General features: G+C 60.4%; 49 protein-coding genes, 2 pseudogenes and 1 riboswitch (2 of these 52 running past the window's edge). Of the genes and pseudogenes, 20 read left to right on the top strand and 31 right to left on the bottom strand.

The features are described 5' to 3' along the window. On the bottom strand, positions 1 to 152 hold the 5' portion of the coding sequence (locus ACTG1P_RS07340) for a helix-turn-helix domain-containing protein (RefSeq protein WP_005338367.1). The gene continues 115 nt to the left of window position 1, outside the view; 152 of the gene's 267 nt are visible here — the first part of the coding sequence; it begins with the start codon at positions 150 to 152; the stop codon falls past the left edge of the window. Positions 153 to 410: 258 nt separating this feature from the next. Between ACTG1P_RS07340 and ACTG1P_RS07345 the strand changes: the two genes are divergently transcribed. From ACTG1P_RS07345 to ACTG1P_RS07360, 4 genes are all read left to right on the top strand, one after another. Then, positions 411 to 1,007 (top strand): hypothetical protein, encoded by a 597-nt coding sequence (locus tag ACTG1P_RS07345; protein WP_440000888.1) that lies wholly within the window; start codon positions 411 to 413, stop codon positions 1,005 to 1,007. Positions 1,008 to 1,315: 308 nt separating this feature from the next. Further along, positions 1,316 to 2,335, top strand: a complete 1,020-nt coding sequence (ompA, locus tag ACTG1P_RS07350) for a porin OmpA (RefSeq protein WP_041234103.1) — start codon at positions 1,316 to 1,318, stop codon at positions 2,333 to 2,335. 306 nt (positions 2,336 to 2,641) lie between these two features. After that, positions 2,642 to 3,643, top strand: a complete 1,002-nt coding sequence (gene ompA / locus ACTG1P_RS07355) for a porin OmpA (protein WP_278172522.1) — start codon at positions 2,642 to 2,644, stop codon at positions 3,641 to 3,643. Between the two features lie 229 nt (positions 3,644 to 3,872). Further along, positions 3,873 to 4,910 carry an OmpA family protein gene (locus ACTG1P_RS07360; RefSeq protein WP_440000889.1) on the top strand — a complete coding sequence of 346 codons (1,038 nt, stop codon included), beginning with the start codon at positions 3,873 to 3,875 and terminating at the stop codon, positions 4,908 to 4,910. Positions 4,911 to 4,995: 85 nt separating this feature from the next. Here the strand turns inward: ACTG1P_RS07360 and ACTG1P_RS07365 are convergent, their stop codons facing one another. Together ACTG1P_RS07365 and ACTG1P_RS07370 are read right to left on the bottom strand one after the other, a co-directional pair. Then, positions 4,996 to 6,690, bottom strand: a complete 1,695-nt coding sequence (locus ACTG1P_RS07365) for an NAD-dependent malic enzyme (protein ID WP_005338379.1) — start codon at positions 6,688 to 6,690, stop codon at positions 4,996 to 4,998. Between the two features lie 69 nt (positions 6,691 to 6,759). Then, the gene (locus ACTG1P_RS07370; protein ID WP_440000890.1) at positions 6,760 to 7,617 is read right to left on the bottom strand and encodes a helix-turn-helix transcriptional regulator; all 858 of its coding nucleotides are present in this window, start codon (positions 7,615 to 7,617) and stop codon (positions 6,760 to 6,762) included. Between the two features lie 120 nt (positions 7,618 to 7,737). Here ACTG1P_RS07370 and ACTG1P_RS07375 point away from each other — a divergent pair. Together ACTG1P_RS07375 and ACTG1P_RS07380 are read left to right on the top strand one after the other, a co-directional pair. Next, positions 7,738 to 9,116: pseudogene (locus ACTG1P_RS07375) on the top strand (MATE family efflux transporter). A 123-nt stretch (positions 9,117 to 9,239) separates the two neighbouring features. Beyond that, positions 9,240 to 9,488: a YciN family protein gene (locus tag ACTG1P_RS07380; RefSeq protein ID WP_005338382.1), complete on the top strand. Its 249-nt coding sequence runs from the start codon at positions 9,240 to 9,242 to the stop codon at positions 9,486 to 9,488. A 33-nt stretch (positions 9,489 to 9,521) separates the two neighbouring features. On the opposite strand, the gene ACTG1P_RS07385 is transcribed toward ACTG1P_RS07380, so the two are convergent. Next, positions 9,522 to 10,643 carry a GGDEF domain-containing protein gene (locus tag ACTG1P_RS07385; RefSeq protein ID WP_040066714.1) on the bottom strand — a complete coding sequence of 374 codons (1,122 nt, stop codon included), beginning with the start codon at positions 10,641 to 10,643 and terminating at the stop codon, positions 9,522 to 9,524. A gap of 246 nt (positions 10,644 to 10,889) precedes the next feature. Here ACTG1P_RS07385 and ACTG1P_RS07390 point away from each other — a divergent pair, with 246 nt between their 5' ends. After that, positions 10,890 to 12,287: a nucleobase:cation symporter-2 family protein gene (locus ACTG1P_RS07390; RefSeq protein WP_440000891.1), complete on the top strand. Its 1,398-nt coding sequence runs from the start codon at positions 10,890 to 10,892 to the stop codon at positions 12,285 to 12,287. A 98-nt stretch (positions 12,288 to 12,385) separates the two neighbouring features. Beyond that, on the top strand, positions 12,386 to 13,102 hold the full coding sequence (locus ACTG1P_RS07395) for a lipoyl protein ligase domain-containing protein (protein ID WP_440000892.1): 717 nt from the start codon (positions 12,386 to 12,388) through the stop codon (positions 13,100 to 13,102). Positions 13,103 to 13,216: 114 nt separating this feature from the next. On the opposite strand, the gene ACTG1P_RS07400 is transcribed toward ACTG1P_RS07395, so the two are convergent. Next, positions 13,217 to 14,593 (bottom strand): alanine/glycine:cation symporter family protein, encoded by a 1,377-nt coding sequence (locus ACTG1P_RS07400; protein ID WP_005338391.1) that lies wholly within the window; start codon positions 14,591 to 14,593, stop codon positions 13,217 to 13,219. 249 nt (positions 14,594 to 14,842) lie between these two features. Then, positions 14,843 to 14,958: riboswitch (glycine riboswitch) on the bottom strand. A gap of 507 nt (positions 14,959 to 15,465) precedes the next feature. Between ACTG1P_RS07400 and ACTG1P_RS07405 the strand changes: the two genes are divergently transcribed. After that, the gene (locus ACTG1P_RS07405) at positions 15,466 to 16,632 is read left to right on the top strand and encodes a type III PLP-dependent enzyme (RefSeq protein ID WP_440000893.1); all 1,167 of its coding nucleotides are present in this window, start codon (positions 15,466 to 15,468) and stop codon (positions 16,630 to 16,632) included. Between the two features lie 84 nt (positions 16,633 to 16,716). Here ACTG1P_RS07405 and ACTG1P_RS07410 read toward each other — a convergent pair whose 3' ends face one another. Together ACTG1P_RS07410 and ACTG1P_RS07415 are read right to left on the bottom strand one after the other, a co-directional pair. Next, the gene (locus tag ACTG1P_RS07410; protein ID WP_005343920.1) at positions 16,717 to 17,685 is read right to left on the bottom strand and encodes a calcium/sodium antiporter; all 969 of its coding nucleotides are present in this window, start codon (positions 17,683 to 17,685) and stop codon (positions 16,717 to 16,719) included. Between the two features lie 126 nt (positions 17,686 to 17,811). After that, positions 17,812 to 18,285, bottom strand: a complete 474-nt coding sequence (locus tag ACTG1P_RS07415; protein ID WP_440000894.1) for a peroxiredoxin — start codon at positions 18,283 to 18,285, stop codon at positions 17,812 to 17,814. Positions 18,286 to 18,440: 155 nt separating this feature from the next. Between ACTG1P_RS07415 and ACTG1P_RS07420 the strand changes: the two genes are divergently transcribed. Then, complete coding sequence (locus tag ACTG1P_RS07420; RefSeq protein WP_440000895.1) at positions 18,441 to 19,367, top strand: phenylacetate--CoA ligase family protein; 927 nt, start codon at positions 18,441 to 18,443, stop codon at positions 19,365 to 19,367. An 83-nt stretch (positions 19,368 to 19,450) separates the two neighbouring features. Here ACTG1P_RS07420 and yfcD read toward each other — a convergent pair whose 3' ends face one another. Beyond that, the gene (gene yfcD / locus ACTG1P_RS07425; protein WP_440000896.1) at positions 19,451 to 19,957 is read right to left on the bottom strand and encodes an NUDIX hydrolase YfcD; all 507 of its coding nucleotides are present in this window, start codon (positions 19,955 to 19,957) and stop codon (positions 19,451 to 19,453) included. A 178-nt stretch (positions 19,958 to 20,135) separates the two neighbouring features. Between yfcD and ACTG1P_RS07430 the strand changes: the two genes are divergently transcribed. Beyond that, complete coding sequence (locus ACTG1P_RS07430; RefSeq protein WP_005358887.1) at positions 20,136 to 20,354, top strand: DUF1107 family protein; 219 nt, start codon at positions 20,136 to 20,138, stop codon at positions 20,352 to 20,354. A 52-nt stretch (positions 20,355 to 20,406) separates the two neighbouring features. On the opposite strand, the gene ACTG1P_RS07435 is transcribed toward ACTG1P_RS07430, so the two are convergent. From ACTG1P_RS07435 to ACTG1P_RS07485, 11 genes are all read right to left on the bottom strand, one after another. Next, entirely contained in the window at positions 20,407 to 20,721 is a 315-nt protein-coding gene (locus ACTG1P_RS07435; protein WP_005338404.1) for a DUF2845 domain-containing protein, read from the bottom strand. Between the two features lie 188 nt (positions 20,722 to 20,909). Further along, a complete protein-coding gene (locus tag ACTG1P_RS07440) occupies positions 20,910 to 21,521 on the bottom strand; it encodes an FKBP-type peptidyl-prolyl cis-trans isomerase (RefSeq protein WP_440000897.1) in 612 nt (203 codons plus the stop codon). Between the two features lie 150 nt (positions 21,522 to 21,671). Continuing rightward, entirely contained in the window at positions 21,672 to 22,397 is a 726-nt protein-coding gene (locus tag ACTG1P_RS07445; protein WP_440000898.1) for a copper homeostasis protein CutC, read from the bottom strand. 41 nt (positions 22,398 to 22,438) lie between these two features. After that, entirely contained in the window at positions 22,439 to 23,341 is a 903-nt protein-coding gene (locus tag ACTG1P_RS07450; RefSeq protein ID WP_005343908.1) for an ROK family protein, read from the bottom strand. Positions 23,342 to 23,449: 108 nt separating this feature from the next. Further along, positions 23,450 to 23,956 (bottom strand): N-acetyltransferase family protein, encoded by a 507-nt coding sequence (locus ACTG1P_RS07455; RefSeq protein WP_440000899.1) that lies wholly within the window; start codon positions 23,954 to 23,956, stop codon positions 23,450 to 23,452. Then, the gene (locus ACTG1P_RS07460) at positions 23,944 to 24,750 is read right to left on the bottom strand and encodes a M48 family metallopeptidase (protein WP_100654279.1); all 807 of its coding nucleotides are present in this window, start codon (positions 24,748 to 24,750) and stop codon (positions 23,944 to 23,946) included. Before ACTG1P_RS07460 ends, ACTG1P_RS07455 begins: the two co-directional genes overlap by 13 nt. 181 nt (positions 24,751 to 24,931) lie before the next feature. Beyond that, the gene (locus ACTG1P_RS07465; protein ID WP_440000900.1) at positions 24,932 to 25,906 is read right to left on the bottom strand and encodes a PstS family phosphate ABC transporter substrate-binding protein; all 975 of its coding nucleotides are present in this window, start codon (positions 25,904 to 25,906) and stop codon (positions 24,932 to 24,934) included. Positions 25,907 to 26,084: 178 nt separating this feature from the next. After that, a complete protein-coding gene (phoR, locus tag ACTG1P_RS07470; RefSeq protein WP_440000901.1) occupies positions 26,085 to 27,380 on the bottom strand; it encodes a phosphate regulon sensor histidine kinase PhoR in 1,296 nt (431 codons plus the stop codon). An 8-nt stretch (positions 27,381 to 27,388) separates the two neighbouring features. Continuing rightward, positions 27,389 to 28,078, bottom strand: coding sequence for a phosphate regulon transcriptional regulator PhoB (phoB, locus tag ACTG1P_RS07475; RefSeq protein ID WP_005338414.1), 690 nt, complete (start codon positions 28,076 to 28,078; stop codon positions 27,389 to 27,391). A gap of 101 nt (positions 28,079 to 28,179) precedes the next feature. Then, entirely contained in the window at positions 28,180 to 28,590 is a 411-nt protein-coding gene (locus tag ACTG1P_RS07480) for a VOC family protein (protein ID WP_107682390.1), read from the bottom strand. A gap of 128 nt (positions 28,591 to 28,718) precedes the next feature. Further along, complete coding sequence (locus ACTG1P_RS07485; RefSeq protein ID WP_440000902.1) at positions 28,719 to 30,398, bottom strand: sigma-54-dependent Fis family transcriptional regulator; 1,680 nt, start codon at positions 30,396 to 30,398, stop codon at positions 28,719 to 28,721. Between the two features lie 236 nt (positions 30,399 to 30,634). On the opposite strand from ACTG1P_RS07485, the gene exaC reads away from it, so the two are divergent. Then, positions 30,635 to 32,152 (top strand): acetaldehyde dehydrogenase ExaC, encoded by a 1,518-nt coding sequence (exaC, locus tag ACTG1P_RS07490; RefSeq protein WP_440000903.1) that lies wholly within the window; start codon positions 30,635 to 30,637, stop codon positions 32,150 to 32,152. A gap of 80 nt (positions 32,153 to 32,232) precedes the next feature. Here the strand turns inward: exaC and ACTG1P_RS07495 are convergent, their stop codons facing one another. Then, on the bottom strand, positions 32,233 to 33,018 hold the full coding sequence (locus ACTG1P_RS07495; protein WP_440000904.1) for an AraC family transcriptional regulator: 786 nt from the start codon (positions 33,016 to 33,018) through the stop codon (positions 32,233 to 32,235). 233 nt (positions 33,019 to 33,251) lie between these two features. Here ACTG1P_RS07495 and ACTG1P_RS07500 point away from each other — a divergent pair, with 233 nt between their 5' ends. Continuing rightward, on the top strand, positions 33,252 to 34,151 hold the full coding sequence (locus tag ACTG1P_RS07500) for a DMT family transporter (protein ID WP_440000905.1): 900 nt from the start codon (positions 33,252 to 33,254) through the stop codon (positions 34,149 to 34,151). An 81-nt stretch (positions 34,152 to 34,232) separates the two neighbouring features. On the opposite strand, the gene ACTG1P_RS07505 is transcribed toward ACTG1P_RS07500, so the two are convergent. From ACTG1P_RS07505 to ACTG1P_RS07520, 4 genes and pseudogenes are all read right to left on the bottom strand, one after another. After that, complete coding sequence (locus tag ACTG1P_RS07505; RefSeq protein ID WP_440000906.1) at positions 34,233 to 34,925, bottom strand: response regulator; 693 nt, start codon at positions 34,923 to 34,925, stop codon at positions 34,233 to 34,235. 3 nt (positions 34,926 to 34,928) lie between these two features. Continuing rightward, on the bottom strand, positions 34,929 to 36,494 hold the full coding sequence (locus ACTG1P_RS07510; RefSeq protein WP_071912140.1) for an ATP-binding protein: 1,566 nt from the start codon (positions 36,492 to 36,494) through the stop codon (positions 34,929 to 34,931). A 17-nt stretch (positions 36,495 to 36,511) separates the two neighbouring features. Further along, the gene (locus tag ACTG1P_RS07515; RefSeq protein WP_440000907.1) at positions 36,512 to 38,062 is read right to left on the bottom strand and encodes an NAD-dependent malic enzyme; all 1,551 of its coding nucleotides are present in this window, start codon (positions 38,060 to 38,062) and stop codon (positions 36,512 to 36,514) included. A gap of 23 nt (positions 38,063 to 38,085) precedes the next feature. Next, a pseudogene (locus ACTG1P_RS07520) lies at positions 38,086 to 39,400 on the bottom strand (2-hydroxycarboxylate transporter family protein). Positions 39,401 to 40,377: 977 nt separating this feature from the next. Between ACTG1P_RS07520 and slyA the strand changes: the two are divergent. The 5 genes from slyA (at position 40,378) to ACTG1P_RS07545 (ending at position 44,423) form a co-directional block, all read left to right on the top strand. After that, positions 40,378 to 40,881: a transcriptional regulator SlyA gene (gene slyA / locus ACTG1P_RS07525; protein ID WP_184232591.1), complete on the top strand. Its 504-nt coding sequence runs from the start codon at positions 40,378 to 40,380 to the stop codon at positions 40,879 to 40,881. Between the two features lies 1 nt (position 40,882). Beyond that, the gene (locus tag ACTG1P_RS07530) at positions 40,883 to 41,938 is read left to right on the top strand and encodes an HlyD family secretion protein (RefSeq protein WP_440000908.1); all 1,056 of its coding nucleotides are present in this window, start codon (positions 40,883 to 40,885) and stop codon (positions 41,936 to 41,938) included. A 10-nt stretch (positions 41,939 to 41,948) separates the two neighbouring features. Further along, complete coding sequence (locus tag ACTG1P_RS07535) at positions 41,949 to 42,977, top strand: DUF2955 domain-containing protein (protein ID WP_184232595.1); 1,029 nt, start codon at positions 41,949 to 41,951, stop codon at positions 42,975 to 42,977. Between the two features lie 175 nt (positions 42,978 to 43,152). Then, entirely contained in the window at positions 43,153 to 43,917 is a 765-nt protein-coding gene (locus ACTG1P_RS07540; RefSeq protein ID WP_440000909.1) for a substrate-binding periplasmic protein, read from the top strand. 149 nt (positions 43,918 to 44,066) lie between these two features. Next, positions 44,067 to 44,423: an MliC family protein gene (locus ACTG1P_RS07545; protein WP_005349873.1), complete on the top strand. Its 357-nt coding sequence runs from the start codon at positions 44,067 to 44,069 to the stop codon at positions 44,421 to 44,423. Positions 44,424 to 44,479: 56 nt separating this feature from the next. Here the strand turns inward: ACTG1P_RS07545 and ACTG1P_RS07550 are convergent, their stop codons facing one another. From ACTG1P_RS07550 to nrdD, 4 genes are all read right to left on the bottom strand, one after another. Beyond that, positions 44,480 to 44,872 (bottom strand): TonB family protein, encoded by a 393-nt coding sequence (locus tag ACTG1P_RS07550; protein WP_206900294.1) that lies wholly within the window; start codon positions 44,870 to 44,872, stop codon positions 44,480 to 44,482. A gap of 176 nt (positions 44,873 to 45,048) precedes the next feature. Then, complete coding sequence (locus tag ACTG1P_RS07555; RefSeq protein WP_005343870.1) at positions 45,049 to 45,219, bottom strand: YqaE/Pmp3 family membrane protein; 171 nt, start codon at positions 45,217 to 45,219, stop codon at positions 45,049 to 45,051. Between the two features lie 64 nt (positions 45,220 to 45,283). Further along, positions 45,284 to 45,793, bottom strand: coding sequence for an anaerobic ribonucleoside-triphosphate reductase-activating protein (nrdG, locus tag ACTG1P_RS07560; RefSeq protein ID WP_440000910.1), 510 nt, complete (start codon positions 45,791 to 45,793; stop codon positions 45,284 to 45,286). A 118-nt stretch (positions 45,794 to 45,911) separates the two neighbouring features. Beyond that, positions 45,912 to 48,029, bottom strand: a complete 2,118-nt coding sequence (gene nrdD / locus ACTG1P_RS07565) for an anaerobic ribonucleoside-triphosphate reductase (protein ID WP_040066676.1) — start codon at positions 48,027 to 48,029, stop codon at positions 45,912 to 45,914. Between the two features lie 444 nt (positions 48,030 to 48,473). On the opposite strand from nrdD, the gene ACTG1P_RS07570 reads away from it, so the two are divergent. Then, positions 48,474 to 49,448, top strand: a complete 975-nt coding sequence (locus ACTG1P_RS07570) for an ABC transporter substrate-binding protein (protein ID WP_440000911.1) — start codon at positions 48,474 to 48,476, stop codon at positions 49,446 to 49,448. Positions 49,449 to 49,530: 82 nt separating this feature from the next. Here ACTG1P_RS07570 and ligA read toward each other — a convergent pair whose 3' ends face one another. The 3 genes from ligA to ACTG1P_RS07585 all read right to left on the bottom strand — a co-directional run bounded on the left by ligA (position 49,531) and on the right by ACTG1P_RS07585 (position 56,195). Beyond that, positions 49,531 to 51,537 carry an NAD-dependent DNA ligase LigA gene (ligA, locus tag ACTG1P_RS07575; protein WP_440000912.1) on the bottom strand — a complete coding sequence of 669 codons (2,007 nt, stop codon included), beginning with the start codon at positions 51,535 to 51,537 and terminating at the stop codon, positions 49,531 to 49,533. A gap of 98 nt (positions 51,538 to 51,635) precedes the next feature. Continuing rightward, positions 51,636 to 52,805 (bottom strand): cell division protein ZipA, encoded by a 1,170-nt coding sequence (gene zipA, locus ACTG1P_RS07580; protein ID WP_440000913.1) that lies wholly within the window; start codon positions 52,803 to 52,805, stop codon positions 51,636 to 51,638. Positions 52,806 to 52,820: 15 nt separating this feature from the next. Continuing rightward, positions 52,821 to 56,195 carry an AAA family ATPase gene (locus ACTG1P_RS07585; protein WP_440000914.1) on the bottom strand — a complete coding sequence of 1,125 codons (3,375 nt, stop codon included), beginning with the start codon at positions 56,193 to 56,195 and terminating at the stop codon, positions 52,821 to 52,823. Positions 56,196 to 56,408: 213 nt separating this feature from the next. Between ACTG1P_RS07585 and cysZ the strand changes: the two genes are divergently transcribed. Then, positions 56,409 to 57,165, top strand: the 5' portion of a protein-coding gene (gene cysZ, locus ACTG1P_RS07590; RefSeq protein ID WP_005338455.1) for a sulfate transporter CysZ. The gene runs 8 nt beyond the window's last position; the window shows 757 of its 765 coding nt (coding positions 1-757); the start codon lies at positions 56,409 to 56,411; its stop codon lies beyond the right edge, outside the window.

Consider the following 57,165-nt stretch of genomic DNA (forward strand, 5'->3'; position numbering starts at 1 on the left):
AAGGCGCCCCCAACTTCACGGTAACCCAGCTCGTAGTTTTTCAGCGTGGTGGGAGGAACGCCCAGCAAATCTGCAAACTTAGGACGGCTCAAACCGACCGCTTCACGGATCTGACGGATCTTCTTGCCAACAGTGACGATATTTGAATTCATAATGTTCCATACTCCGTTTGGCGGATTTACTCCGCCTTTTATTTTTCGCGACGACTCGTAGTCAAGTGTATCAGTTTTGTTCGGACTCGTTATGGTCGAGCCTCTATCTTATGAGCGCCTTTCGGCGACAACCCTTGCCTTCAAGGGGGGATGGTAATCGCTCAGCCGCCTCAGGTAAACAGTCTCGAAAAGAAACCTTTATTGTGGCCCCCCCAATAACTCGTATAATCCGCCGGATACCCATTAAGAGGAATAAGTATGGCGTTTCCCGGCATTATCTCTCGCCTGCACCCCGTATCCAGCACAGAAGAACTGGCACAACAGCGCCTGCAAGGTGAACAATATCGCGCCGAGGCATTCTGGCTTCCGGCCTTGATGTCCAGCCACGCCAGCGAACTGCTGGCAGCCCTGCCGGAGAGTTGCAGCCTGTTTCTTGAACAGTCATGCCCGGAGCTGGCCCTGCGCAGCCACGACGGCACCCTGCATAACAATGAGCAGATCGTCACGGTAAATGGTCAAGCTATTGCGCTGGCAACCACCCAAGGTGATGGTGGTCTGGTGCCCGAATCGGGCATGTGCGAGATGGCTGACTGGCTGGAGGCGGGACATCGCCACTTCATCTGTTCAGCTGCGGTTCAGCCTGTGGCTCGCGCCATCCTCAACATCTGGCCCCTTGACCCCTATCTGGCCCGACATTTCTTGATGACATTTATCCCCCTGCTGCAGAGCGCAACCCAGACAGATTACCTCGCGGTCTTTGCCGCCAGAGCGAATCCTGCCAGCCCGCATAGTGACTGGGTTCAGGCCTATATGAAGCTGGAGAAGAAACTGCACAGGGCCTATCTGGATCATTAATTAATCTGGATAAACAGCCATTTAAGGTCACGACACAATTTGCCACAAGGCTCATTTGTGAGCTTGATCATGTTTTAAAATCGGCATAGAGTGCGCCTCGTCATCGGAATGACATCAGTTGCCTGGCAGTGGTTTCTCACGCATTGCGTGCCATGCCAGCGCACTCGACACACCAGGAGAGTGTGCAACCCGGTTATACCGGGTCATCTGCCAGACTCGACGCCAGCCGTACGGCGGAGCCTGCAGCTTACATAAATTACAAAGTGTGAAGCACGTGAATAACGTGCGATCTCAACGAGGATTTTTTTATGATGAAAATGGCTCCTTCCATGATCGCCATCGCCATGGCTGCTCTGGGTGCTACCGCTGCTCACGCCGCTGACGACATCTACTTCGGTGCCGGTGTCGGTGCTACCCACTTCAACGGTCTGAACAAGCTGGAAAGCACCAATGTCGGCCAGGAAGACGCGGCTGCTGCCAACGCCTTCATGGGTTACAACTTCACCGAAAACTTCGGTACCGAACTGGGCTACCAGTACACCGGTCGTGGCAACACCGACGGCAACCGTTACGAGAGCCAGGGTGCCACCCTGTCCGGTATCGCTCGTCTGCCGGTTGGCAACGACTTCTCCCTGTTCGCTGAAGGCGGCGCCTACTGGGGTCACACCGATGGTCTGGGCACCAGCGACACTAAAGTTTCCCCGCTGGCCGGTGCTGGTGTGACTTACAAGGTAAATGACGCGCTGGATCTGCAAGCTCGCTACCGCTACATGTGGGACGTGGCTGACCTGCACGCCAACGGTGAGCGTTACAAAGCCAACCAGAGCATCGCTACTCTGGAAGCGGTATACCACCCGTTCCGCACTTCCTACGTAGCTCCGGTAGCTGCTCCGGTTGTTGAAGAAGCGCCGGCTCCTGCTCCGCAAGTAGTAGAGAAGAACTTCGCCCTGAACTCAGACGTGCTGTTTGCCTTCGGCAAAGACACCCTGAAGCCGGAAGGCGTTGCAGCCCTGAACGGTCTGTATCAGCAAATCGTTGAGTTCCAGCCGAAAGATGGCAACGCTGTTGTTGTTGGTTACACCGACCGTATCGGTTCCGACGCTTACAACCAGAAGCTGTCTGAAGCCCGTGCCCGTACCGTTGCCAACTTCCTGGTGAGCAAAGGTATGGCTGCCAGCAAAGTTGCCATCGAAGGTCGTGGCGAAGCCAACCCGGTTACCGGCACCAAGTGCAACGGCGTAACTGCTAAAGCTCAACTGATCTCCTGCCTGGCTCCGGATCGTCGCGTAGAAGTTCGCGTATCTGGCGTACAAGAAGTTCAGCAATAATCTTACCTCGTTCAGATAGTGCGAAAAAAAGGGATGCTGAGGCATCCCTTTTTGTTTGTCTCATTCTCGCTTGTATCCCTCAATTCCCCCTCCCTGCGCTTGCCTGCCCCGCCTCGAAAGCATAAAGTAGTTGCGCCTGTAAGGTATTGGATAAGCACTAAAAAGCGCTTTTTGTCCGGTCTGTTGTCCATGACGCCAATGCATCATGAGAGTCCCAAGCCTTCGCTATCCACTTTGCTGGCGTTTTTCGCAGCAATAAAAACAAGTGCATTGCCCGACATGGGCTAACACAACGAGGATAAACCGATGAAACTAAAAATGGCTCCTACCCTGATTGCACTGGCGCTGGCCGCCGCAGGCACCACCGCTCAGGCTGCCGATGACTGGTACACCGGTGTTGGTGCAGGTTGGGCATATGCTCACAACCTTGACGATGTACAAGGTCTGGATACAGACAAAGACGCCACCGCGCTGAGCCTGTTCGGCGGTTACAACTTCAACGACTACTACGCAGCGGAACTGGGCTATCTCTACGCCGGTAAAGCGGGCGTGGACGGTGCCGATTTCAAAACCCAGGGTGCAACCCTCTCCGGTATCGCCCGCCTGCCGCTGGGCGACATCTTCTCGGTGTTTGCCGAAGGTGGTGCCTACTTCAATCACGTCAACGGCAATGGCAACAGCGACAACGGCACTGCACCACTGGCGGGTCTGGGTCTGACTGCCAAGCTCTCCGACCTTATCGATGTGCAAGCCCGCTACCGCTATCTGTGGAATCTGGGTGACGAGCAGAAAACCTGGGAGAGCGACATGAGCGTCGCGACCCTGGAGCTGGTGATGCACCCGAACCGTACCTCTTATGTTGCCCCGGTTGCCGCCCCTGCGCCTGAGCCGGTTCCCGAGCCGGTACTGGTCGACAAGAACTTCGCCCTGAGTTCTGACGTGCTGTTTGCCTTTGGCAAATCCACCCTCAAGCCAGAAGGTGTCGCAGCGCTCAACACCCTGTATCAACAGATCGTTGATGTTCAGCCGAAAGATGGCAGCGCCGTGGTCGTCGGTTACACCGACCGTATCGGTTCTGATGCCTACAACCAGAAACTCTCCGAAGCGCGTGCTCGTACCGTAGCCGACTTCCTGGTTGGCAAAGGTCTGCCGGCTGGCAAAGTTGCCATCGAAGGTCGCGGTGAAGCCAATCCGGTCACCGGCACCCAGTGCAACAGCGTCAAGGGCAAGGCTCAGCTGATCTCCTGCCTGGCACCGGATCGCCGTGTAGAAGTACGCGTCACCGGCGTGCAGCAAGTACAACAGTAATCCTGCAGTCCGACATAACAAGGAGGCCACCTGGCCTCCTTTTTCTTGCCGCTTATTTCACCCACCTTGTAGCCCTCCTTTGCCCCCTTCCTCTTCCCGTCTCGCGTCCATGGTTCACGGCGTGCCCCCATACCTCTTTGGTGGTTAAAAACAGCCCGTCACCTATACATAAGTGTGGGGGTTGACCAGCAGGCAACCTCACTACACCAAACATCGACGAGGATACGCGATGAACATAAGAGTAAAACCTGTGTGGATTGCACTGGCATTGGCGAGCACAGGCGCACAAGCGGAACCGGTTCACGACTGGTATGCAGGGATTGGCGGTGGCTGGGCCATTGCCCACAATCTGAATGATTTCAGTCAGGATGTCGGCAAGGATGCGACTGCGCTCTCCCTGTTTGGCGGCTATAACTTCACGGAAAATCTGGGGGCCGAAATTGGCTATCTCTCCACCGGTGACTGGGATATCAGCGGCCATGACTTCAACAGCAAGGGAGCCACGCTGTCAGTCATTGGCCGCCTGCCGCTCAGCGAGATGTTCTCGCTCTTTGCCGAGGGCGGTGGCTATATCTACCACGTCGAGTCGGTCAATGGCGGGGACGACAACCTGGCGCCGCTGGCGGGTCTGGGAGTGACAGCCCGGCTCCATGACTGGGTCGATCTGCAGGCACGCTACCGCTACATAGTGCGCGTTGGCGATGATCCGGATAACGGCAAAGCCAACAGCGGCACCCAGCGCTGGGTCAGCGACATCAGCACCGCCACGCTGGAACTGGTGATCCACCCGAACCGCAGCCAACCCAAAGAAGCCGCCCCCACGCCCGCCCCGGTCGTGGTTCCCCCGCCACCGGCCGAACCGGAGGTGGTGGATCAGACCTTTAACCTCAGTTCCGATGTGCTGTTCGCCTTTGGCAAAGCGGACCTCAAACAGGAGGGGATGAGTGCGCTGGACAATCTCTACCAGCAGATCGTCGACGTGCAGCCCAAGGATGGCAGTGCGGTGGTGATGGGGTATACCGACCGCATCGGCTCGGATGCCAACAATCAGCGGTTGTCAGAAGCTCGGGCCCAAACCGTTGCCGACTTTCTGATCAGCAAGGGATTGCCTGCCGACAAGGTGAGCATCCAGGGCAATGGCGCGAGCAATCCGGTCACCGGCAACCAGTGTGATGCCATCAAGGCGAAGGCGGCGCTCATCGACTGCCTTGGGCCGGATCGCCGGGTAGAGGTGCGTGTCACCGGCGTACAGGGCGGCAGCGAGTAGTTCATCTTGAGGCGATAACCATGTCAGACGTGCAGTAAAAAGGGATGCCGAGGCATCCCTTTTGCTTTGCATCTTCTCGCAGAAATCAGAACGAGGTGCGGCGGTAGCGGCGATATTCCGGATGCCAGAAGTTGGCGTCGATGGCCTGATCGATCACCTCGTCCGGGGTCTGCACCGCCTTGCCCTGCAGCATGGCGGTCTTGGCCACCATCTTGGCGATGTAGCGGGAGACCTGATGGATATCCGCCAGATCCGGCAGCAGTGAGCCCTCCTCCCCTTTCACCAGCGGCGAGCACTCCGCCAGCGCACGGCTGGCCGACATCAGCATGGCATCGGTCACCCGGGTGGCGCCGGAAGCGATAACACCAAGGCCGATCCCCGGGAAGATGAAGGAGTTGTTGCACTGGGCGATGACGTAGCGCTTGCCCTTGTGCTCCACCGGTGCGAACGGACTGCCGGTGGCCACCAGCGCCTGACCGTCGGTCCAGCGGATAAGGTCAGCCGGCGTCGCCTCGACCCGGGAGGTGGGGTTGGAGAGCGGGAAGATGATGGGACGGGCACAGTGCTTGTGCATGGTCTTGACCACCTCTTCGGTGAACAGCCCCGGCTGACCGGAGACCCCGATCAGGATATCCGGGCGACCATGCTCCATCACCTCCAGCAGGGAGATATTGTCCCCCACCGGCCAGTCGGCGATGCGCTCCACCGGTTGGGAGAGACGGCGCTGGAAGTCGAGCTGGTTGGGGATCTTGTCGGTGATAAGACCGAAGCGGTCCACCATAAAGACACGGCTGCGCGCCTGCGCATCGGTCAGCCCTTCGGCCTTCATCTGCGCCACGATCTGCTCGGCAATGCCGCAACCGGCGCTGCCCGCGCCGAGGAAGGCAACCCGCTTCTCGGAGAGCTTGGCGCCGGAGGCCTTGCAGGCAGCGATCAGGCTGCCCAGCGTCACGGCAGCCGTACCCTGAATGTCGTCGTTGAAGCAGCAGAGCTCGTTCTTGTAGCGGTTGAGCAGCGGCATGGCGTTGTTCTGGGCGAAATCTTCGAACTGCAGCAGGATATCGGGCCAGCGGCGCTTGACCGCCTGAATGAAGGCATCGACAAACTCGGCGTACTCATCCCCCGAGATACGCGGATTGCGCCACCCCATATAGAAGGGGTCGTTGAGCAGTTGCTGGTTGTTGGTGCCCACATCCAGCACCACCGGCAGGCAGTAGGCGGGCGAGATGCCACCACAGGCGGTGTAGAGGGAGAGCTTGCCGATGGGGATACCCATACCACCGATGCCCTGGTCACCCAGACCCAGGATCCGCTCGCCATCGGTCACCACGATCACCTTGACGTTCTGCTTGGTGGCGTTTTGCAGCATGTCATCGATCCTGTCCTTGTCCGGATAGGAGATAAACAGGCCACGGGCGCGGCGATAGATGTTGGAAAACTCTTCGCACGCCTTGCCGACGGTCGGGGTGTAGATGATGGGCAGCATCTCGGTCAGGTGGTTGTGCAGCAGACGGTAGAAGAGCGTCTCGTTGGTATCCTGGATGTTGCGCAGATAGATGTGCTTGTCCATGTCGTTGCCAAACGCCATGAACTGGCGATAGGCGCGCTCGGCCTGCTCTTCGATGGTCTCGATATTCTGGGGCAACAGACCTTCGAGGTTGAAGTTGCTGCGCTCTTCGCTGGTGAAGGCGCTGCCCTTGTTGAGCAAAGGGGTCTCCAGCAGGGCGGGACCGGCGTAGGGAATGTAGAGAGGACGTTTCTGGTTATTATCTTCAAACATGGATCTTGGTACCTAAACGGTTAGCTAGACGCAGGGACCCGCCGATCCTAGGGGCTTGTCTCATTAATTTCAAAGAGTTTGCACATCCGTTGCAAAAGGTTTGCGACCCAGTCGACGAAAGGCGCCGGGGGTCTGACCAGTAAGACGGCGAAAGCGGTTGGCAAAGTTGGCCCCATCGCTGTAACCGACCCGGGCCGCCAGCTCGCCAAGTGGCCAGTTGGTATAGAGCAGCAGCTGGCGCGCCTTGTTCATTCTGAGCTCGGCCACCCTCGCCATCGGCCCCATACCGAACGCTTGCTGACAGAGACGATGTAGATGGGGCACCGAGCAGGCCATCTGTCGGGCCAGCAGGGCCACACTCCAGGGTTCGTCCAGGCGCGCCTCCACCCGGCGAAACAGAGCCTGCAACCTGAGTTCAGGGGTGCCGCGCACCTCCCCTTGCAGGGTGCGCTCCAGCAGCGCCAACAACAGGCTGAGCAGTTGAGGTTGCAGCGGAGAACGAACCCCCTCCCCCTGCATCAAGCTGAGCAGATGGTAGAGCTGATCGCCGCCATCCCCTTGCCAGATACGGTGCCCAAGGCGATGCAGATGCTGCCAGCGCGGCACGTCATCGAGCAAAATCCAGCTGATCTGCCAGCTTTCGCCAATCAGTTTGAGACCGCCGGGGACGGTGGCGGGCAGGAAAATCAACGACCCGGCCGGAATGGCTTGCTCCCCCTCGTCGGTGAGCAGCGCGCCCCCCTCATCGTGACTCACCATCAGGATGTGAAACTCGGGGCGATTGCGACGGATCAGGTAGTGATCCCGCACCCGGGAGAGACCGGTCAGGAAGATCCCCGCCTCGCCGAGCAGGGGCAGCCCTTCACGTCCCAGCATCTGCTCTTCACAGGCTGGCGCTATCTCCAGACACTCGCTGGCAAATGGCATAACACCTCAACAGGATAGTTTTACACAAGAAAACCGAGAGCTACTCACAGTGAGAAGAGCCTCACTAGCCCCTATCATACCCCTGACAAACCTTGCTTTTCTCATACCCGGTTAACAACTATGAATTATTGGCAAGCGATTTTAAAACAAACCACCGATCGCGAGTTCATGACCCGATTGTGGCGGCTGGCCCTGCCTGTCTCGCTGCAATCCATGATGTTCTCCCTGCTCGGCCTCATCGATATCATGATGGTGAGCCAGCTTGGCACCACAGCTGTGGCGGCGGTCGGCTTGGGTAACCGGGTCTTCTTTTTCAATCTGCTGGTGATAGCGGGCCTCGCGGGCGGGGTCTCGGTATTGGCAGCACAATACTTCGGGCGCGGGGAGATGGCCGGGGTACGCCGCTCCCTGGCGCTGGCCATAGTGGGTGCCCTGCTGGTCACCCTGCCCTTTGCCTTCATCTATGTGTTATCACCGGGCAGCGTGCTCGGCTTTGCCAGCCAGGAGCCAGCACTGCGCGAGCTAGCCGATCAGTTTCTGACGATCACCGGCGCCACCATCCTATGTACCGCCATCGTAGTGCCGCTAGAGTCAGCCCTGCGCTCGGTCGGCAATGCCGCCGCACCGACCCGCATCGGCATTATCGCCATCATCGCCAACGTCATCCTCAACTACGCACTCATCTTCGGTCACTTCGGCTTCGAGGCAATGGGGGTTGCCGGTTCGGCCTGGGGCACCACCATTTCACGGCTGCTGCAGACAGCCCTGCTGTTGCTCTACGTAAAGCGTTATGAGGCGCGCCTGATCCCGCGCGCACCAGACTGGCTAGCCGCCTTCAAGCGCAAGGAGGTGGTGCGCTTTACCCTGATCGCCCTGCCGCTGCTGTTCCATGACGGCCTCTGGGCCTTCGGCATGCTGATTTACGGCTTTCTCTACGCCCATCTTGGCACCGATTCGCTGGCCATCATGACCACACTCGGCACCCTGGAGAGCATCCTTATCTCCCTCTTCTTCGGACTGGCGGTGGCCTGCTCCACCCTGCTCGGCCACCGGCTCGGGGCCGAGGAGTACGAGGTCGCCTGGCAGCACTCCCAGCTGTTCCTGCTACTCGCCCCCATCGGCGCGCTACTGGTGGGGATCATCGTCTGGCTGCTGCAAGCCAACCTGCTGCAGTGGGTCGGCAACCTGCCCCCCGAGCTGATGACGGAAGCGGGACAGGTGCTCGGCATCATGTGCCTCGGGATGCTGCTCAAGGTGTTCAACATGGTGGGGATCATCGGAGTGCTGCGCTCTGGCGGCGACGTCAACTACAGCATCTTTATCGACATCGTCGGCATGTGGTGCATCGGCATCCCGCTCGCCTGGGTGGCGGTCACGCTGCTCGGCTGGCCCCTCTCCTGGGTGGTGGCGGTGGTCTTGCTGGAGGAGCTCAGCAAGGTGTGCTGGTGCAGCGCCGTATTCGCCAACGCTGCTGGTTGAAGAATCTGGTGATCGGATAAACAGCCACAAATCGGGGTCATATCAATGACAGAAAAACCCTGTTTGCAGTATGCTGGGCGCCTCTTCAATCAGAGGCAGGGACCCACGATTTCCCTGTCCAGTAGTCGTTTAAGGAGACGAGCATGCAACCACAGAAAGAGCTGATCACCGAGACGGCCCTGCTTGAGATGGCCAACAAGATCATCAAAGAGCATGAAGACTTCATCCACGGTATGCGCGCCGATTCGGTGGAGCAGAAGGGGGATATTCTGGTGTTCAAGGGGGAGTATTTCCTGGCCGAAGACGGCACCCCGACCGGCAAGACCATGGCAGTCTTCAACATGTTCAAGCTGCTGGCCCAGCAGCTCTCCGGCAAGTACAAGCTGGCCTGATCTCGTCAGCTCATTGCCAGCTGGATGCCGCCCTCAGGCGGCATCTGTTTTTGCGCGGTTCTGCCCCTCGACCACCACGCAGTTGCGTCCCGCCATCTTGGCCTGATAGAGACACTCGTCAGCACGGTTGATCAGAATATCGATGGTGTCATCACAACGGGCCATAGCAATCCCGATACTCACCGTCACTTCCAGCAATTCGTCCGAGGTGGGACTCTTCACCAGCCGCGCCTCGACGGCAATGCGCAGCCGCTCGGCCATTTTGCTCGCCAGCGCCGGATCGGCGCAATTGTGCATCAGGATGGCAAACTCTTCGCCGCCATAACGCCCCAGCACCATGTCAGGCTCCAGCTGCTCCCCCAGGGTGGTAGCCACCTCTTTGAGCACCGCATCCCCCGCCAGATGGCCGTAGATATCGTTGATCCGCTTGAAGCGATCGAGATCCAGCAGCATCACCGCAAAGGGCTTCTTCTTGAGTTGCAGCCGGATTCTGGCCTGCTCCAGCTGCTTCATCAGCAGGCGGCGGTTCATCATGCCGGTCAGCTCATCGGTGGTCGATTCCCGATATAGCCGCAGCAGCATGTTGAGCTGGCCGCACTGCACCCAGCAACTGGCCATGGTAAACATGCCGAGCACCCACACCTGATTCAGGGTGGCCTGACTCCAGATGCTCTGGCCCACCAGCAGCCAGTGGCCCAGCAGCATGGTCACCAGCACTACGCCTGCCAGTTGCAAGCCGAGGGAGAGGGGGATGGGGAAGATGGCAAACAGGGTGATCAGCAGATAGGGAAAGGCCGCATAGCCCGCCTGCAGCTCCTGTCCGGCGCCAAAGCTGTTCAGGCAGAAGAGGGAGAAGAGCATCATCACGGCCATCAGGTAGCCAAGGGCCAGCTTCATCCGTTCCCGCTTGAAGTGGATGAGGTACGAGAGCGGAATAAGTGGCGAAAGCGCCAGGGTGCAGAAGATCCTGGCCTGGAACAGCTGCTCGAAATGAACGGCGGGCAAGGTCAGCCAATCCACCACGGCCCAGGCGGGCAACCCGAGCATCAGCAAGCAGGTGAGCAGGCGCAAACGCACCGTCATAAACCCCATGCGAGTACGAGTAAAGTCTTCGGAGTGAACCCTCGCACTCCAGAACTCTGACAACTTGAGCATCCAGAGTCTCCACGATGAATACTGAGGGCTCATTCTACACCTACAAAGTGGTAAAAATGTCATTAGCGGGGGGAATAAAAAGGAGAGGTCGATCACACAAACCGACAGATGATAATCGCAGCACGCAAACGTTTCAACCCATCAAAAAATAAACCTTTTTTTGCATAATTAGCGCTGGTCAGCCTCATTTCAATCACTACAATAGCGCCCAATTTTCTCCCCCTCCCCACACAATTCGAGGTACTTATGGAACAGGCTGCTGTCACACGCGCCAATCGAGAGGCACATCCCCCCAGGCGAGCCCATAGCGAACTGGTCTATGGCATAGAGGATGTCCCGCCTCTGCCCCAGACGCTGTTCGCCGCCCTGCAGCATATGCTCGCCATGTTTGTCGCCATCATTACCCCGCCCCTGATTATCGCCAATGCCCTCGGCCTCCCTGCCGCCGACACCCGTTATATCGTCTCCATGTCGCTGGTCATGTCCGGTATCGCCTCCTTCATTCAAACCCGCCGCTTCGGCCCCATCGGTTCCGGCCTGCTCTCGGTACAAGGCACCAGCTTCAACTTCCTCGGCCCCATCATCGCCTCCGGTCTCGCCCTCAAGCAGGCCGCCATGCCCACCGAGGATCTGCTGGGCACATTGTTCGGCACCATGATGGTTGCCGCACTCACTATCATGGTGATGAGCCGCTTCCTCCATCTGGTGAAACGGATCATCACCCCGCTGGTGACCGGCATAGTGGTGCTGCTGATCGGCCTGACCCTGATCAAAGTGGGCCTGATCAGCATGGGCGGCGGTTATGCAGCCCTCTCTGATGGCAGCTTCGCCAGTCACACCAACCTCTTCCTCTCCCTGCTGGTACTCGGCCTTATCGTGTTGCTGCAACGCAGTCGCAACCCCTGGTTGCGCCTCTCCGCCATCATGATCGCCATGCTGGCGGGCTATGCCGTGGCGCTGCTGCTGGGCAAAGTGAGCGCCCCCACCTTCGATGGCCCCCTGGTGATGGTGCCCATTCCGCTTCACTACGGCCTCGGCTTTGACTGGCAGCTGTTCGTGCCGCTCGCCATCATCTTCGTGGTGACGGCGCTCGAAGCGATCGGCGACATGACCGCCACCTCGGACATCTCCGGCGAGCCACTGGAAGGGCCTGTCTATATGGAGCGGATCAAAGGCGGCGTGCTGGCCGATGGTGCCAACTCCATGCTGGCAGCGGTGTTCTCCACCTTCCCCATGTCCACCTTCGCCCAGAATAACGGCGTCATTCAGCTGACCGGCGTCGCCAGCCGTCACGTCGGTCTCTTTATCGCCGCCATGCTGGCCCTGCTTGGCCTGTTCCCGGCGGTCGCCAGCCTGGTACAGCAGATCCCCGAGCCCGTGCTGGGGGGTGCCACTATCGTGATGTTCGGCACCATCGCCGCCGCTGGCGTGCGCATCATTGCCCGCGAGGAGCTGGATCGCCGCGCCCTGATGATCCTGGCGGTGTCGCTGGCCATGGGGCTGGGGGTCGCGCAGGTGCCGGAAGTGCTGCAACACCTGCCGGAGCTGGCCAAGAGCGTACTCTCCTACGGCGTCGCCACCGGTGGCATTACCGCCATCGTGCTCAACCTGCTGCTGCCCAAGCGCGAAGCGCGTCACTCCTGAGACACAGCCTACCGATAGCAAACAGCCCCGCACTGCGGGGCTTTACCTTGCCAGTCGCCACGGGTAGTGTGCTGGGCAGCCTTTTTGAGGATGCCGCCATGCCCTATCGCCTGCTCTCTCCCCTCCCCGATACCGCTTCACCCGCACAGATACTGGCGCAAGAGCAGTGCTGGCTGCGCGACTGTGCCCATGACGGCCAGCCCCGCGCTCACCTCTGGCAGGCGCCCCAATGCCTGATTGTCACCCGCAAGGATACCCGCCTCCCCCGTTACGAAACCGCCTGCAAACAGCTGGCAGACGAAGGCTGGCCGGTGCATGTGCGCGACAGTGGCGGTACCGCCGTGCCCCACGGGGCGGGGATCCTTAACCTATCCCTGCTGCTGCCTCGCACCACCACAGACCTCGCCCACTACTACCGGCTGCTGGGGGCGCCGCTGCTGACCCTGTTGGCGGAGTACGGCCTTGAGGGAAGCTATGACTTCGTGCCCGGCTCCTTTTGCGATGGTCAGTACAATCTGGTGATCGGGGGACGCAAGATCTCCGGCACTGCCCAGCGCTGGCTGGCGCCGGGGCAGGATCACCAGGGCGCCGTGCTGGCACAAGCCATGCTGCTGGTGGCGGGTGATGTGGATGAGGGAACCAGGATGGCGAGCCGCTTCTACGAGCTGGCGGGCGGCGAGCTGCGTTTTATGGCGAGAACCTCCACCACGCTGGCAAGCTGCATCGATTGGCGCGGTAGCGATCAGGCACTGGTAGAGAAAGTGCGAGCACGTCTGGATAGCCTGCTGAGCGAGGGGCTATCCCCCCCATCCTGACCTTATTCCGAAGGGAGAGGGAAAGTACCCATCCATAGACACTGCGCACAAAAAAGCCACGACCGGAGTCGTGGCTTGTTCTTTTCAAGGGGAGCGAGAAACGGGCCGAGGCGTTCAGGCCGTCTGCGGCTCCGGCTCGGCTTCGCTATCCAGATCCCGGCTAAAGTAGGCGCGGGTCTCGGCGATCACCACATGGCGCAGGCCAATCAGGCCGATGAGGTTGGGCACCGCCATCAGGCCGTTAACGATATCGGCCAGCAGCCAAATCATGTCCAGATGGAGGAAAGCACCGCTCGCTACCAGCGCCAGATAGACCAGACGATAGGGCTTGATTGCCTTCACCCCGAACAGGTACTCGGTGCAGCGCTCGCCGTAGTAGTTCCAGCCAAGGATGGTGGTAAAGGCGAAGAACAGCAGGCCAATGCTCACCAGATACTGGCCAACATGGGCATCAAGCCCCTGGGCAAAGGCCAGACTGGTCATGGCCGCGCCGCTTGCATCGCCGCTCCACACGCCGGTCACCACCAGGGTCAGGCCGGTCATGGTGCAGATGATGATGGTGTCGATGAAGGTACCGGTCATGGAGACCAGCCCCTGCTCCACGCACGAATCGGTCTTGGCTGCCGCCGCCGCGATGGGCGCAGAGCCCAGTCCCGATTCGTTGGAGAAGACCCCGCGCGCCACCCCGGACTGAATGGCCAGCATGATGCTGGCACCGACGAAGCCGCCGGTCGCCGCATGGCCGGTGAAGGCACTCTCGATAACCAGCATGACAGCGTCGGGCAGGGCGCTGGCGTTGTTCACCAGCACGCCGAGACAGGCGACGATGTAGAAGATGGCCATGAAGGGCACCACCTTGCTCGACACGCTGGAGATGGATTTGATCCCCCCCAGGGTCACCAGCGCCACGATCAGGGTCAGCACCACGGCGGTCGCTTCACGGGGCACCGAGAAGGAGAGGCTCATGGCGTCGGAGATGGCATTGACCTGCGGGAAGGTACCGATCCCGAAGAAAGCTACGCCGATGCCAAACAGGGCAAACAGCTTGGCCAGCGGCTTGGAGCCGAGCCCCTTCTCCAGATAGTACATGGGGCCACCCGCCATCTGGCCGTTGGCATCCTGCTCGCGGTATTTGACCGCCAGCAGACACTCGGCGTACTTGGTGGCCATGCCGAACAGCGCCGCCATCCACATCCAGAACAGGGCACCGGGGCCCCCCAGCTTGATGGCGGTAGCCACCCCGACGATGTTGCCGGTACCAATGGTGGCAGAGAGGGCGGTACAGAGGGCGCCGAAGCTGGAGACATCCCCCTGCTTGCCCTGCCCCTGATCGCGACCAAAAACCAGCCGCAGAGCGAGCGGCAAACGCACGACCTGAAGCAGACCCAGACGCAGGGTGAGATAGATACCGGTCCCGACCAGCAGGATCAGCAGGGGCGGGCCCCAGATAAAGCTATCGATGGCGGTTAACGCCGATTGAATTGATGACATGCATCCTCCTTAAGAAACAGAAATTAAGGAGGAGAAGGATGATCTTCCCATAGGTGTCGCGATCCCCAGAGGCGATCGGATGCGGGCCAGGAACGTGTTCACACTCTTGCTGCGAGGCCGTGATCAAGGCTCATGCGCTGCTCGGAAGCCTCATGTATTTACATACACTCCGGTTCCTGCGCTGCTCTTTACCTTGCTGACGACTTCTCGTTACAGATCGTGAACAGTTCCAAGCCCAGGTACAACCATCCCATCCCCTCTGTCCTTTTGCCTGAGAGTTTCCGGCGCCAGCCTGCCCTTGCGGGTCGTCATGGTGCCTTGCTCCTTCGGCGCCCGATTTAACGGGTCTCTCCAGAGTATCGTCCAGTAGCAGTCCACACCGGTTGCCCGGTACCTGAAAGATTCACTTCTTCGGTGGATGGTTGCCCATCGCTCTCCTGCTACCTTCATCCGAACTAGTTTGGATTAGGAAGTCGGCATGTTAATCCAAAAAATGTGAGCTGTCTCGCACTTGGCCACCCCCATTTATATTTTTTTAGTGACCGCCAGAACCGCGGCAAGAATGTTAAATGTTAGTTAACTATCAACAAGTTAGGCTCTCACGGATCAAATGTGGCCCAAACGGGAAAAATGGCGGATAGAGAACAGTGATCCCTCTCGTTTCGCCAAGAAAATCTTGCCGACATATCCAATCAAAATGCTTGCACACAGAATCAATAAGCCGATAATCCGCTGCATAACCAAGCACTTTGCTATCAATTTATGCACTGTGTTCGGTTGGTCCCACCGGACCGCTCGCCTGACCCGGCCGTCGCCGGTTCAATCGCATATGGCTTGGGCATATCACGCCCCCTAAGGATGACCAAAAGAGAATGAACGAGACCCTGGTTGCAAAAGATGTGGTCGCACAAGATTACCGTCAACTGGTTGAACAATTCGGCTCCCCCCTGCTGCTGCTCGACAAGGCAGCCGTCCGCAAACAGTATCGGGCCCTGGCCGCCGCTCTGCCCGATGTACGATTGCACTATGCACTCAAACCCCTGCCCCATGAGGCGGTGGTCTCTGTCTTGAAAGAAGAGGGGGCCTGTTTCGATCTGGCCACCAATGGCGAAGTGGATCTGGTGCGCAGTCAGGGGGTTCGCCCGGGACGTTGCATTCATACCCATCCCATCAAGCGCGACAGCGATATCCGTTATGCGCTGGAGTTCGGCTGCACCGTGTTTGTCTACGACAACCCGCTGGAGCTGGAGAAGTTCATTCCCTACAAGGACGAAGTGAAACTGCTGCTGCGGGTCAGCTTCCCCAACCCCGAGACCAAGGTCGATCTCTCCAAGAAGTTTGGCTGCACCCCGGAGCAGGCGCTGCCGCTGCTGCAACTGGCCCACGCCAAGGGGATCAAGGTGATGGGACTGTCGTTCCACGTCGGCTCTCAGGTACCCCACGCCCGTCGCCATGTGCAGGCCATCGATGCCTGCCGCGAGATCATGGAGCAGGCCTGGGCGCTCGGGCTCAAGCCCTGGGTGCTGGATATAGGCGGCGGTTTCCCGGTCGATTATGAGGGGGGCGAGTTCGATATCGACAGCTTCTGCGCGCCGATCCGCGAAGCGCTGGCCAAGCTGCCCGCTACCGTGCAGAAGATTGCCGAACCGGGCCGCTTTATCAGCGCACCGGCCATGACTTCGGTTTCAAGCGTGATGGGCAAGGCCCACCGCGGCGACAAGATCTGGTACTACCTGGATGACGGCCTCTACGGCAGCTACAACGGCCAGCTCTATGACCACGTCACCTATCCGGTGAGCACGCCTTATGCCAGTGGCGAGCAGCACAACTCGGTGCTCTCCGGCCCCACCTGCGACAGCGTGGATGTGATCCGCGATGGCATCATGCTGCCGGACCTGGCTATCGGCGAGTTGGTGGTTGGCAAGGTGATGGGCGCCTACACCTGGGCCTCCGCCTCCACCTTCAACTTCTTCCCCAAGGCGAGCATCCTCATTCTGGACAGCAGCCAGAAAGGGCAGAAGCTGGTGGCAGTAGCCTGAGCAAACCGCTCGCCAACAGGTTCACTGGGCAAAAACAAGAGGGGGAAGCTTGAGCTTCCCCCTCTATCATTTCACCAACCTCTATCAGATAAACTGACTGGTCAGCAGCCAGCCGGTGTAGGCGACGAAGCAGGTGAGCAGCACGCCTCCCTCCAACCGGTTGATACGGCCTTGTCCCTTGCGGCCCAGACACATCACCAGCAGCAGCAGGGTCAGCCCCATCATGATGCTCCAGTCACGGGTGAGCACCTCCGGCGCCACATCGAGCGGGTGGATGCCCGCCGCAATCCCCACCACCGCCAGGGTGTTGAACAGGTTGGAGCCGAGCACGTTGCCAAGGGCCAGATCATGCTCGTTCTTGCGAATGGCGATCAGCGACGAGGCCAGCTCCGGCAGGGAGGTTCCCACCGCGACTATGGTGAGACCAATCACCAGATCGCTGATACCGAGTGCCTGAGCGATGGTCACCGCCCCCCAGACCAGCAGGCGGGAAGCACCGATCAGCAGCACCAGCCCGACCACCAGCCAGAAGATGGCGCTCTTGAGGGACATCCCCTCGCTCTCTATATCCTCGGCGGTCTCGGTATCCAGCGCATCTCCCTTGCCATTCATGCCAGCCCAGATGGACCAGCCCATCAGGGCAACGAAGACAGCCCCCAGAATGACCGCATCCATCCGGCCCAGATGACCATCGATCAGCAGAGCGCCGGAGAGCAGGGTAATACCGAGCAGAATAGGGATCTCCTTGCGCACAACCTGAGAGGCCACCGCGATAGGGCTGATCAGTGCCGTCAGACCCAGGATCAGCGCGATATTGGTGATGTTGGAGCCATAGGCATTACCAAGCGCCAACCCGGGATTGCCCTGGGACGCCGCCAGCGCCGAGACCACCATCTCCGGGGCCGAGGTACCAAAACCGATGATCACCATGCCGATCAGCAGTGGCGGCATCCCCGCATAACGGGCAGTGGCGGCAGCGCCATCGACAAACTTGTCTGCACTCCAGACCAGCAGCGCCAGTCCGGCAATCAGGGCAACAAAAGCCAGGGTCATAGGATCTTCATCTCTTGTTATCTGCAACGAAGCGCCAGCCCAAACGGGCAGGCACCATGGGAAAGTGGCGCCAGTGTAGCTGTGCCGCCTCCCATTTCAAGGGGAAATCAAACCGTGATTAACATTTCACAGTGCAGCCAGCAGGCTCGCGGCATCGGAGACCTCGAACTTGCCCGGCTCCTCCAAAAACAGCTGCTCTACAACAGCATCATTGGCGATCAACGCAAAGCGCTGGGCGCGGATGCCGCCAAAGGCGCCGGTATCCTTGGCCAGACCCAGCGCCCGGGTCCAGCTGCCATCGCCATCCGCCAGCATGGTGATCGCCTCGGCATTCTGGGCCGTCTGCCAGGCCCGCATCACGAAGGCGTCGTTGACCGACAGACAACAGATGGCATCCACCCCTTTGGCCATAAACTGATCGGCCAGCACCACATAGCCGGGCAGATGGGCATTGGAGCAGGTGGGAGTAAAAGCGCCGGGTACCGCAAACAGCACCACTTTTTTACCGGCGAACAGCGTCTTGCTATCCCGCAGCTGCTTGCCCTCGGCGGTGATAAAGGTAAATTCGCCCGCAGGCAGGGGTTGTCCTACAGCAATCATGATTTCTCGTCCTGAGTCGTGATGGGAAGTCGCCAGTTTATCCCAGAGTGACGATGCCTCCTAACAGCGGCTCTGAGCCTGACCATGGGTAGCGGCAGGCATTTTCCCCTTGGGCAGACTACTCTTGAGCTGGTTTCACGGCGCCAGGAGGCCCCATGCAACACTATTACGATGGTCTGGAGATTCGTCCCCCCGCCATGCGCGAACAGCAGCAACTGGACCAGCTCAATCATCAGCTTACCCATGTCAGTCAATATTGCGCCGGTTACTCCAGCGCCTATCGCCAGTGTCGCCTCGAGGATCTGGCAGAGCTGGCCACCCTGCCACTGCTCGACAGCAAAGAGCTCTTTGCCGCCCAGCAAGCTCATCCCCCCTTTGCCGGTCTCACCGGCCGTCCGGCCAGTCAGGCGCTGCGGGTCTTCTCCTGTCCAGGCCAGCTGGCCATCCCCGAGTATGCGGGAGCAGACTGGTGGGGGGCCGCCCGGGCACTGTTTGCCGCCGGTTTCAAGGCGGGGGAAGTGATGCTCAACGGCCACGACTATCATGCTGGCCCCACCGCCTTTATCTTCGATAACGGCGCCCGCCAGCTGGGGGCTCCCGTGGTACCCTGCGGCCCCCACGATACCCTGCGCCAGCTGGAGGCACTGCTGCGCTATCAACCCACCGGCTACGTCGGCCCGCTGGTGACCCTGCTCGACCTGCTGGAAGCGGCCGAAGCGGCGGAGATCCCGAGCGACTCGCTGCGCCGCGCCCTGCTGTGTGAAGCCACTCACCCGGAAACCGCGCCACTGCGCGCCATTCACGGCATTGCGGCCCTCAACTGTCTGGTGTGGCAGGATGTGGGGGTGGTGGCCTACGAGAGTCAGCCCGGTCAGGGCTTTATCGTCAACGAGAGCTGCATCGTCGAAATCATCGATCCCGCCAGCGGCAATCCCGTGAGTGGCGATGAAACAGGCCAGCTTGTGGTGACAAGGCTCGATCTGGAGTATCCGCTGCTGCGGCTAGCCACCGACTGGCAAGGTCACTGGCTCGCCAAACCGAGCGCTTGCGGGCGCACCAACCGGCGCCTCAAGCTGGTGTAGCAGACCAAGTAAATGCACAAAGGCAGACGGGCAGCCATCAGGCTGCCCGTCTTGTCTCTGGAGAAGAGGATATATGAAGTTGGTCAGCGCCTTGCCTGCCAGGTGGCGATGGCGAGCAGGGAGTCGGGGGTAAATTCGCTGGCGCGCTCGGCAATCTCGGCCAGGCTCATCCAGTGCACCGCGCTCACCTCTTCGGCCTGCAACTGCAGCGGCCCCTGATAGCGGCAACTGAAGAGGCCGCCCCAGACCCGGTAGCCCTCCCCTTCCGCATAAAAGCTGCCAAAGCCCTGCAGAGGAACATCCATAATCCCCAGCTCCTCGGCCAGCTCGCGCCGGGCGGAGCGCTCCATCTCCTCACCGGTGGTGACCACGCCACCGGCGCAGGCATCCAGCATGCCGGGGCAGAAATCCTTGCTGAGGGTGCGTCGCTGCACCAGGATCCGATCCGCATCGTCGAGCACCAGAATATAGCTGGCACGATGGCAGAGATTCTCTCGCCGCACCTTGGCTCGCTCGGCCACACCAATCACCCGGTTGTTCCCGTCCACCACATCAACCCATTCCACGCACAGGCCCTTTATTTGTTCCATTCAAGCCCGCAGTATATCGGTGCGGTGGTTTGTCATGGCACAACTTTTTCGATGACGCCCTCAATTTGCCGAACTCACTGGCAAAATAAGGATTCATGCAAATCTTTATAAACCGTCATATCAATGTCATCGACCAACACCATAGTGTGCCCTGTCCAGGCAATCAGGGAACCGTGTGATGAAGGTATTCAAGCAGTTATCCCCACGGCAGATCGCTCGCTACATCAAGAGCTTTCATCGAGGCTATTTTGCCATCGAGTCGCTGGGGACATTTGAATTCAACGCGGGCAGGATCAGCCTCCATGGCCTGACCTGCCACCAGCGGCTAAGACTGGCTCGCCAGATCAATCTGGCGGTCAGACAACTTGGTCACCGCGACCCCTTGCCGGACATGTGAGTCAAAGGGTCTTGCCCTACTGTCTGTTGTGCATCCATGCTTTGCCCGCCGGCTACTGGCCGCGCGGGCCGTTTTCGATATCGGTAATGATGCCGTTGCGCACCGTAACAAAGCGCATGAACTCGTTCTTGCCGAAGTTGTAGGTCCAGCGTTCACCATATTTGACCTGCACCATGTTGCCAAACTGGTTCTCCTCGTTGCGGTTGAGCTCTTCACGCAACATCGGCTCACCGCACTTGAGCAGCATCTCGGCGGTGGTGTCTCCCTCGGTGATCAGGGCGTTCTTGCAGCGCATGGCATCGGCACTGGCCGGAATGCTCAGCAGCAACAGAGCAAGCCCCGCTACTTTCTTCATCTTCTTGCTCATCGGGTTCTCCTTATCCTCTCTAATGAGTCGCAGTATGCCTGTTCCCGTTTCTGAAAAAACCAGTAAAAAGCGCAAAAGTGCCGCCCTTTTCTGCTCTCCAGCCCGCTGGTCGCGACAAATGCTGTCTATCACATAGCCCAAAAACAAACGGCGACCCGAGGGTCGCCGTTTGCATCAAGCCAGCAGGATCACAGGATGTCCAGCAGCTCGACTTCAAATATCAGTGCAGAGTAAGGCGGGATGGAGCCCGCACCACGGGCACCGTAGGCCAGATCGTGGGGGATGTAGAGCTTCCACTTGGAACCAACCGGCATCAGCTGCAGCGCTTCAACCCAGCCTGCAATCACGCCGGTCACCGGGAATTCAGCCGGCTGGCCGCGAGCGACGGAGCTGTCGAATACGCCACCGTGGGTGAAGGTACCGTGGTAGTGCACACGCACGGACTGACCGGCTACCGGAACGGCACCGTTGCCTTCTACCAGCACTTCGTACTGCAGACCGGAGTCGGTCACCTTCACTTCAGCGCGCTTGGCGTTATCAGCCAGGAAGGCTTCGCCGTCAGCAGCGGCGGCCTTGGCGGCGGCTTCCTGCTCTTCTTGCATACGCGCAGTGATCACCTGGAAGGCATCATTGATATCGTCACGGCTGACCGCGAACTCCAGACCATTCAGGGCATCTGCCAGACCTTGTTGCAGGGCCGGGATATCCAGACCGGCGAAGGCTTGCTGCGCCAGCTGATCACCCATGTTGCGGCCGATGCCATAGCTGGCCTTCTGTTCGATAGAGTCGTATTGGGACATTGAGATGTTGCTCCAGATCCATGTAGTAAAGAGGCGGGATAATATCAGACTTTTGGCCGGGGTGCTGCCGGGGGCGCCCCTGATTTCCCCGTCAGTGGGAGGAACTTCACACAAGATGCGGATGAACGCCGCCCAACGGCGGCGATCTGCTTAACCGCGATCCAGCAAGGCTCTGACCGCAGCCACCTTCGCACCATCGGTGATATTGACCCGACCATCATCGGAAGTGCCCATATTCACTCCGTGCGGCACCATGCCGCCGCGCCAGCCCATGCCGGACATATGCACTTCGCTCACTCCGGTGAACTCGATGATGGTACGCACGTTGTCGGCATTGACCCCGGCACCCGGCATCAGGCTGGCACGCCCCGCCAGCGCCTGCTGCATCTCCTGCAGGGTCTCCAGCCCAGCCAGCGCGGTCGGCGCATGGCCCGAGCTCAGAATGCGCTCACAACCGGCAGCGACTATGGTCTCCAGATCGAGGCGCCAATCGGAGGAGAGGTCGATGGCGCGATGGAAGGTGACTCCCAACGGGCCTGCTGCATCCACCAGCTGTTTGAGCTTGGCGGCAGGCACCCGCCCCTCCTCATCCAGCAAACCGACCACCACCCCTTGCAGCCCCGCAGCACGTGCGGCCGCGATATCTTGCAGCATCATCTCGAACTCGCCGTCGTTGAAGCAAAAATCCCCGGCGCGCGGGCGGATCATGGCATAAACCGGCACGGTGGCATGGCAGGCAGCCTGCTGCATAAAGCCGTAGGAGGGGGTCAGGCCGCCCAGACCCAGCGCAGAGCAGAGCTCGATACGATCCGCCCCGGATTGCTGGGCAGTAAACAGGGATTCCAGGTTGTCGATACAGATTTCAAGACGGGTCATGAGGACTCCTTTTTCGGGGAGATCAGACCCCACATCTGATCTCATAGATTGAGCAAGGCTGCGCCGCGCACACCACCGGCGCCGCCGAAGCGGGCCTGGCGGATCTCGGGCAGGGCGACCCCGGGCAGCAAGTGACCGGGCAGACGCAGCGGCAGCTGTTCATAGAGGGCGGGCAGGCCGCTCAGGCCGCCCCCCAACACCACCACTTCGGGATCAATCACCGAAATGGCGGTGGCAAGCCCGGCGGCCATGATCTCCAGCCAGCAGTCGACAGTCTCGACCGCATGGGGTTCATGGGCCTCGAAGCGTCCCACAATCTGGTGACCCGTGGCGCGCTGGCCATGGAAATGGTGATAGAGACGCTCCAGACCGGTGCCGGAGGCATAGGTTTCAAAACAGACCAGACGGCCGCAGCCGCAACGGGGACGGGGCAACTCGGGGTACTTCATCAGCATGGTCGCGGGCAAGGGGTAGTGACCAATCTCGCCAGCCAGCCAGTTGCGCCCCTGAATAAGCTTGCCCGCCAGATAAACAGCGCCGCCGATGCCGGTACCGATGGTGACACCGAGCGCACTGCCGGCGCCGTCGGCTGCCCCTTGATGCACTTCGGACCAGAGGAAGCAGTTGGCATCGTTATCCACCTTGACCGGCCGCTCCAGCAGCTCGGCCAGATCGGCGCCCAGATGGCGACCATTGATGGAGGGCAGATTGGCCGCCACTATGCTGTGATCCTGGCTGTTGATGACACCGGGGAAACCGATGCCGACCGAGCCCCGTGCGCCGAAGCGGGCATCAGCCTGCTCGACCCGGGAGCGGATCAACTGCTGCAACCCCTCGTAATCGTTGCCCGGGGTGCTCATGCGCTCCTCATGGCAGAGGTTCAATGCACCGTCATAGACCGCGAAGGCGATCTTGGTGCCACCGATATCAAAGCCGTAATACATGCCAGCACTCCCTTGTCAGCCCGTGTTTATCCAACTCTGTTTCAAGGGGGACATTGTATTAATTCGCAAAAAAAATAAAGTGACCGAAGGCGAAAAACGGGAGAGTGATCAGAGCAAACGGCTCATTTGTCGCTGCAGGCAGGGCTGCCCGAGGCTTATCAGGGTGCGCTCTTCGCCGTCAAAGACAAAGCCGCGGCGCAGGTAGAACCCCTCGCCGATGTGGTTGCCATCGAGCAGCCACAATTTGACGCTATGGCAACCGGCGCGGCGCATCTGCATCGCCACCGCCTGCCACAGCCGTTTGCCATAGCCTTGTCGCCAGTGGTCGGGATGGAGGTAAAAAGCGCGGATCAGGGCGCTGCTCTGCCCCGCTTCCTGCAGTGGTTGCCAGTAGAGCAGGCCAATCACCACCTCATCGAGACAAAGCAGCATGGGCCTTGGGCCCGGCTCGGCAAGACGGCTCTGCCAAATCTGCAGATGGGCGGTGACGTCCAGCTGCTCCAGCAGGTCAGCACCGAGCACCTGGCCATAGGCAGCGAGCCAGCTGGCTCGCTGCATCACCGTCATGGCGGCGGCATCGTCGCTGCGCGCCATGCGCAGGCTTACGCCTTGCATTGGGGCACCAGACCATTGGCGCGGGCTTGCTCATAGAGCGGCAGCACTTGCGCCTGTTGCGCCTGCAACTCGGCGATCCGGTTCTCGTTGCTCGGGTGGGTGGAGAGCAGTTGCGGCGGGGAGTTGCCACCGGCGGCGGCACTCATGTTTTGCCACAGGGGGATCGCCTCGGCCGGATTGAACCCGGCGCGCGCCATCAGCTCAAGCCCCAGCCGATCCGCTTCGCTCTCCTGAGTGCGGCCGTAGGGCAGCATCACCCCCACCTCGACCCCGAGGCCAAGGGCGGCCATGGTGGCGCCGCGATACTCGCTGGTGCCCATGGCAATGTCCGCAGCCGCCAGACCGATCCCCGCCAGCTGGCTGCGCGAGAGTCGCTCGTTGGAGTGCTGGGCCAGTACGTGAGTCAGCTCGTGACCGATGACGGTCGCCAACTGATCCTGATTCTTGGCCACCTTGAGCAGACCGCTGTAGACACCAATCTTGCCGCCGGGCAGGGCGAAGGCGTTGACCTGTTTGGAGTCAAACACCACCACTTCCCAGTTGGTGATGCCATAGCTGGCCGGCACCTGAGCGGTCACCGCCTTGGCAACACAGGAGACATAGGCGTTGAGTTTGGCATCCTTGCTCACCTTCTCCTGCTTCTTCATCTGCTCGAAGGAGTCGGCGCCCAGCTGGTTCATCTGCTGGGGAGAGTAGAGCAGCATCTGGCTGCGGCCGGTCGGCGACTGGGCGCAGGCGACCAGCAGGGAACTACAGAGGGCTACCATGCCAAACTTGGTGAGGGACGCAATCATGAAGGGATCCTTTGCCATAACGTTGCCCTATTCTCGGAAATGCCGCCCTGCTAAGCAAGGGAGCCAGCCCCCGGCTGGCGGAAAAATATCCATCCTGCGCTATTAACAAAACTTACAGCCGCCAAAAACAAAACGAGCCCGCTTGGGGCTCGTTTTATCAGGGCATGCTGACTGCGGGCAGTTACATGATACCCAGCTTTTTCAGGTCAGCCTGTACCACTTTGGCCGGCACCGGCACGTAGCCATCTTTGGCAACGATGTTCTGGCCTGCTTTGGAGAGCATCATCTTGACGAACTCTTGCTCCATCGGGGAGAGCGGCTTGTTCGGATGCTTGTTCACGTAAACGTACAGGAAGCGTGACAGCGGATACTTGCCGGTGATGGCGTTATCGGAGGTCGCTTCGATGAAGGTCTTGCCATCTTTGGAGAGCGGTACCGCACGCACGCCGGAGGTGACATAACCGATACCGGAGTAGCCGATGCCGTTCAGGGAGGCAGAAACAGACTGCACCACGGAAGCAGAACCCGGCTGCTCGTTCACGCCGCTCTTGAAGTCGCCGTTACACAGGGCGTGCTCCTTGAAGTAACCGTAGGTACCGGATACGGAGTTGCGACCGAACAGTTGCAGATCCTTGCTGGACCAGTTGCCGTCCAGACCCAGATCAGACCACTTGGTGGCAGCCTTGGCTTCGCCGCACTTGAGGGTGCTGGAGAAGATGGCGTCGATCTGCGGCATGGTCAGCCCCTTGATGGGGTTGTCCTTGTTGACGAACACAGCCAGGGCATCGACTGCAACGCGGATGGCAGTCGGCTTGTAACCGTAACGCTTCTCGAATGCTTCCTCTTCACCGGCCTTCATGGCACGGCTCATCGGACCGAACTGGGCAACACCTTCGGTCAGGGCAGTCGGGGCGGTAGAAGAACCGGCGGCCTGGATCTGCACGTTGACGTTGGGGTACAAACGCTTAAATTCTTCGGCCCACAGGGTCATCATGTTGGCCAGGGTGTCAGAGCCGACAGAGGACAGGTTGCCCGAAATGCCGCTGGTCGGTTTGTAATCCGGCAGGTCTTTATCCACACCGGCAGCCAGGGCGCTGACAGAAAACAGGGTTGCTGCGGTGAATCCGATTACACCAGCCAGTTTGTTGAGTTTCATCCAATCTCTCCAAAGTTACAGAAGGTCCGTTCTTAAGACGGCGCCAGTATCTGACCTGGCAGTGACAAATTTATGGATTTAATGTGACACTTTAATGACATGGCGACAGATTTGAACAAATGAAAAGAGGGCCCGTTCAAAGGCCCTCTTTTTGCAGCTAACCCATTGCCATAAAAGACTATTTAATCACCACCAAGCGGCTCGGAATGAGAAAGCTGAAGCGGCTGCCAAGGCCGACCCGGCTCTCGATATCGAGCTGGCAGTCGTGATGACTGAGGGCATGCTTGACGATGGCAAGGCCCAAGCCTGAGCCGCCGGTGTGGCGCGAGCGTGCCTTGTCGACCCGATAGAACCGCTCGGTCAGCCGCGCCAGATGCTCGGGAGCAATCCCCTCCCCTTCATCGCTCACGGCAAACAGCGCCATCGCCCCCTGCTTGCGCCACTCCACAGTAATTTTTCGCCCCGCCGGGGTGTAGTGGATAGCGTTGTAGACCAGGTTGGAGACGGCACTGCGCAGCTGCTCCTGATCCCCGCGCACCAGCAAATTGGGCTGCACTACAAATTCGAGCTGGTGGGCCCGATCGCCCGAGAGCGCTCGCGCCTCCTGCTCCAGCAGCCCCAGCATGGCAGGCATGTCCACCAGATGGGAGAGATCCACGGTCGGGGCCGCCTCGATACGGGAGAGGGTGAGCAGCTGATTGACCAGATTATCCATCCGGATAGTCTGCTCCATCATCACCCGATGCGCCTTGGCCCACATGGCGGGCGGGGGCGGCTCCTCGGTCATCTCCAGATAACCCTTGAGCACGGTCAGCGGAGTGCGCAGTTCATGAGAGACGTTGGAAACGAAGTGCTTGCGGGTCTTCTCGAGACTGCGCAAACGGGTGACATCCCGCACCACCAGCATCGCCTGATCGGAGGCGTAGGGCATGATGCGAAACTCGAGAAACTTCTCCTCGTTGACCGGGGAGTGCATCTCGAGGGGCTCGTCATACACCCCCTTGCCCAGATAGGCGTTAAAGGCAGGATTGCGAATGAGGTTGCCGATATGCTGGCCGGCATCCTCCGGCCAGCGAAAACCGAGCAGTTGCTCCGCCAGCCGGTTGCACCAGAGGATGCTGCCATCGGTGCGAAACACCACGGCGGCATCGGGCAGCGCCTCGGCACCCTCCCGGAAGCGGCGGATCAGCCCCGCCAGCTCGCGGCGACGGGCACGGTGACGCTGCTGCAACTTGTAGATACCGTTGAAGATGTACTCCCAGCTGCCATTGCCGCTGGGGGGCACCAGGCTGCGGTCGTGCCACAACCAGTCAGAGAGCCGCTTCTGGAAGCGATAGTGCCAGCCCAGATGCAACACGGCCGCCACCAACAGGCAGAGGGCAAGATGATCAATCAACCAGCCAACCAATGCGAAGGGGGCGTAAAAAAACGCCATTCGCCACAACTGTCGCCGCCAGGCGTAAGGTTGCAACATAACTGCCTCTAGAGACGAGTTGAGAAGCGGTATCCGGCTCCACGCACCGTCTGGATCAATCTGTCGTGCCCTGTCTCTTCAATCGCCTTGCGCAGGCGACGAATATGCACATCCACGGTTCTGTCCTCGACGTACACATTGGTACCCCAGACATTGTTGAGCAGCTGTTCACGGCTGTAGACCCGCTCGGGGTGAGTCATGAAGAAGTGAAGCAGCTTGAATTCGGTCGGCCCCATGTCGAGCGCCTTCTCTTCGGCACTGACCCGGTGGGAGACAGGATCGAGTTTCAGCCCCTGCACCTCGATCACCTCGTCCACCGAGGTTGGCGACACGCGGCGCATCACCGCATGGAGGCGAGCGGTCAACTCCTTGGGCGAGAACGGCTTGGTAATGTAGTCGTCGGCACCGGCCTCCAGACCACGCACCTTGTCCTCCTCTTCACCGCGAGCGGTGAGCATCACCACCGGGATCTGGCGCGTCACCTCATCCTGCTTGAGCTGCTTGATAAACTGGATGCCACTGCCGCCCGGCATCATCCAGTCGAGCACGATGAGTTCGGGGTAGGGTTCGCGCACCTTCGCCAGTCCATCGGCGTAATCTTCCGCTTCAATCGTCTCATATCCCTTCTGCTCCAACACGAAGCAGAGCATTTCGCGGATCGGTGCTTCGTCCTCGACCACCAGAATTCGCTTAGCCATTCCCTTCTCTCTCCTCTGTGAAGATGGGTGCGCCAATTATTAGAATTTTCTGTGACACTTTTATGACTTTATGACAGGCGGGATGATAAACGTTTTCAGATTCAGTTGGCAGCAGTACGTTGCAACAAGTCCCACCGGTTGCCGCTGATATCCTCAAACACCACCACGGTGCCATAAGGCTCGTCACGGGGCTGTTCACAAAAATGAACACCGTACGCCTGCATGCGCTGGTAATCCCCCCAGAAATCAGTGGTCTCGAGGAACAGAAATACCCGGCCACCGCCCTGCTGACCGATGGCGGCCTGCTGCTGCGCATTGGCCGCTTGTGCCAGCAGCAACGCGGAACCCGGGGCCCCTTTGGGGGCAACCCGCACCCAGCGCTTGCCAGGTTTGCCCGGTTCATCGAGCCGAGTGTCCTCCAGGAGCGCAAAGCCAAGTCCCTCGGTAAAAAAGCGAATGGCCTGATCGTAATCAGCCACCAGCAGGGTCAGCGCCCCTATGTGTTGTGACATGGCAGAAAAACCTCAACAGATGAGTCAACGGGCGCAATGCCCCGGCAAGGGCGCATCATAGCGGCTGGACGGGCAGGGCTCCAGCCGTCATGTGCGTCTTGAAACGACCGATGAGGGGGAGTGAGCACTCAAGGGGCTTCGCGCAGCGTCCGGTAGAGGGTGGTGCGGCTGATCCCCAGCTGGCGCGCGGCTTCGCTCACATTGCCGCCGCATGCCGCCAGCGTTTGCTGCACCTGCCGCCGGGTTTGTTCACGCAAGCTGGTCGCCTCCCCCATCGGCAAGACGCCGGGCTCTGTGGCCACACTGGGCAGATGCAGGTGGGCGGGTTCTATCCAGCCCAACCCCTCTGCCAGCACACAGGCCACTTCCAGTGCCTGCTTGAGCTGGCGCACGTTGCCGGGGAGCGGATGGGCCAGCAGTTGTTGCTCCGCATCGCGGGTCAGACGCAGGGTCGGGTCCATCTCTGCCAACAGTCGCTGGATCAGCTCCAGACGCTCAGTGGCAGGCCAACGGCGCAGCGGCATCAGCTGCTGGCGCCAGCCGCAGATCCGGTAATAGAGGTCTTCGCGAAATGCGCCACTCTGCACCATGGCCGCCAGATCTCGGTGGCTGGCACTGACCAGCCAGAAATCCACCGCCTCCGGCTTGTGACTGCCAACCGGCGTCACGCTGCGCTCCTGCAATACACGCAGCAGTCGGGTTTGAGCCTGCAGCGGCAGTTCGCCAATTTCATCGAGCATCAGCATGCCGCCGTGGGCTGCACGCAGATAACCCTGACTGCCCTGGCTGCGGGCACCGCTGAAGGCCCCGCCCACATACCCAAACAGCTCGGCTTCCACCAGATCTGCTGGTAATGCGCCGCAGTTGACGCACACCAGTGGCTGCTCCCGCCGACTCGACGCTCGGTGCAGGGCCCGCACCAGATGCTCCTTGCCGCTGCCGGTCTCCCCCTCGATAAGCAGCGAAATGCCGCGCTCCAGCATCTTGAGCGGCACCTGCTGCGGATGTGGCACCGGGCTTGAGTGACCCGGAAGCACGGCGCGGGAAGGTGTCGCGTCCGCTTCTGGCACCAGCCGCAAGCCACGCCCCTCGCGCAGCAGTTGCCTGCCATCGAAAGGGTGCTGGCCGAGCCAGAGCCGGCCTGCCCGGTTGGCGCCGAGCAGTTCCCCCTCCTCTCCCAGCAACAGGCGAGCTGACCAGAGGCTCTGGGGATCGAGATCCACCAGCCAGCCCGGCTGACGAACCAATAGTGCGTTTTCGAGGGTCATGGCCAGCAGCCGCACCGTGCCCAGCATGTCGCCATCGTGATGGGCCGCATCGGTGGAGATGTCGAGCACCCCGAGCAATTGCCCATCCGGCCCGAGCAACGGGCAAGCGCTGCAACTGAGGAAGCTGTGCTGGGCGAAGAAGTGCTGATTGCCGAGCACCTGCACTTCGCTCTGCTCGGCCAGCGCAGTACCGATGGCATTGGTGCCCTTGCTCGCCTCACCCCAGCGGGCGCCACTGCGCAAAAAGATACGCTCGGCATGGCGGGCGAACCCCTCATCACCGCTGGCGGCCAGAATGGCCCCCTCACCGTCACACAACAACAGGCGACAGGGGCGGCCCGCCAGCAACTGAACAAACAGCGGCAGCACGAAGCGCTGGAAGCAGGAAATCAGCGCCCTGTGCTGCTCCTGACGGGCCGACAGCTCCCCTTGGGGCAGCAAGTCCAGATCGGCGCTCTGCTGACGGCTCAGCCCCTGGTGCAGGCAACGCTGCCAGGAACGCAGGATCGGACCGGGACCGGGTTGAAGTGACTCACTCATCACGCCTCCTGTTCACAAACAGCACGACCGTCTCGGCCACTGTCCAGAAACGGTACAGTTTTATCGCAATAGCCGTGGTCATTGGTTAACCAAGATACGCTGCCACATCCCATTTGATAACGTTTTTGTAACATCCTGCCTGCTGGTCAGACCCTTTGGCACGCCCCTTGCGATATCAGCTGGCAACCGGTCTGTCAGCCAGTCCGGTCAGGATCACACACATAAAGGATGATGAGATGATTTATACCGCTCCCGGTCAGGCTGGTGCCCTGGTCAGCTTCAAACCCCGTTACGACAACTTCATCGGTGGTGAGTGGGTGGCGCCGCGCGCCGGCCGCTACTTTGAAAACATCTCGCCAGTGGACGGCAAAGTATTCTGCGAGGTCGCCCGCTCCGACGCCGCCGATATCGAGCTGGCGCTGGATGCCGCCCACAAGGCGTTCACCAGCTGGAGCAAAACCAGCGTCACCGAGCGCAGCAACCTGCTGCTGCGCATCGCCGATCGCATCGAGCAGAACATCGAACGGCTCGCCATCGCCGAAACCTGGGAGAACGGCAAGGCGGTGCGTGAAACCCTGGCGGCAGACCTGCCGCTGGTGGTGGATCACTTCCGCTACTTCGCTGGCTGCATTCGCGCTCAGGAGGGCTCGGCCGCCGAGCTGGATCAGAACACCGTCAGCTACCACTTCAAGGAACCCATCGGCGTGGTCGGCCAGATCATCCCATGGAACTTCCCGCTGCTGATGGCCGCCTGGAAGCTGGCCCCTGTGCTGGCGGCGGGTTGCTGCAGCGTGCTCAAGCCCGCCGAGCAGACCCCGGTCACCATCATGCTGATGATGGATCTCATCAAGGACATCCTGCCTGCTGGCGTAGTCAACGTGGTCAACGGCTTCGGCGCCGAGGCGGGTCAGGCGCTCGCCACCAGCAACCGGATCCAGAAACTGGCATTTACCGGTTCGACCGAAGTGGGCGCCCATATCCTGCGCTGCGCAGCCGACAAGCTGATCCCCTCCACCGTGGAGCTGGGCGGCAAGTCCCCCAATATCTACTTCGCCGACGTGATGCAGCACGAGAGCAGCTACATCGACAAGGCGGTAGAAGGGATGCTGATGACCTTCTTCAACCAGGGGGAAGTGTGTACCTGTCCCTCCCGCGCGCTGGTGCAGGCCAGCATCTATGACGACTTCATGGACAGGGTGCTGGCCCGCGCCCGCACCATAGTGCAGGGCAACCCCCTCGATACCGCCACTCAGGTGGGCGCGCAGGCGTCCCGCGAGCAGTTCGACAAGATCCTGGGCTACATGGAGATCGGCCGCGGCGAAGGGGCCAAGATGCTGATCGGCGGCGGCCCGGCCAAGGTGAGCGGACTGGAGGGGGGGTTCTACATCCAGCCCACCATCTTCTCCGGCCAGAACAAGATGAGGGTGTTCCAAGAGGAGATCTTCGGGCCGGCACTCGGGGTCACCACCTTCAAGGACGAGGCGGATGCTCTGGCGATTGCCAACGACACCCAGTACGGGTTGGGGGCAGGCCTGTGGACCCGCGACAGCAATCTAGCCTGGCGCATGGGGCGTGGCATTCAGGCTGGCCGGGTCTGGGTCAACTGCTACCACGCCTACCCGGCACATGCCGCCTTTGGCGGTTACAAAAAGTCGGGGATCGGCCGCGAGACCCACAAGATGATGCTGGACCACTATCAGAACACCAAAAACCTGCTGGTGAGCCACGACATCAACCCGCTCGGCTTCTTCTAGCGCGAGCAGATGTCATCAGAAAGGGCGCCTGCGGGCGCCCTCCTTGTTTTGCTTCATCAGATGACATGTCTGGCGATTTGTTATCGGGCTGACTGTAGGCGATAACGCTGGGGGGAGCAGCCCAGCTCCCGGTTGAACATGGCGATAAAGGCCGAGGTGGAGCCGTAACCAAGTCGCCAGCTGATCTCCTGAATGGGCATGTCCCCCTTGAGCCAGGCCAGCGCCTTGAGCAGCCGCAGCCGTGCCCGCCACTGACCGAAACTCATCCCCAGCTCCCGCAGGCAGCGCCGCGCCAGGGTGCGCTCTGTGGTGTGCAGTTGTCCGGCCCACTGGACCAGTGTACGGGGATCGGCAGGATCGCTGTGTAACGCCGCCAGCATGGGAGCCAACAGCTTGTCCTGACTCATCGGCAGGTAGCTCTCCTGACAGCGGGTGCGCGCCAGTCGCTCCACCAGCAACTCGGCCTGACGCTGATCCCACTCATCCGCCATATGGCTTACCCGCCGTTCGCAAAAGTCGCTCAGCAGGGCGCGGATCAGCGGGGTGAGCAGCAGCAATCTGGGCTCTGGCGGCAGCTTGGCCGCCATCTCGTGGCTGACGTAGATAGAGGTGTAGTCGAGGGTCTGCTCGTTGTAGGAGGTGTGCTCGAGATCCGCCGGCACCCAGATCAGGTAGTCGGCAGGGGCCACCAGTCGCTGCTCCCCCAGCTCTATCTCCATGATCCCCAGGCTGATCATGTTGAGCTGGCCCCAGGGGTGGGAGTGCAGCACGGTCGCGCTGTCGGCCAGCATCTGCTGGTAACTGAAAAAGAGCGGATTGGGAGCGGGCAGAACGACATCTACCGGCTGAAAGTGGTGAGTGGCCATCAGCGTCCCTTGTCAGCGAGAAAGAGGAACAGGCGTGATGCAACGCCCTGTTGGCTCGGTCTCCGGCACAGGCCAAAAGCAGCCATCAGTTGCGAGCAAACGCAGTCCGGGTGGGCCGGAATAAGGTGCATCAGAAAGAGTTGTCTTTTCTGCTGGGTCATCTGTCTGTTTTACGCTACTTGATAATATAAAGACAAGGGTAGACTTGGCCCCCTGTTAATAAGGAGCCTTTGATGCGACTCTTCTCCCCCCTCCTGTTTCCGCTGATGGCGGTGCTGATCTGGGCCACCAATACCGTGGTTTCCAAAGCGGCGGCCAGCGTGCTCGACCCCGCGGCCATCTCCTTCTATCGCTGGGTGATTGCCGCCCTGGCGCTGACCCCCTTCTGTCTGCCCACCCTCTGGCGGCGACGCAGTGAGGTTCGCCCCTGGCTCGGCAAGCTGCTGGTGCTGGCGGCGCTCGGTATGGTGCTCTACCAGTGTCTGGCCTACTACGCCGCCCACAGCACCTCGGCCACCAATATGGGGGTGATCGGCTCCCTCATTCCGCTGCTTACTCTGCTGCAAGGGGCGCTCTTCTTCGGCCAGCGTCCCGGCAAACAGGCACTGCTCGGCATGAGTCTCTCCCTGTTCGGAGTGCTCTGGCTGCTTGGCAAGGGCGAACCGCTCGCCCTGCTCCATAACGGCATCAACCCGGGGGATGGCATGATGCTGCTCGGCTCCGCCAGCTACGCCCTTTACGGCCTCTTGATCCGCCGCTGGCAACTGCCGTTTGGCCCCTGGCTCAACCTCTATATGCAGATCCTGCTGGCCGTGCTACTGCTGGTGCCGCTCGCTCTCAGTGCCGACTCGATGGCGGTGCCAGCCGAAGGGTGGGGGCTGGTGCTCTTCGCCGGGCTCGCCTCCTCCCTGCTGGCGGCCTACTGCTGGATGCGCGGCCTCGCCTGCATGGGGGCAGAGCGCACATCGGTCTTTATGAACCTGATGCCACTCTGTACGGCGCTTATCGCCGTCGTCGGTCTGGGTGAGCCGATCCACGGCTACCACCTGCTGGGCGGTGGCCTCATTCTGGGGGGCGTGATGATCTCCCAGCTGAAAAAGCGTGTCCCACTGCCGGAGCGCAATGCGGCCTGACGGGCAACATGCCAAAAACAGCAAGGGAGCCGCTGGCTCCCTTGTTCATTTCTATCGTGTTCTGGCGACTGTGAACCAACTTCACCCCGCCCGGCGCCAGCGGTAGCGCCGCTCCGGTCGTCCGCGCTGGCCGTAGTTGAGATCCACATCCACCCGATCTTCCGACTCCAGATACTCCAGATAACGGCGTGCCGTGGTGCGACTCAGCGACAACCGCTGCGCCACCGTATCGGTCGAGAAGACGCTCTCGGGCTCGGCAGCAAGCAGGTCGAGCACCTGACGCAGGGTAATGCTGTCGATCCCCTTGGGAGTAGTACGCACCTCCTTGGGTTGGGCACGGCCCTTGCCGAGCAGGCGATCGAGGTCCTCCTGCTCCAGCCGTCCCGGCTCGGAGAGCTTCTGATGAAGTTGCAGGATTTCGTCGAGACTCTGCTGGATGCGAAACAGCCGCAGCGGCTTGATGATGTAGTCATGTACCCCGAGATTGAGCGCCTGCTGGATGGTCTCCACATCGCGCGAGGCGGTCACCATGATCACATAAGCCTCGCGGTTGTGGCTGCGCAGGCGGCTCACCCACTCAAGGCCGGAACCGTCAGGCAGGGAGATATCCACCAGCAACAGCTGCGGCACCACGCCAGCCAGCATGGCATCGGCCTGGGCCAGGGTACCGGCCCGCCCCAGCAGGGAGAAACCGGAGGTGGAGGCCACCAGCTCGGACAAGATGGCACCAATCCGATCGTCATCTTCAATAACAAGGGTGAGTATTGGATCCATGGCTCACATTAATTTGTTTTTATTCAGGTAGATGCCAAACAAGGTGGTCTGCTCGACAGTTCGGCGCCATTCTATCACACCCTCGTAGCGCCCCACGGTTTCCTTGACCAGAAAGAGTCCTACGCCATGATCGCCGCTCTGGCGGCTCACCCCGTAATCGAACAGGTGATCGGCCAGATCCTCGTCCACCCCCTCGCCGCTATCCTCCACCTCGATCACCAACCGGCGCCCCACATCGCACAGCGAAAGCAACACCCGCGGCGGACACTGCTGACGATTGCGCCAGGCCGCCTGCAGACCATTGTCCAGCAGGTTGCCGATGAGGGTGATGAGATCGGCCGAGACGGCGGCCGGATACTCGCCGAGCGCCGAATCGGGATCGAGCTCAAGCGTGACCCCCAGCTCGCGGGCCCGGCTGAACTTGCCGAGGATAAGGCCAGCCACCGGCTTGTTGTCGATAAGTTCCAGCAGCTCCTGCAGCAGGGTCTGGCACGCCTCGTTCTCCTGCTGGATAAGCTCGACCGCCTGATCCACATGGCCCAGTTGCAGCAGGCCGGAGAGACTGCTCAGCTTGTTGGCAAACTCGTGGCTCTGCATCCGCAGCATCTCGGCGTACTGGCGCAGGTGGGTGACCTGTACCCCCAGACTGGTCGCCACTTCGGGACGACTGAAGATCAGGAGGCGCCCGGGCTCCTTGCCATGCACCACCTGCCAGCGACCGACGAACGATTCGCCCTGAATGGTGAAGGCCACCTCGCCCTCCTGCTCGAGTACGGGCGCGAGCGGTGGCACCAGCTCGGCCAGCGCCTGCCCCTGCAGGGCGTGACGACCGGTGGCAGGCAGCCGCAGCTGATAGATGGCGGTGCTGTTGATCATGGCGATGTGGCCGCGGCCATCCAGCGCAATCACCCCTTCGGCGATCTGCTCGAGCACCAGATCCTGCAAGGTGAAGCGGCGGACGATCGCCTCCGGCTCCAGATCAAGCAGGGTCTTGCGCAGCAGATATTGCACCCAGAGCGCCAGCAGCAGGCCACAACCAAAGACGGCGCCGATGGCGCTGATGAGCAGGGCAATTCGCTCCATGTAGATGCCCTCCACCTGCTGCATCAGGTAGCCCACCACCACGGCCCCCATGGCGCGCCCGTCAGCCCCAACCACCGGGGAGAAGCAGCGGATCGCCGGCCCCATGGTCCCCATGTCGCGCGAGCAGTAGCTGCGCCGCTCGTGGATCGCTGGCCAGAGATCCTCACCGCGAAACTGTCCCCCCACCAGAGCGGAGTTGGGGTGGCTGAGGCGACGGCCATGCTCGTCGGTCACCACCATATAGGCGGCATCGGTGCGGCGGCACACCTCCTCCATGTAATCGCGCAGCGCAGGCTCGCTCCCCTGATGCAGCGCCGCCACCACCCGGCTGTCAGCCGCCATGATGCGGGCCAGATCGCCCCCCTTCTCCTCCAGATTGCTCTCCAGCAGGTGGCGGATAAAGAGCGCGAGCAGGCTGCCCAGAATGATGATGAGCAGCAGGGAGAGCCCAAGGGAGAGGGTAACCAGCTGGTGGCGAAGTTTCATGCACGGACCTTGCAACGTCAGGAAGCCACCCAATAGTGCGGATGCCACCAAGTCTGGTCAATCAAAGGTGCCGGATCACCGGCAAAATCGGCCAAACCCTCCTCACGGGCGCAGAGCGCCACCGCTCTGGCGACGGCGCGAGCCACCTCCCCCACCTGTTCGATGGGAGGCAGCAGCCGACCCGCCAACAGCGGATAGGCACCGACCGCCCGCACCGCGGCCAGCAACATGCCATCGCTGATGCGGCTCGCCTTGACGGCGCAGGCTCCGAGACCAATCCCCGGGAAGACATAGACGTTGTTGCACTGGGAGACCACCCGCCGCTCGCCCGCCACCGTCACCGGCGCAAAAGGGCTGCCGGTAGCCAGCAGCGCACGGCCATCTGTGGCGGCCCACACCTGCTCGGGGGTGGCCTCGGCGCTGCGGGTCGGATTGGAGAGCGGCAGGATCACCGGCTGCTCGCACACCTCCCCCATCGCCTGCAATATCTCACGGGTAAAGAGGCCACCCTGACCACTCACGCCAATCAAGACCGCCGGTCGCACTTGGCGGATGGTCTCCAGCAGCGAGCTGTTGGCCTCCTCCACGGCGCGGGCAAACGGCTGCTGGGCGCGGGTCAAGTTGGGACGATCGCAGCAGACCACCCCATCCTGATCAAACAACCAGACGCCGTCGTGACTCCCCGCCAGCTGGGCCAACATGGCGGCAATGCCGCAGCCGGCCGAGCCCGCCCCGACGATCAGCACCGGGGCATCGCACAGGGCAGTGCCCGCCTGTTGCAATCCGGCCAGCACGCAGGCGGAGGCGACCGCCGCCGTTCCCTGAATGTCGTCGTTGAACATGCAAAGCTCGTCCCGATAGCGGGCCAGCAGGTTGGCGGCGTGCTTGCCGGCGAAATCCTCAAACTGCAACACCACCTGCGGCCAGCGCTTGCGAATGGCGGCCACCACCTTGTCCATGAAGTGGTAGTAGCTCTCGCCGTCAATGCGCGGGGATTGCCAGCCAAGGTAGGAGTCATCCTCCAGCAGCTCGGGGTTGTTGGTGCCCACATCGACGCAGAGCGGCAGGGTCCGTGCCGGGTTGATGCCACCCGCGGCGGAGTAGAGCGCCAGCTTGCCGATGCAGATCCCCATGCCGCCGATACCGAGATCGCCGAGCCCCAGCACCCGCTCGCCGTCGGAGATGACGATCACCTCCACCTCCTGTTCCACCGACTCGAGGATGTCGTCAAGATCGTCCCTGTCGTGCCAGGAGAGATAGAGCCCGTGGCTGCGCAAATAGAGGTCACTGTGGCGCTGGCACGCCTCCCCCACCACCGGGGTGTAGATGATTGGCAGCAGCTCCGGCAGGTGGTGGCGTACCAGATCGTAGAAGAGTACAGGGTTGTCCTCCTGCAGCTGGCGCAGCAGCAGATGCTGGTCAAACGGACTCTGCATGGCACTGACCAATCGGTAGATCCGGCGCCGCTGCTGGGAGAGGGACTCCTCCTTATGCGGCATGCGGCCGCGTACACCCTGACGCTTGCGTTCTGCATAGGGCAGGCTGGTGCCCATCATGATGTCGTTCATCTTGTTTGTTCCTCAATCCGGTATCAGGCAAGCAGGGAGATAAGAGCGGTCGCCAAAATCAGCATCACGGCACCGCCGAGACGGGAGGAGATCTGGGCAAAGGGCATCAGCTTCATGCGCTGGGCCGCCGAGAGCACGGCCACATCGCCGGTGCCCCCCATGTTGGCCATACAGAGCCCGCCGGTGATGGCTGCCTCGATGGGATAGAAACCGATCAGCTTGCCGACCAGCGCCGCGCCGAGGGCGCCGCCAATCACGGTGACCATGACCAGCACGAAGTAGCTGATGGAGAAGGCGCTGATCAGCTCCGGAATACTGGTATAGGCGACGCCGATCCCCACCAGCAGGGAGGGGGTGAGGTTGCTCACCACAAACTGATACCAGTCGGCCGCCGCCTGCTCATAACGGCGCGGCAGCACGCCGCTCACCTTGATAAAAGCGACCGCCAAAATCATCAGGGCAAAGGGGTGCATGGGGATAAAGTTGCCAAGCAGGGAGCCCAGCACAAACATGCTGGAGCTGATAAAAAGCCCCATACCCAGACTCTGCAGGGTCGGCGCTTCGGCCTGCTCATCGGCAATGCTCTGGCTACTCTCTTTAACCACAGCTTGCCGTTGCCAGTCAGGGAGGGGTAACGGCGACCGAGCCGCGCCAGCAGGGAGCCCACCAGAATGGCCAGGGTATTGGCGATCACCACCGCCGGTACCATGCGTGACAATAGGTCCGCACTGGACATCTGCATCGGGTCGGAGAGGATCTCCACCAACGGCACCGCACCGGCGCCCATGCCACCGCCCATGATCGGCAGGCCGATCAGCAGCACCGCATTCTTGAAGCCATACCCCATCAGGGAGCCGACCAACCCCACGCTCAGCAGTGCCAGCGCGACGCCACCGAGAATGACCGGCAGGTAGCGCATGGCGGCATTTTTCAGCAAAGCGCCACTCATGCCGAACACGGAGCCAGTCACCAAGCTGGCGATAAAGAAGTTGAGAAGCCTCCCTCCTTCATGAAGTTGGTGATGACCTGCCCCGCCTGCACCGGCAGCAGCTGGTATTCGAACAGGGCGGCGCCGCCAAAGATGGCGAAGATAGTGCCGCCCCCCAGATATTCACGGATCGGCATGATCCGCTCACCCAGCTCGGTCAGCAGGGTGCCAAGCACAAACATCAACGCCAGCGCACCGACCATGCCCAGCGGCAGCGAGCCATTCCAGCCGGAAAAGAGAACGCAGGTTGCCAGCCCCAGAAATATAAAGAGCGGCATACCGGCAATTTGTTGGCCGCCCATCAAGGCGGCCTTTTCTTGTGTGGTTTGTAGGGGAGAGAGGTTTTTCATTGTTATGTACTCTGCGTGTGATTGTGGCCGCTACTTTATTGCTCCCCCTCGCCCCTGTCGGTTAGCCAGACTGCAAAGCCATATAAAAACATTAAAAACTTAAACATCATGGTGCCGCCAACGCGTGCTGCACAATAGAACACCAGATCACCGATGCCCTGCTCGACCAGGAAATTGGACGATAAAACGAGCGAGCCCAATGGCGGATATTTGGGTGATCAGCAGTAATAACGATGCGATGATCTCTCCCCCTTCGGGGAAATAACAGAGCCAGATGACAAGCTCTGCGACCATTTATCGCCACAGCTCCTGTGAGTGATAATCAGCGGGCAATGTCATCGCCATAACGCGAGTGCCACATCAGGGTTTGAGTCGGCGTGCAGGAAGCACGCACGATGAAAAAGGGTGAGGAGAAAGATGCAAAAAGGGGAGATTAAAATAGTGATGAGCCAAGCCAGCGAATACCAGAGCACTGGCTTGAACTCACAAGGATCACACACGGTCAGGTCTATTCTGCCAACAGCAATGGAATATTGGCTGGGTCAAAATCATGACTGATATCGGTACTTCTGATTGCGCCTTCCCGATTCACGCCATGGTGTGACTCTCCACCATATTCCCCATCACTCAACAGCGCTTCAATTGCCAGATACACACATCCACTGTCATATCCATCCACAACCCGTTTCCCCCTTGTTTTATAACCACATCAATATTAGCGGATAAAAAAAGAGCTGCTCACTGAAGCTGAAAATTTCATGAAAATAACTGCCGGATATCCTCCATTCACGGCGCAATATCCGAATCGGCAAGAGAGCCCCGAGTGAATCAGCACTGCAAACAATATCAGGGGCTCGAATGCTGCTCACTCGTGCCAACGAAAGATCCGACCAGAAACATGATCCCCATCACACTATTTACTTAGCCTGCTAAACAAGTAAAATGCTTAGCAGGCTAAGTACATTAAGGGTAAGAAGATGACTGATCTGGAAAGGTTGCGCGAGCTGTCGCTCGCCGAGCAAATAGCGCGGATGCACCGGCTATGGCGTACTACCGCCGATCTGGAGCTGGCTCCCCTTGGCCTCACCCATGCCCGTTGGACCGCGCTATGGAAGCTCTCTCGCATGGGGACCCATGTCAGCCAGAAGACCCTGGCCGAAGCCCTCGAGATCGAGCTCCCCTCCCTGATGCGCACCCTGGGCCAGCTGGAGGAGCAGGGACTGATTGAACGTCACAGCTGCAGTCAGGACAAGCGGGCCCGCATCGTCTGCGTGACCCCCGCAGGCCAAACCCTGCTCGATCAGATAGCCGGTCGCATCATGCGCCTTCGTCAGGAGCTGCTGGTCGGCATCGATGAGCAAAGCCTGCGTCAATTCGAAGCCATCGTGCAGCGTATCTCGGCAAATGCCATCGGCAGGATCGAGTGGCACCACGAGCAGCAGGCAGTCGAGCCATCGGACAATCATGAAGCAGGAGAATAAGATGACCCCGGATCAACAATTTGCCCGCTGGATCAAATGGTCCATGACCGGGTTTATCATTATCTTTTGCTACTTTCTGTTGGCTGATCTGATGCTCCCCCTCACTCCCCAGGCCATGGCGACCCGAGTCGTGACCAAGCTGGCCCCTCAAGTCAGCGGCAAAGTGGTCGACGTTGCCGTTAACAACAACCAGCATGTCAAAAAAGGGGATCTGCTGTTTACCCTGGATCCCGAGCCTTTTGAACTCGCAGTGGAACAGGCCAAGCTCGCCCTGGACCAAGCCGAGCAGCAAAACAACGAGTTGGATGCAGCGTTGGCCGCCGCCGATGCGGATATCAATGCCAAGAAAGCTCTCGCCGATCAAAAGGGACGGGAAGCGGCACGGATCAACGCCCTCTACCAGCGACACATGGTGTCACTGCAGCTAAAAGACGAGGCGGACAGCGCCCTGCGCAACGCCCGGGCCAACCTGGCGGCCAGCAAGGCCAAACTGGATGAGATTAGGGCCAACCGGGGTTCCCGCGGGGAAGATAACCTGCTGCTACGTCAGGCACGCAACAAGCTGGCTCAAGCCGAGCTGGCTCTAGCTTACAGCCAGGTCCATGCAGATCAGGATGGCACCATCACCAACCTGCAGCTTAAACCGGGTAGCATGGCAAATGCGGGCAGTCCGCTACTGGCACTGGTGGCGGATCAGGTTGACGTAATCGCTGATTTTCGCGAGAAGAGTTTGCGCCATGTTGGGGATAAAACCCGGGCGCTGGTCGCCTTCGATGGCTATCCCGGCGAACTCTATCCAGCTCGGGTGAATAGTCTGGATGCTGGGGTCAGCGCCGGTCAGTTTGACGCTAATGGCACACTGGCAGCCCCGGTGGAATCTGACCGCTGGGTGCGGGATGCCCAACGCCTGCGTCTGCGCCTGACCTTGGAGCAACTTCCCGGCCATCTTCCGGCCGGTGCCCGTGCCACGGTACAACTGCTGCCGGACAATAGCCTGACCGCTACATTGGCCCGTGCCCAGATCCATCTGCTCAGCCTGCTGCACTACATCTACTAAGGTGACAACCATGACTCGGTGGCACAGACCCCTGACAGGCAACGAGTTGCGCCAATGCCTGCGCATCGCCTTTGGCTGCACCACGGGCTTTCTGCTCTGCAAAATATTCAACTGGAATTATGGTGTCTTCTACACGGCTATCCCGGTGTTTCTACTGGGGATATTACCTGTGATGAACGGCCATGCGGCACGCCAGCTGATCGCCTCCGCCGTTGTCGGTGGCGTGGAGGTAGGGCTGCTTGGTGGGCTGTTTGGCGGCCACCCTGCGCTGATGACCCTCTTGGCCTTTTTCATGTTTCTCTATCGTTTCGCAGCCATGTCCCGGGGTAGCCTATTCCTGTTCGGTTCCTGCGGTGTGCTGAATCTGAGCATCATGCTGCACTTTGCCAGCTACCCCCAGACCGATCTGAACGACCTCATTTTTAACAATATATGGGCCAGTATACTCTCTGTGCTGACCGCTTATCTGATGACGGCCCTGTTCCCGGATGTGGAGCCACGCCCCAAGGCGGTAGCCGCCCCCAAGGCCCCTCACCGGATGCGTCACGAAGCACTGTTGGGAGCCAGCATCGCCACCCTCTCGTTCTTGGTGTTCCAGACCTTCGATCTACGTGACTCCATGTCGGCTCAGGCGACCACTCTGGTACTGCTGTTTCCCATGCACTGGAACGGCGCCCTCAGCTATGCTCGCAAACGAGCCATAGGCACCCTGCTCGGTGTCAGCTTTGGCATCATTGGCCAGTTGCTGCTCTATGACTGGTCCGGGCAACTGATCCTGGTCGCCCCGCTGCTGTGGCTCGGCGCCATGCTGTTCAGTCATGCCCATCTCAAGGAGGCTAGCGGTTCAGGTGTTGGCTTTGGCGCCCTCACTACGCTGGGGATCCTGTTTGGCCAGTACCTCACCCCGGGCAACGATCTGGTGTTCAGCGCCCTCTACCGGGTCAGCAGCATCCTGTTTGCCATCGTAGCCACCCTGCTGGCCTGCTACCTCATCCACCGATTGCTCAACCGCTTCGAGGCGACCCGCTTCGGTTATTGATAGTCTGTTGTAAGCACTGTTGTCAGCCCATGGATGAGCTCTCTTTCGCCCCGTCGCCTGCCGGGGCGTTTTTTCTCTCCCTCGTGTGCCTCCCTTGTCATCCCCCCCCCCGCCGCCACAGCTCAGCGCAGAAGTGTGGCTATGCTTGTAAGGCTGCTGTTGATGAGGTGCACTTATGGTTCAGTTGTTAAAAAAGTGGCTGGTTTGTCTGGTACTGTTGGCTACCAGCCCGCTCGGGGCCACCCCGCTTGTCATTGGTGCCGAAGATGACTGGGCCCCCTACTGCGAGCGCGACAAGGACAATGAGGATGACCAGCCACGCGGACTGGCGCCTGAGCTGGTCAAGGCGGTGTTCGCCGCCGAAGGGATCGAGATTGTCTTTCGTACCCTCCCCTTCGCCCGCTGCATGCACGATGCGAAAAGCGGCAAACTTGCGGGGTGCTTCAACGCCACCATCACCGAAGAGAACCGCTACCAGTACCACTGGCACGATACCCCCATGTTCGAGGAGGATCTTGCCATCTTCGCCCTCGCCAGCGAGCCGCAACGGGATCTCAAGCTCACCTCGCTGGAGGGCAAGCGGGTGGGCATCACTCTCGGCTACACCTACCCCACCGATTTTATGGAGAACCCCAGGATCACCCGCTTTCAGGCCAAATCCGATGCCCAGATCCTGGAGATGCTGGTGCGCGGCCGGGTCGACTACATCCTGATGAACGGCATGCCGGGCTATCTCAAGATCCAGCAGAAGCAGCTGACCGGCAAGGTGGTCAAGGTTGGCAAGCTTTCCACCGATGGCTTCTGGCTCGCCTTCTCCCGCAACACACCTCAAGGGGAAGCGCTGGCCAAGCAGTTCGAACAGGGGCTGCAGAAGATCAAGAACAACGGCATCTATGAGACGCTGATCCGCCAGTTTGAAACCCAACTTGGCTTGCACTGATCGCTGTTCCTTGCTAACACCGAGCTCCTCTCCTCAACACTCGCGACAGTATGCCGGACAGCCAGCGACGCACCGAATGGCCGTACGGATTGCACAATAACGGCAACCTGTTAGGCTCACGCCCGTATGACACCAATGGAGCTGTAATCATGAATAAGGTACATATGATGGCCGCTGGTGCGCTGGCCCTCGGCCTGCTCGCTGGCTGCAATCAGGGCAATACCCTCTCCGTCACAGGTGGCGAACCGGTCAGTTACCAGTGCGAGCAGGGCAAGAAGGTGCAGGTGCGCTACTTCTCCCTCTCCGACGAGAGCCTCAACTTTATCAAGCTGTCACTGCCGGACGGCAAGGATTACACCCTGCCCCAGGCCGTCTCGGCCTCCGGCGCCCGCTACACGGACGAACATGAGGCCGTCTGGTGGAACAAGGGGGATGAGGGCTTTGTGGAGCTTCGGGATCAGGATGGCGAGTGGCAGACCGCCTACAACGACTGCAAACAACAATAAACGTGACCCCGGCCTGGCCGGGGTCTCTCTTTCTCTGGCATCAGAGTGGTGGGGGATCAGTTGATCTCGATCTCGAAGCGGTTGGTCACCTCGACCGGAATGGCATCCGGGTTGCCCTCTGCCGGGCTGTAGCGGATCCGCGAGAGGGTCGCCAGCGCGCTCTGTTCCAGCTCGCCGGGGGGCTCGGCCGCCACCACTTCCGGTTTGACCGGCGTGCCGCTGGCGTCGATTTGATAGCGTACTTCCACATACCCCTTGACCGGTTTGGCCGGCAAGGCGGGCTCGTCATTGCCAAGCCATGACCACTGCTTCTCCTGAACCCAGTAGCTTGAAAGCTGCTCGAGAGGGATAGCGATCGGAGTGCGCTCGTGCGCCACCTCCTGGCGGGATGAGCACCCCAGCAACAGTGTCACTGCCAGACCTGACCATACTGCGACTTTCCACTTCATGTAACGCTCCTTGTTCTTTGCCGGTGCTTGTTGCCGGACTGCGGGGCGCTCAACGCGGCCCTTTTGGTCAGTCAGCCATCCTAACGAAAAAGTATTCGTATGAACATGAACAAAAGGGCCAACTCCGAGAGGTTGGCCCTTTTATCGTCAATGAGCTCACTAACCAACCGCTGGCATCAGCCGCGCTTGTCGCTCACCACCAGCCAGAGCGCATGCACCATGCCAGGCAGACCGCCCAGCAGGGTCAGCACGATGTTGATTAAAAAGTGCAGGCTAAAGCCCACCTGGATAAACGCGCACACAGGGGGCAGGAAAATGGCCAGCAGGATCTTGAGCAGATTGTTCATCTCGGCTCTCCTCTTCAAAAATGTCGTCAGGATTGGAATGGGCTAACCATAAACATCCCGGACTTCAACTGCAAACCAGACAGGGGATACGCTCACCCGCATCACGCCAGGCTTTGAGGTCGTGGATCTGCTGATTGCTGCTGCCGCGCCAGAGCAGGCCCGGGTCTGCCAACGCCTTTTCAAACTTGCCATCCACCAGCACATCCAGCAAAGCCACCAGCTCACGCTGGGCATCCGAGAGCTCGCCGAGCAGATAGCCGGTCCAGCACCAGATATCCTTGCCCGGACACTCGGCGCGCACCCGTTTCACCAGCGCCAGCACGTGGGGCACGTTGGCCGGGTGGAGCGGATCGCCGCCGGAGAGCGACAGACCTCGCCGTTTGATACGGCTGTCGTTGAGATCCGCAATGATGCGATCGCTCATCGCTTCATCAAACGGCTTGCCGCCGTCAAGGCGCCAGGTGCTCTGGTTGTAGCAACCCTGGCACTGGTGCTCACAACCAGAGACAAACAGGGTGGCGCGGGTGCCGGGGCCGTTGATCACATCGACCGGATAGTATTGGTGGTAATGCATCATCTCTCTCTATTACGGCCCCCTCATCCCCGACCCTTCTCCCGCGAGGGGAGAAGGGAGCAAAGCAGCGCAAACAGTACATCGGCCGATTCCCTCTCCCCTTGGGAGAGGGCTCGGCTTACATATGTTTGACGCGGCGCTTCACCTCTTCCTGCTTGCCCGCATTGAAGGGGCGCGCATCCGGGCTGCCGAGGTAGCCGCAGACACGGCGGGTCACCGACACCTTGGCCGGGTCATGGTTGCCGCAGCGCGGGCAGGTAAAGCCCTTGGAGGTACACTCGAACTCGCCGGTGAAGCCGCAGTCGTAGCACTCGTCGATGGGGGTGTTGGTACCGTAGTAGGGCACCTTGTCATAGCTGTAATCCCAGACGTTTTCGAGCGCTTCCAGATTGTGCTGGATATTGGGGTACTCGCCGTAGCAGATGAAACCGCCACTGGCGATGGGTGGATAGGGCGCCTCGAAGTCCAGCTTGTCGTAGGGGTTGACCTGCTTCTCCACATCGAGGTGGAAGCTGTTGGTGTAGTAACCCTTGTCGGTCACGCCGGATACCACGCCAAACTCCTTGGCGTCGATGCGGCAGAAACGGGTGCAGAGGTTCTCGCTCGGGGTGGAGTAGAGGCTGAAACCGTAGCCGGTCTCCTCTTTCCACTCGTCGATGGCTGCCTTGAGACGGGCGATGATGGCGATGGCTTTCTGTTGCAGCTCGGCGCTGTCAAACAGATGCACCTTGTCACCAAACAGGGCGTTGATGGTCTCGTGTACCCCGATATAACCGAGAGAAATGGAGGCTCGGCCGTTCTTGAAGATCTCGCTGACGTTGTCGTCCGCCTTGAGGCGTACGCCGCAAGCCCCTTCCATATAGAGGATCGGTGCAACCCGTGCTTTCACCCCGTCCAGACGGGTGATGCGGTACATCAGCGCCTTCTTGGCGACCCGCAGAGAGGCATCGAGACGATCCCAGAAGTCCGCTTCGTCACGGGATTTCAGCGCGATGCGCGGCAGGTTGAGGCTCACCACACCCAGATTGTTGCGACCTTCGTGGATCAGCTCGCCATTCTCCTCGTAGGCACCGAGGAAGGAGCGGCAACCCATGGGGGTCTTGAAGGAGCCGGTCACTTTCACGACCTGGTCGTAGTTGAGGATGTCCGGATACATCCGCTTGGAGGCACACTCCAGCGCCAGCTGCTTGATGTCGTAGTTGGGATCGCCCTGCTTATGGTTGAGGCCATCCTTGATGGCGAACACCAGTTTCGGGAACACGGCGGTCTTCTTGTTCTTGCCAAGACCGGCGATGCGGTTGCTGAGGATGGCACGCTGGATCATCCGCGACTCCCAGCTGTCCCCCAGACCAAAGCCGAAGGTGACAAACGGCGTCTGACCGTTGGCGGTGTGCAGGGTGTTGACTTCGTACTCCAGTGACTGGAAGGCGTCGTAACACTCTTTCTCGGTGCGGGCCATGGCGTAGGCTTCTACGTCGGCAATGCCCCACTCTTCGGCCACTTCACGGTGTTTCTGCCAGCTGATGGTCACATAGGGGGCTAGCACTTCGTCGATGCGGTTGATGGTGGTGCCGCCATAGATGTGGCTCGCCACCTGGGCGATGATCTGGGCGGTCACGGCCGTGGCGGTGCTGATGGATTTCGGGGTATCGATCTCCGCATTGCCCATCTTGAAGCCGTGGGTCAGCATTCCTTTCAGATCGATCAACATACAGTTGAACATCGGGAAGAAAGGTGAGTAATCGAGATCGTGGAAGTGCAGATCACCGCTCTCGTGGGCCTGAACCACATCACGGGGCAGCATGTGGCTGGTGGCATAGTGCTTGGCTACAATACCGGCCAGCAGGTCGCGCTGGGTCGGGATCACCTTGGAGTCTTTGTTGGCATTCTCGTTGAGCAGGGCGGCGTTGGTCTGCTCGACCAGACCGCGGATCTCCTGCGCCAGACGGCCGCGCGCCTCGCGAGCCTGATCCCTGTCATGGCGATATTCGATATAGGCGCGGGCGATGGCCTTATCGTCGGAAGCCATCAGGTGGTTTTCGACCCGGTTCTGGATCTCGTGGATATCAACTTCACCACGCCCTTCCAGCTCCTGACTCACCGCATTGGCAATGCGGGAGGCGAGTGCCGGATTGGCCTGATTGACCGCTTCCGCCGCACGGCTGACCGCCTCTGCAATCAGCTGGGCATTGAATGGTGCGCGACATCCGTCACGTTTGATCACAACCGGTTTCATGGATTTTCCCCGTTAAAAGGCCAGGCATTTGCCTCTGGCTCACCCTTGTTGGGCCCCCCTCCCGGCATCTCGTCCTGGACGCAAATAAATTCAGCCGAGGCTTGACAAGCCTGGGCTGAAGATAGGAAGGGAACAGCTTATACACAGCTTAATAACACAACATATAGGGATTAAAAACGAATGCATCCCTATATGTGGTGTCTATTAGGCACCAAAGCGAAGCCTCATTTCTTGATCCAGAACAGGTTTTTCAGCGAGCGGGACAGTTCACGACCAACCAAAAAGAGCCCCATTCAAATCCAACATCAAGCGGGGTGCGGGCTGGCGTCCGATCCGCCCACCCGAAAAAAATCGCCCCCCGCCGCACCGGTTTCGAGATGACAGCGCCAACCAAAACCGCCCATACTGAACAAGAACTCTCTCCCCCTCGACAAGGGACAACCCATGCGCACCTCCCTGCTGTTGCTACTGCTATCAACCCTCTCACTGCCGCTCTGGGCTGCCAACATTCTGGTGATCAGCAGCTACCATCCCGAATACCTGTGGGACCAAAGCTACAACAAAGGGCTGCTCGATGGCTTGCAGGGGGAGCACAAGATCACCCACTTCTATATGGACACCAAACGCCATCCACGGGAGAAGTTCGACGAAATAGCCCAGCAAGCCATCGCCTTTTATCTGAAGAGCAAACCGGATCTGGTAGTACTGGGGGATGACAACGCCATCAACTATCTGGCCAACGAGATAGCCTCGCTGGGTACCCCGGTGGTATTTCTTGGCATGAACGAGAATCCGCGCCTCAAGGGCTTTGTCGGCCACATCAAGATCACCGGCGTGCTGGAGCGCCCCCTGCTCAAGCGCAACATCAGCGAAATAAGCCAGATGATGGGGGGGCTCGACAAGGCACTGGTGCTGTTTGATTCCAGCAATGTGGCCCTCACCGCCATCGAGGATGAATTCAAGACCCAGACCGAGCTGCGGGTCGGTCAGACCCGGATCAACAGCCAGCTGATGGGGGATTACAGCCTCTGGCAGGAGGCGGTGCTCAACGCCAGGAAGAACGGCTATCAGGCAATCTTCCTCGGCCTCTACCACACGCTGGTCGATGACAATGGCAAGCATGTGAGCGAAAAGACTGTGCTGGAGTGGACCAGTGCCAACACGCCGGTGCCGCTCTTCTGTTTCTGGGAATTTACCGTCGGCAAGGGGATGGCCATCGGCGGACTGGTGCTGGACGGCCACGATCAGGGGATACAGGCAGCCAGCCTCATCAACACCATACTGGCGGGCACCCTGCCCCGTACCATCTCCCCGCGCGCGGCCCTGCGCGGCGAATATGTCTTCAGCAAGAGCGAGCTGGCCCGCTGGCAGCTCACCGTGCCCGACAAATGGCGCCACAAGATCCTCTGGCGTGAGTGACCACCCAAACAAAAAAAGAGAACCCGGCCATGCCGGGTTCTCTTTTATCGGGTGTTGCGGTTAGCAGGCTTGGTGAGGGCTATCAGCCCTGCAACGCCTGTTGCAGCTCCTCTTCGGTCCAGATGGTAATGCCGAGCTCCTGCGCCTTGGTCAGCTTGGAACCGGCAGCTTCCCCCGCGACCAGCACATCGGTCTTGGCAGATACCGAACCCGCCACCTTGGCCCCCAGCGTCTGCAATGCCGCCTTGGCGTCGTTGCGCGACAAGGTGGTCAGGGTGCCGGTCAGCACGAAGGTCTTGCCGGCAAAGGGTTGCTCCGCGGCCTCTTTCTTCTCGATGGCCGGCCAGTGGATGCCGGCAGCCAGCAAGGCTTCCAGCACCTCCACGTTGTGCGGCTGACGTAAGAAGTAGTAGACATGCTTGGCCACCACATCGCCCACGTCGGCCACTTCGAGCAGTTGCTCCACCGAAGCTGCGCGCAGGGCATCCAGGGTGAGGAAGTGGTTGGCAAGGTTGAGCGCAGTCGCCTCCCCTACTTCGCGGATCCCCAGAGCAAACAGGAAGCGCGGCAAGGTGGTACTGCGCGCAACATCGATGGCGGCTACCAGATTGAGGGCCGATTTTTGCCCCATCCGCTCAAGACCGGCCAGCTGGATGGCGTTGAGGCTGAAGAGATCAGCGGGAGTCTTCACTAGCTCCTTGTCTACCAGCTGCTCGACAATCTTGTCGCCAAGGCCGTCCACATCCATGGCGCGACGGGCGGCGAAGTGCTTGATCGCCTCCTTGCGCTGCGCCTCGCAGAACAGGCCGCCGGAGCAGCGGGCAACCGCTTCCCCTTCCAGCCGCTCCACCGCAGAACCACAGACAGGACATTCGGTCGGGAAGAGGATCGCGCGGGCATCGCTTGGGCGCTGCGCCTCCACCACGGCGACGATCTGCGGGATCACATCCCCTGCCCGGCGCACGATCACGGTATCGCCAATCATCACGCCGAGGCGCTCAATCTCGTCAGCATTGTGCAAGGTGGCGTTGGAGACGGTCACGCCGCCGACAAACACAGGTTTAAGCTTGGCGACCGGGGTCACGGCGCCGGTGCGGCCGACCTGAAACTCGACGTTCTCAAGCTCTGTCATCTCTTCTTGCGCCGGGAACTTGTGGGCGGTCGCCCAGCGCGGGGCGCGGGCCACAAAGCCCAGCTCTTCCTGCAGGGGGATGGCATCGACCTTGTAGACCACGCCGTCGATCTCATAAGGGAGCTCGCCACGACGGGCCAGAATGTCGTCGTGGAACGCCTGACAACCGGCGGCCCCCTCTTTGAGCTTCACCTCGGGACTAAGCGGCAGCCCCCACTCCTTGAGCTGATTGAGGCGACCAAAGTGAGAGTCACCGAGCAGCTCGCCGCCAACACCGACACCGTAAGCGTAAAAGCTCAGGGGGCGGCTGGCGGTGATGCGTGAATCGAGTTGACGCAGGCTGCCGGCGGCGGCGTTGCGCGGGTTGACGAACACCTTCTCGCCCGCTGCCAGCGCCTTGGCGTTCATCGCCTCAAAACCGGCCTTGGGCATAAAGACTTCGCCACGCACCTCCAGCCGATCGGGCCAGCCAGAGCCCCGCAATGCGAGCGGAATGGCCTTGATGGTACGCACGTTCTCGGTGATCTCCTCACCGGTAGCGCCATCGCCCCGGGTGGCCGCCTGCACCAGCTGACCATTTACATAGAGCAGGCTCACCGCTAAGCCATCGAGCTTGGGCTCGCAGCAGAAGGTGAAACGCACGTCACGCTTGAGGCGATCGCTCATCCGTTGTTCAAACGCCAGCAGCTCGTCACTGCTAAAGACGTTATCCAGACTGAGCATGGGGATCTCATGACGCACCTGACTGAACGCCGTCAGCGGCTGGCCACCGACCCGCACGCTGGGTGACGCCGGGGTTTTCAGCTCGGGATTCTCGGCCTCCAGCGCAATCAGTTCGCGCATCAGGCGATCGTATTCGGCATCCGGCACTGTGGGGTTATCCAGCACATAGTACTGGTGACCATATTCGGTAAGCAGTTCACACAATTGACGGTGGCGGGAGAGGTTGTCGCTCATGAAAAAGTCTCGAAGTGTGATTGAACATACGGCCGGGGTAGAAACAAAAATGCGGTACCAGGGTACCGCATTTTTCTTCACTCGACCCGCATGGCGTATTAGTCGCGGCTGGCCTCGTAGGCAGCCAGCTCGTGACGGTAACGGGCAATGGTCTCGTCGCTCAGCGGGCTGCGATCCATATCTGTCAGCATGGCATCGAGATCGCTGGCCAGCTGATCGGCAGCCTGCAGCATATCCTCGAAGGCAAACGCGGCATTGCTGCGCAGCGGCAGTTGCATGAACAGGGAGACACCCGGCGTGGTGAACTGTTCCATCCGGTACGGGTTGAAAGTGCCTGGCTTGACCATGTTGATCATGGAGAAGAGCACTTCACCCTTGCCATTGGGATCTTCGTGACGGTGGAAAATATCCATCTCGCCAAACTTGAAGCCCAGCGCCATCAGGGACGAGAGCAGGGTTGCACCTTGCAAGTCGTGACCCGGACGGCCCATCAGGTTAATGACATAGACATCCTGCCAGATCTTCTCGACCGGTTGGGGCGCCATGCGCGGCTCTTCAACCACCGGAGCAGGTGCCACATAGACCGGCTCTTCATAAACAGGCTCGGGAGCCACATGACGGGGCTGCGGCTGATAATCCGGCTCGGGTGCACGCACCGGTTCGGCACGAACGGTGTCGGCGGTACGGACTGTCTCGGCACGGGCACCAAAAGTCGGGGCGGTCGCGTAAACGGGCTCGACCAGCGGCTCGTCGTCCAGCGACTGCATCATGGGCTCACGCTGGGGACGGGAACGGTAGACCGGGGTACGACGATTGACCTGAGCTGGTTTGCGCACCGGCGCGGCGGGCGCCTCGTCGATCTCCTCGGGCTGCGGTTCGTCGAACGCTTCCTCCTCTTCATAGACAGGAGGCGGTGGAACCGGGCGGGCAGCAGGCTTGCGCACTACGGGCGGCGGCAGATCGTCCTCGTCATCTTCATCATCAAAGGCGGGGACGGCAGGGCGACGACCGAGTTCCGGCTGGCGGCTCTCTTCACTGCGCAGCTTGGGCTCGGCACGACGGCCACCACTGACCACACGTACCTGGCCGATGCCATCGCTGTCGAAGGCGTCGTTATCACGATCCCGCGACTTGGAGTCCATCCGTCCAATCGGTTTCTCTTTGATCGGTGCCTGACGATTCTTTTTGTTGCTCCACAACCCGTGAATGAGCAATGCCGCAATAGCAATACCGCCCAGGGCAACCAAGATGTAACGCAATTCCTGCATTAGCTGCTTCTCTTTCTAGTTTTGCTCAGCCAAAGCGACGGCTTCACCGATATCGACCGACACAATGCGAGAAACCCCGGGCTCTTGCATCGTGACGCCAACCAGCTGCTCAGCCATCTCCATGGAGACCTTATTATGACTGATGTAAACGAACTGTACTGTGCTCGACATCTCTTTGACAAGAGAACAGAAGCGACCGACGTTCACTTCATCGAGCGGTGCATCCACCTCATCCAGCAGACAAAAAGGTGCTGGGTTGAGTCTGAAGATGGCAAAAACCAGCGCAAGCGCGGTTAACGCCTTCTCCCCCCCGGAAAGCAGGGCAATGGTAGCATTCTTCTTACCCGGAGGTCTCGCCATGATGCTCACTCCGGCCTCCAAAAGATCATCGGAGGTGAGCTCAAGCCAGGCACTGCCCCCACCGAACACTTTTGGAAACAGGGATTTTAAATCTTCGTTGACCTTATCGAAAGTGTCCCGGAACCGTATTTGTGTCTCTTTATCAATTCTTTTAATGGCTTGGCTCAAGGTTTCCAGCGCTTGCTCGAGATCCTGGCACTGATTTTCAAGATAGGTTGCCCGGGTTTTCGCCTCTTCGTACTCCTCCAGCGCCGCCAGGTTGATGGCGCCGAGCGCCTCCACTTGCGCCTCCAGAGTCTGGATCTCCTGCCGCAGCTTGCCGCGATCAGCTGCGATCAACACCGCCTGATCGAGATCCACCAGTCGAACCCCCAGCTCTTCAAACTGCTCATGCAACCCCTGTCGACGGGTGAGGTTGCGTTCGCGCTCAAGACGCAGGGTTGCCAGCTTCTCTTGCAACGTCACCAACTGCTTGTGATCGGCACTTCTGGCCTGCTCCAGCTCACCAAGCTGGCGCTCCAGCTCCGCAAGCCGTTGATGGCAGGCGAGCTGCTGCGCCTCAAGATTGCGCTGCTCGGCCAGCAGGGGCGCCAGATCCGGCACAGCTTCACTATCCGGCCCTTTCAGCCCGGCCAGCTCCAGCCCAAGCCTCGCCAACTCCTCTTCGCCCAAGGTAATGAGTTGGCGCAGATTGCCCAACTCCAGTTGCAAACGCTGGCAGGCCGCTTGTTGCTGCTCACGGCGCACACGGGCCTCGTCGACCGCCCGCTCGCTGCGGGTCAGCTGCTCCTGAGCGAGCTGCAACCCTTGCGTCAGCGGCTCCCCCTGCTCCTGCAACTCGGCAAGGCGTGCCTCATCGAGTTCCAGTTGTTCACGGGTGCTGGCCAGTCGCTCTGCCTCTTCGGCCTGCTCCTGATCGAGCCGGATCAGCTCTTCGCCGAGCTGACCGAGCCGCTGCAACCGCTCCTGCCGCTGACCCTGTTGCAGGCTCCAGGCTTCGCGCAGTTGTTGCCATTTCTGCTCCTGCTCGCGCAAGGTTCGCTGCGACAACTCCTGCGCGCTGGCAAGCTGGGCGCGCCGGGCATCGGCTGCGACAAGTTGCTCGCTCAGCTGTGCCAGCCCCGCGGCCACCTTCTCCTGTTCGGTATGCAACCGCTCACGCTCACCGAGCAGCGCCATGGTGCCGAGCGCCGCGCCCTGCCCCAGATCGGCCCAGTTTGGCCCCAGCCAGTCGCCAGCAGGAGTCAGTACCGACTCACCGGCCGCAAGGCTTGGCTGGCGGGCCAATGCGGCTTCCCGGCTCTCCACCAGCCAGATGGCGTTGAGGAAGGCAGGAATATGCTCACCACCCAGTTGCGCCGCCAGCGTACCGGCAACCGCCGGTTGCGCCGGGCCAATCCAGAGCCCCTCTTGCGCCAGATTGCACTCGTCCGCCGGCGTTGCGGTGAGCCAGCGACCCAGCACCTTGTCGAGTGCCGGTGCCCACTCGGGGGCCACCTGCAACCGGTCGGCCAGAGTCGCCCCCTCCATCTGTTCGCCGAGGATCTGATCCAGGGTCGCCAGCCGCGCCTCCAACTCCCGCTGCAGGCTCAACTGCTGGCCATGCTGCTGCTTGAGTTGTTCATGGGCGTCGACCGCCTGCGCCAGCTGCTCGATCAGCTCGCCATTGGCAGCCCGCGTCAGCTCCAGCTCACCACTCAGGGCATCGAGGGCCGGTTGCAGGTCATCGTTCTCAGCGCCGAGGGGGCCAGCGCGTTCATCTTCCAGCTTGAGGCGGGCCAACCGGGTCTTGGCTTGCAACTCCTGCAAGCCACCCAACCGGGTACGAGTCTGGTTGAGCTGGCCCTGCAACCCGGCCAACTGTTGCTGCCACTGCTGCTGGCGCAAGCGGGCCTGTTCCAGCTGCTCGCTGGCGTGCTGGCGGGCCTCCTGCTGCTCGGTGAGCAACTGCTCACACTGCTCCAGCCGGGCGCTCTCCTGCTCGGCGCGCAATACCCCTTCGGTCAGTTGATCCTGCTGGCTGGCAAGCTGCGCCTTGCGGGTGGCGATCCGTTCGCCCAGCGCCTCTGCACGGGCCTGCCAGTCGCGCCCCAGTTCACTCTGGTGCAGTTGCTGTTGTTCGAGGCGGGCGATAGCCTGCCCACCGAGAAAAATCTGTTGCTGACGGCTCGCCAGCTCGGCTTGCGCCTCTTGTCTGGCGACCGACAGGGTGACGTGGCGCCCCTCATCGGCGGTGCGCTTGGCATCGAGCGCCGCCAGCGCCTGCTCGGCCTGCGCCAGTTCGGTTTTGGCCTCGCCAAGGCGCGTCTCCAGCGCCCACAACTCGGAGCCAATCAGCTCGGCACGAGCAGCGCGCGAACGACTCTTGAGCTGTTTGTAGCGCTCGGCTGTTTCGGCCTGGGCTTTGAGGTGGTCAAGGCGCGAGCCCAGCTCGCCGCGAATATCGCCGAGGCGCTCCAGATTTTCCTGGGTGTGGCGAATGCGCTGCTCGGTCTCGCGGCGCCGCTCCTTGTAGCGGGAAACCCCGGCGGCCTCTTCCATAAAGAGCTTGAGATCGGCCGGACGCGACTCCACCAGTCGGCTGACAGTGCCCTGCTCGATGATGGCGTAGCTGCGAGGGCCAAGACCGGTGCCGAGGAAGAGGTCGGTCACATCCTTGCGGCGGCACTTCTGGCCGTTGATCTGATAGTGGTTGGAGCCGTCGCGCAGCACTTCGCGGCGCACCGAGATCTCGGTAAAGCGGCCGAACTCGCCGGGCACCCGGTTATGGGGATTGTCGAACACCAGCTCGACCGAGGCGCGCCCGTGTGCACTGCGATTGATAGAGCCGTTGAAGATAACATCGGTCATGTTCTCGCCGCGCAGATGGCGGGCTGAGCTCTCCCCCAGCACCCAGCGCACCGCGTCGATGACGTTGGATTTGCCACAGCCGTTGGGGCCCACCACGGCAGTCATGTCTGCCGACAGTTCGATGCGGGTCGGCTCGACGAACGACTTGAAGCCGGCGAGTTTGATCAGTTTCAGACGCATGGCGACCTGTATCAGTGGCTAAATAAAGAGGATGCGGGCAGGTGACTTTACCAAATCCAGACCCGGCTTTGTTTGTAATATGCAGGCATCATCCCCATTCATGCCCGATTTTTGGTCTCCACGGCACGAAATAAGGAATAGTCGGCGACTTTACCAAATCAAAGGCTTGTTTGTAATATGCTGGCAGTTCTCCCATGCATAGATGGAGCTCACATGAGCCAATCACCCCATATGGTCAAAGATTCAATCAGCGGTGCAGACTACTTTCTGCGCGGTTTTTCCCTCATTCGCCAACCGGGCATCCGCACCTTTGTGCTGATCCCCCTGCTGGTCAACTTCGTGCTGTTTGCCGGGGCCTTCTATGCCCTGCTGCTGCAACTGGACGGCCTGTTCGCCTGGCTCCATCAGCAGATCCCCGCCTGGCTCGACTGGCTGGACTATCTGCTGTGGCCCATCGCCCTCATCACCATACTGGTGGTCTTCTCCTTTATCTTCAGCTCGGTTGCCAACTGGGTAGCCGCCCCCTTCAACGGCCTGCTGGCGGAGAAAGTCGAGCAGATCCTCACCGGCCAGCCCGCCAATGACAGCGGCATGCTGGATATCGTCAAGGATGTGCCACGCACCTTCGGCCGCGAATGGACCAAGCTGAAGTATTACCTGCCCAAGGCCATTGGCTGCCTGATCCTGTTTCTGATCCCTGTGGTGGGCCAGACCCTGGCGCCTGTGCTCTGGTTCCTGTTCAGCGCCTGGATGATGGCGATCCAGTATGTGGATTATCCCTTCGACAACCACAAGATCGACTTCATCACCATGCGCGATGCCTTGAAGCAGCGCCGCGGCAAGTGCCTCAGCTTCGGCGCTCTGGTGACCCTCTTCTCCGCCATTCCGGTGGTGAACCTCTTCGTGATGCCAGTAGCCATCTGTGGCGCCACCGCCATGTGGGTCGATCACTACCGGCAGGAGCAGTTGG

The organism is Aeromonas sp. 11P, from assembly GCF_051920165.1.
Taxonomy (GTDB): domain Bacteria; phylum Pseudomonadota; class Gammaproteobacteria; order Enterobacterales; family Aeromonadaceae; genus Aeromonas; species Aeromonas veronii.

Coding starts and splice junctions, on each gene's coding strand:
- ACTG1P_RS07515 (WP_440000907.1), bottom strand. CDS start 38,062: ATGAACGACATCATGATGGGCACCAGCCTGCCCTATGCAGAACGCAAG.
- ACTG1P_RS07465 (WP_440000900.1), bottom strand. CDS start 25,906: ATGAAACTCAACAAACTGGCTGGTGTAATCGGATTCACCGCAGCAACC.
- exaC (WP_440000903.1), top strand. CDS start 30,635: ATGATTTATACCGCTCCCGGTCAGGCTGGTGCCCTGGTCAGCTTCAAA.
- ACTG1P_RS07395 (WP_440000892.1), top strand. CDS start 12,386: ATGCCCTATCGCCTGCTCTCTCCCCTCCCCGATACCGCTTCACCCGCA.
- ACTG1P_RS07540 (WP_440000909.1), top strand. CDS start 43,153: ATGGTTCAGTTGTTAAAAAAGTGGCTGGTTTGTCTGGTACTGTTGGCT.
- phoB (WP_005338414.1), bottom strand. CDS start 28,078: ATGGCTAAGCGAATTCTGGTGGTCGAGGACGAAGCACCGATCCGCGAA.
- ACTG1P_RS07450 (WP_005343908.1), bottom strand. CDS start 23,341: ATGTATTACGGCTTTGATATCGGTGGCACCAAGATCGCCTTCGCGGTC.
- ACTG1P_RS07370 (WP_440000890.1), bottom strand. CDS start 7,617: ATGCCATTTGCCAGCGAGTGTCTGGAGATAGCGCCAGCCTGTGAAGAG.
- yfcD (WP_440000896.1), bottom strand. CDS start 19,957: ATGGAACAAATAAAGGGCCTGTGCGTGGAATGGGTTGATGTGGTGGAC.
- zipA (WP_440000913.1), bottom strand. CDS start 52,805: ATGCAGGAATTGCGTTACATCTTGGTTGCCCTGGGCGGTATTGCTATT.
- phoR (WP_440000901.1), bottom strand. CDS start 27,380: ATGTTGCAACCTTACGCCTGGCGGCGACAGTTGTGGCGAATGGCGTTT.
- ACTG1P_RS07360 (WP_440000889.1), top strand. CDS start 3,873: ATGAACATAAGAGTAAAACCTGTGTGGATTGCACTGGCATTGGCGAGC.
- ACTG1P_RS07480 (WP_107682390.1), bottom strand. CDS start 28,590: ATGTCACAACACATAGGGGCGCTGACCCTGCTGGTGGCTGATTACGAT.
- ACTG1P_RS07435 (WP_005338404.1), bottom strand. CDS start 20,721: ATGAGCAAGAAGATGAAGAAAGTAGCGGGGCTTGCTCTGTTGCTGCTG.
- ACTG1P_RS07485 (WP_440000902.1), bottom strand. CDS start 30,398: ATGAGTGAGTCACTTCAACCCGGTCCCGGTCCGATCCTGCGTTCCTGG.
- ompA (WP_278172522.1), top strand. CDS start 2,642: ATGAAACTAAAAATGGCTCCTACCCTGATTGCACTGGCGCTGGCCGCC.
- ACTG1P_RS07415 (WP_440000894.1), bottom strand. CDS start 18,285: ATGATTGCTGTAGGACAACCCCTGCCTGCGGGCGAATTTACCTTTATC.
- ligA (WP_440000912.1), bottom strand. CDS start 51,537: ATGAGCGACAACCTCTCCCGCCACCGTCAATTGTGTGAACTGCTTACC.
- ACTG1P_RS07460 (WP_100654279.1), bottom strand. CDS start 24,750: ATGATTGCGTCCCTCACCAAGTTTGGCATGGTAGCCCTCTGTAGTTCC.
- ACTG1P_RS07555 (WP_005343870.1), bottom strand. CDS start 45,219: ATGAACAATCTGCTCAAGATCCTGCTGGCCATTTTCCTGCCCCCTGTG.
- nrdG (WP_440000910.1), bottom strand. CDS start 45,793: ATGCATTACCACCAATACTATCCGGTCGATGTGATCAACGGCCCCGGC.
- ACTG1P_RS07445 (WP_440000898.1), bottom strand. CDS start 22,397: ATGACCCGTCTTGAAATCTGTATCGACAACCTGGAATCCCTGTTTACT.
- ACTG1P_RS07345 (WP_440000888.1), top strand. CDS start 411: ATGGCGTTTCCCGGCATTATCTCTCGCCTGCACCCCGTATCCAGCACA.
- ompA (WP_041234103.1), top strand. CDS start 1,316: ATGATGAAAATGGCTCCTTCCATGATCGCCATCGCCATGGCTGCTCTG.
- ACTG1P_RS07570 (WP_440000911.1), top strand. CDS start 48,474: ATGCGCACCTCCCTGCTGTTGCTACTGCTATCAACCCTCTCACTGCCG.
- ACTG1P_RS07400 (WP_005338391.1), bottom strand. CDS start 14,593: ATGTCATCAATTCAATCGGCGTTAACCGCCATCGATAGCTTTATCTGG.
- ACTG1P_RS07430 (WP_005358887.1), top strand. CDS start 20,136: ATGAAGGTATTCAAGCAGTTATCCCCACGGCAGATCGCTCGCTACATC.
- ACTG1P_RS07385 (WP_040066714.1), bottom strand. CDS start 10,643: ATGCTCAAGTTGTCAGAGTTCTGGAGTGCGAGGGTTCACTCCGAAGAC.
- ACTG1P_RS07510 (WP_071912140.1), bottom strand. CDS start 36,494: ATGAAACTTCGCCACCAGCTGGTTACCCTCTCCCTTGGGCTCTCCCTG.
- ACTG1P_RS07500 (WP_440000905.1), top strand. CDS start 33,252: ATGCGACTCTTCTCCCCCCTCCTGTTTCCGCTGATGGCGGTGCTGATC.
- ACTG1P_RS07495 (WP_440000904.1), bottom strand. CDS start 33,018: ATGGCCACTCACCACTTTCAGCCGGTAGATGTCGTTCTGCCCGCTCCC.
- ACTG1P_RS07585 (WP_440000914.1), bottom strand. CDS start 56,195: ATGCGTCTGAAACTGATCAAACTCGCCGGCTTCAAGTCGTTCGTCGAG.
- ACTG1P_RS07535 (WP_184232595.1), top strand. CDS start 41,949: ATGACTCGGTGGCACAGACCCCTGACAGGCAACGAGTTGCGCCAATGC.
- ACTG1P_RS07390 (WP_440000891.1), top strand. CDS start 10,890: ATGGAACAGGCTGCTGTCACACGCGCCAATCGAGAGGCACATCCCCCC.
- ACTG1P_RS07505 (WP_440000906.1), bottom strand. CDS start 34,925: ATGGATCCAATACTCACCCTTGTTATTGAAGATGACGATCGGATTGGT.
- ACTG1P_RS07530 (WP_440000908.1), top strand. CDS start 40,883: ATGACCCCGGATCAACAATTTGCCCGCTGGATCAAATGGTCCATGACC.
- ACTG1P_RS07550 (WP_206900294.1), bottom strand. CDS start 44,872: ATGAAGTGGAAAGTCGCAGTATGGTCAGGTCTGGCAGTGACACTGTTG.
- ACTG1P_RS07420 (WP_440000895.1), top strand. CDS start 18,441: ATGCAACACTATTACGATGGTCTGGAGATTCGTCCCCCCGCCATGCGC.
- ACTG1P_RS07440 (WP_440000897.1), bottom strand. CDS start 21,521: ATGTCCCAATACGACTCTATCGAACAGAAGGCCAGCTATGGCATCGGC.
- ACTG1P_RS07455 (WP_440000899.1), bottom strand. CDS start 23,956: ATGCAAGGCGTAAGCCTGCGCATGGCGCGCAGCGACGATGCCGCCGCC.
- ACTG1P_RS07405 (WP_440000893.1), top strand. CDS start 15,466: ATGAACGAGACCCTGGTTGCAAAAGATGTGGTCGCACAAGATTACCGT.
- ACTG1P_RS07545 (WP_005349873.1), top strand. CDS start 44,067: ATGAATAAGGTACATATGATGGCCGCTGGTGCGCTGGCCCTCGGCCTG.
- ACTG1P_RS07365 (WP_005338379.1), bottom strand. CDS start 6,690: ATGTTTGAAGATAATAACCAGAAACGTCCTCTCTACATTCCCTACGCC.
- ACTG1P_RS07410 (WP_005343920.1), bottom strand. CDS start 17,685: ATGACCCTGGCTTTTGTTGCCCTGATTGCCGGACTGGCGCTGCTGGTC.
- ACTG1P_RS07380 (WP_005338382.1), top strand. CDS start 9,240: ATGCAACCACAGAAAGAGCTGATCACCGAGACGGCCCTGCTTGAGATG.
- slyA (WP_184232591.1), top strand. CDS start 40,378: ATGACTGATCTGGAAAGGTTGCGCGAGCTGTCGCTCGCCGAGCAAATA.
- nrdD (WP_040066676.1), bottom strand. CDS start 48,029: ATGAAACCGGTTGTGATCAAACGTGACGGATGTCGCGCACCATTCAAT.